This is a genomic window from Enterobacter sp. 4974935 (genome assembly GCF_058661735.1).
The window spans coordinates 1,881,911-1,939,581 of record NZ_JBZWGT010000003.1; the positions used below are offsets into that span (position 1 = coordinate 1,881,911).

The window sequence follows — 57,671 nt, forward strand, 5'->3', positions numbered from 1 at the left end:
ACCTTTACGCTGAGAAGTCGTTTCCGTCAGCTTTAAGAGAGAACTTACATGAAACAAAACTGGCAACAGGCCGGTCAGAAGGTAAAACCCGGCCTGAAAATCGCAGGTAAACTGGTTCTGATGACGGCGTTACGTTATGGTCCGGCTGGTGTGGCGGGCTGGGCGATCAAGTCTGTTGCCCGTAAGCCGGTCAGAATGTTGCTGGCGGTCGCCCTGGAGCCGTTGTTACAAAAACTGGCAAAACGCGTTTCACGTCGCTACTTTTCACGCTAATCCCGCTCATATAAGCCCTTTCTCGCGCTGAGAGAGGGCATGAATTCCCCCTCTGCTTTTTCTCTTTCTTTGCGGCAGCTCACATTACTGCGTTGCGCTGCTTTGAGAATGCCTTTTTCAGCCCCCAGGTCCGTTGACAGATATTTTTCATGGGAGTAGATTGCCACTCCGTGGGACCGCTACCATGGAAAATAATGTGAACGCAAAAATTAAATACCTTATCAATCATATTTACGGTGAATCATTTTCAGATGCACACCTTGACGTGTTATTAACTAAGCTTCAACAGGCGGCGGTTAATATTACGGAGAAGCGTAAGTCAGGCTGGGATGAAAAAGATGTTGTTCTGATTACCTATGCCGATCAGATCTCCGCGAAAGGGGAGAAAGCATTGCCGGTATTTACCCGGTTCTATAATGAGTGGCTTTCTCGTACTTTTTCTCATGTCCATCTTTTACCTTTCTATCCTTGGTCATCAGATGATGGTTTTTCCGTTATTGATTATCATACCGTTGCACCTGAAACGGGAAACTGGCGCGATGTCGCGGAATTAAAACAGTCAGCCAGCTTAATGTTTGATTTCGTTTGCAATCATATGTCAGCGAAAAGCGAATGGTTTGCTAATTATCTGGCGCAGAAGCCTGGTTATGAAGATTTCTTTATTTCTGTCGACCCGGAAACCGATTTATCCGCGGTGACGCGCCCACGCGCTCTACCGCTGTTGACGCCGTTTACGCTTAATGATGGCAGCGTTCGTCATTTATGGACTACATTCAGCGATGACCAGATCGATCTCAATTTCGCCTCGCCGCAGGTGCTGATTGCAATGGTTGACGTTCTGCTCCATTACCTCATGGAAGGGGCGCGTTATATCCGTCTGGATGCGGTCGGGTTTATGTGGAAAATCCCGGGAACAACCTGCATCCATCTGGAACAAACCCATTGCCTTATTCAGCTGTTCCGCGCCATTACGGACGCCGTGGCACCTGGAACGGTGATCATTACTGAGACAAATGTTCCGCACAAAGACAACATCTCTTACTTCGGTGATGGTGAAAACGAAGCCCAGATGGTCTATCAGTTTTCCTTACCTCCGCTGGTGCTGCATGCCGTTCATCGTCAGGATGTGAAAGCACTTTGCCAATGGGCGGGGTCGCTGGCACTGCCTTCTTCACACACTACATGGTTTAATTTCCTGGCCTCGCATGATGGTATCGGTTTGAATCCGCTGCGCGGCATTCTTCCGGAATCAGAGATCCTCTCGTTGGTCGAAAATCTTCAGCAGGAAGGCGCGCTGGTCAACTGGAAAAATAATCCTGACGGAACGCGAAGCCCTTATGAAATTAATGTCACCTATCTTGATGCGTTAAGTTTACAAGACAGTTCAGATGAGGAACGTATTGCACGGTTCCTCCTCGCGCATGCTGTGTTGTTAAGTTTCCCAGGCGTCCCGGCTGTTTATATTCAGAGCATTCTTGGTTCGCGGAACGATTATGAAGGCGTCGAACGCCTCGGATATAACCGCGCGATTAACCGGAAAAAATATACGGCGGGGCAGCTTGATAGCGAACTGAATAATAAGAAGAGTATTCGTTATCAAATTTATTCTCGTTTGAGTAAGTTTATCGCTATTCGTCGCGGCGAGAGGGCGTTCCATCCGGATAGTCAGGCTGTTTTCGACGCAGTGGGTAAACAAATTCTTAAAATTATTCGTGTTGCTGAAAATGGCGAGCGAATTACAGCATTATTTAATTTTAGCAATAAAATGCAGATCGTTTATGAACAAACGCTTTCTGGTAAGGAATTATTATCAGGACAGGATATTAGCGGTACGGAGCTGATCCTCAATCCATGGCAGGTAATGTGGATTAAAGAAAACTAAAAAGGACCCTAAAATGAAAATGCCAAAAATTGTGCTGTTATCAGCACTGGTTTCGTGCGCCCTGTTATCAGGCTGTAAGGACGATAAAGCATCTCAGGTCACCATTGAGTTTATGCACTCGTCGGTAGAACAGGAGCGTCAGGCCGTTATCACGAAATTGATTGAAAAATTCGAGAAAGAGAACCCGTCGATTACGGTGAAGCAGGTACCCGTTGAAGAAGATGCCTACAACACCAAGGTAATTACCCTGGCTCGTACCGGTGCGCTGCCGGAGGTGATTGAGATCAGCCATGACTACGCCAAAGTCATGGATAAAGAGCAGCTACTGGATCGTGACGCCATCGGCCGCGCCATCAAGGCGGTGGGCGAGGAGACATTTTACGACGGTATTTTACGCGTTGTTCGCACGGAAGATAGCAGGGCATGGACGGGGGTGCCGGTTAGCGCCTGGCTGTCCGGCGTCTGGTATCACAAAGATGCGCTCGCGGCAGCGGGGATCGAGGAACCGCACAACTGGGAACAACTGCTGAAAGCCAGTCAGGCGCTCAACGATCCGGCTAAAAAACATTACGGTATCGCGCTTCCAACCGCAGAAAGCGTCATGACGGAGCAGGCTTTCTCGCAGTTTGCTTTGTCAGGAGGGGCCAACGTCTTTGATGCAAACGGCAGCGTGAAAATCGATACCCCTGAGATGTCGAAAGCGCTGGAGTTTTATAGGGCACTGGCCGCGAACACCATGCCGGGCTCGAATGATGTCATGGAGATCAAAGACGCCTTCATGAACGGTTCTGCGCCTATGGCCGTTTACTCTACCTATATCCTGCCCGCGGTCTTCAAAGATGGCAATCCGGCCAACCTGGGGTTCGTTGTCCCGACGGAAAAATCATCAGCCGTGTACGGCATGATCACTTCGTTGACGATCACTACCGGCCAGACCGAAGAGGAAACGCAGGCCGCCGAGAAATTTGTCACCTGGATGGAGCAGGCTCAGAACGCCTCTGATTGGGTCATGATGTCTCCGGGCGCCGCGCTACCGGTCAATAAACTCGTGGTGGGCACAGATTCCTGGAAAAACAACGACGTTATCAAGGCCTTTGGTCAACTGCCTTACGAGCTGATTGCGCAGTTCCCGAACGTCCAGGTGTTTGGTGCCGTGGGCGACAAGAACTTTACCCGCATGGGAGATGTTACCGGGTCCGGCATTATCAGTTCCATGGTGCATAACGTGACGGTGGGACAAAAAGATCTCAGTGCGACGTTAAGCAACAGCCAGAAGAAACTGACTGACCTGATATCACAACGATAGGAGCGCTTTGCGAAGGGAATTATGAAGACGTTGTTTTCTGGTCGTTCAGATATGCCTTTCGCCATGCTGCTGTTGGCCCCCAGCCTGATTTTGCTGGGGGGCCTGGTGGCCTGGCCAATGATTTCTAACATTGAAATCAGTTTTTTACGTTTACCGCTGAATCCGCGTATTGATGCGGTGTTCGTCGGTCTGGATAACTACATTCGCATCCTGGGCGATGCTGCGTTCTGGCACTCCCTGTGGATGACGTTCTGGTATACGGCGCTGGTGGTGATCGGCAGCACCGGACTGGGGCTGGCCGTAGCGCTCTTCTTTAACCGTGAATTCCGCATGCGGAAAACGGCACGTTCACTGGTGATACTGTCCTATGTGACGCCGTCTATTTCACTGGTATTTGCCTGGAAATACATGTTCAACAACGGCTACGGAATTGTGAACTATCTTGGCGTTGATCTGCTGCATCTCTACGATCAGGCGCCGCTGTGGTTCGATAACCCTGGCAGCAGTTTTGTCCTGGTCGTGCTGTTCGCCATCTGGCGTTACTTCCCGTATGCCTTTATCTCGTTCCTCGCGATTCTACAGACCATTGATAAATCCTTGTACGAAGCGGCAGAGATGGACGGGGCGAATGCCTGGCAGCGTTTTCGTATCGTGACGTTGCCCGCCATCATGCCGGTGCTGGCCACGGTGGTCACGCTGCGCACCATCTGGATGTTCTACATGTTTGCGGATGTTTATCTGCTCACCACCAAGGTCGACATTCTGGGCGTATATCTCTACAAAACCGCCTTTGCGTTCAATGACCTGGGTAAAGCAGCCGCCATTTCCGTTGTGCTGTTTGTGATCATCTTCGCGGTCATTCTGCTGACCAGAAAAAGGGTAAACCTCAATGGCAACAAATAAACGCGTTCTGGGCCGTATCGGTTTTTATCTGGGACTGGCGCTATTTCTGATTATCACGCTGTTTCCGTTTTTTGTGATGTTGATGACGTCGTTCAAAAGCGCGAAAGAGGCGATCTCGCTGCACCCGACCATTCTGCCGCAGGAGTGGACGCTACAGCACTACATCGACATCTTTAACCCGCTGATTTTCCCGTTTGTGGATTACTTCCGTAACAGCATGGTGGTGTCGCTGACCTCCTCGGTCATTGCGGTGTTTCTCGGCACGCTGGGCGCGTATGCGTTATCCAAACTGCGCTTTAAAGGGCGCACGACGATCAATGCGAGCTTCTACACCGTCTATATGTTCTCCGGGATCCTGCTGGTGGTGCCGCTGTTCAAAATCATCACCGCGCTCGGCATTTATGACACCGAACTGGCGCTGATCATCACCATGGTAACGCAGACGTTGCCTACCGCGGTCTTTATGCTGCGCAGCTATTTCGACACCATCCCGGACGAAATCGAAGAAGCCGCGATGATGGACGGCCTGAACCGCCTGCAAATCATCTTCCGCATCACCGTGCCGCTGGCGATCTCGGGTCTGGTGTCAGTCTTCGTTTACTGCTTCATGGTGGCGTGGAATGACTACCTGTTCGCCTCCATTTTCCTGTCCAGCGCCAGCAACTTCACGTTGCCGGTGGGGCTGAACACGCTCTTCAGTACGCCAGATTACATCTGGGGTCGCATGATGGCGGCATCGCTGGTGACCGCACTGCCCGTTGTCATTATGTATGCCCTGTCTGAACGTTTTATTAAAAGTGGTTTGACCGCCGGCGGCGTAAAGGGCTGAGGCGGCCGATTTTAACAAGGAGTGAGTCATGAAAAAATTAGTTGCGACAGCGCCTCGTGTAGCGGCGCTGGTGGAATACGAAGATCGTCCTGTTGCAGCACATGAAGTGAAGATTCGTGCCCGTTATGGCGCCCCGAAACACGGCACCGAAGTTGTGGATTTCCGCGCGGCAAGCCCGTTCATTGATGAAGAGTTTAACGCCGAGTGGCAGATGTTTACCCCACGTGAAGAGGGGGCAGCACGCGGCATCGAATTTGGTAAATTCCAGCTGGGAAACATGATCGTCGGCGACATCATCGAATGTGGTGCGGACGTAACGGAATACCAGATCGGCGACAGCGTTTGCTGCTACGGTCCATTGCAGGAAACGGTCATCGTCAACGCGGTGAACAACTATAAGCTGCGCAAAATGCCGCAGGGCGCATCCTGGAAAAACGCCGTTTGTTACGATCCGGCTCAGTTCGCCATGAGCGGCGTGCGTGATGCTAACGTCCGCGTAGGGGATTTCGTTGTAGTTGTCGGGCTGGGCGCTATTGGCCAGATTGCGATTCAGCTGGCGAAAAAAGCTGGCGCGTCAGTGGTTATTGGTGTCGATCCTATTGAACATCGCTGTGAGATCGCCCGCCGTCACGGTGCAGACCACTGCCTGAACCCAATCGGTACCGATGTCGGTCTTGAAATTAAGAAACTGACCGGCAAGCAGGGCGCGGATGTGATCATCGAAACCAGCGGCTTTGCAGATGCGCTGCAATCTGCGCTGCGCGGACTCGCCTACGGCGGCACGATCTCTTACGTGGCTTTCGCCAAACCTTTTGCGGCAGGCTTCAACCTGGGCCGCGAAGCACACTTCAACAACGCGAAGATTGTCTTCTCCCGCGCATGCAGTGAACCCAACCCGGATTATCCACGCTGGAGTCGCAAGCGTATTGAAGAGACCTGCTGGGAATTGCTGATGAACGGTTATCTCAATTGTGAAGATCTGATCGACCCGGTCGTCACCTTCACCACCAGCCCGGAAAGCTACATGAAGTATGTCGATCAGCACCCGGAACTCAGTATCAAAATGGGCGTTACTTTTTAAGCTAAGGACAGCAAATCATGAAAATCGCAACACAAAACCAGGCCTTTTTCCCGACCACTATCATGGAAAAATTCAAATACATCAAAGCGATGGGATTTGATGGCTACGAAATAGATGGCCGGCTGCTGGTTGAACATCTCGACGAAGTGAAAGCCGCTATCAAAGCCACCGGTCTGCCGGTTACGACGGCGTGTGGCGGATACGATGGCTGGATCGGGGATTTCATCGAAGAACGCCGCCTGAACGGTCTCCAGCAGATTGAACGCATTCTGGAAGCGCTGGCAGAAGTGGGCGGCAAAGGGATTATCGTCCCGGCTGCCTGGGGGATGTTTACCTTCCGTCTGCCGCCAATGACTTCGCCACGTAGCCTGGATGGCGATCGCAAAGCGGTCAGCGCTTCCCTGCGCTGGCTGGATGAGGTAGCAGCGCGCACCGGTACTACCGTCTACCTGGAGCCGCTGAACCGCTATCAGGATCATATGATCAACACCCTGGCCGACGCGCGTCGTTATATCGAAGAGAACGGCCTGAAGCACGTGCAGATCATCGGTGATTTCTACCACATGAACATTGAAGAAGACTCACTGACGGAAGCGCTGCATCACAACCGCGACCTGCTGGGTCATGTGCACATTGCTGATAACCACCGCTATCAGCCGGGCAGCGGCAGCCTCGATTTCGCCAGCCTGTTCGGTCAGCTGCGTGCTGATAACTATCAGGGTTATGTGGTGTACGAGTGCCGGGTTCGTGCCGACGATCCGGCTCAAGCCTATCAGGACTCACTCAATTACCTGCGTGAATGCTAAGGATGACGAGCGTGATGAGTGCTTCTACACCTTTGCCTCTGCGCGTCGCCATCATTGGCGCCGGGCAGGTTGCAGACAAAGTGCATGCCTCGTATTACGCCACGCGCAGTGATGTTCAAATGGTGGCTGTCATGGACAGCCGCCTTGAGCAGGCACAGGCGTTCGCGGAACGTTATGCCATTCCATCGGCATGGCAGGACGCTCACGAGATGTTGCAGAAAGTAAAACCGGATGTGGTGAGCGTCTGTTCGCCTAACCGGTTCCATTTTGAACATGTGATGGCGGCTCTCGAAGCGGGTTGCCATGTGATGTGTGAAAAGCCGCCGGCAATGACGCCGGAACAGGCCGACCAGATGCGCATCGCGGCGCGCAAGGCAGGAAAAGTCCTTGCGTATGATTTTCATCATCGCTTTGCCCTGGACACCCAGCTCCTGCGCGATGCGGTAATGAACGGCACACTCGGTGAAATTTACTTCACTTCCGCGCAGGCGCTGCGTCGCTGCGGTGTGCCGGGGTGGGGCGTTTTCACCAATAAATCGCTCCAGGGTGGCGGGCCGCTTATCGATATCGGCATTCATATGCTGGATGCTGCGATGTACGTGTTGGGCTTCCCGGCTGTGAAGCGGGTAACCGCACACAGCTTCCAGAGACTGGGGAACCGGAAACACACCGGTCAGTTTGGCGAATGGGATCCTACGCAGTTTACCGTGGAAGATGCCCTGTTTGGCACGATTGAATTCTGCAACGGCGGCGTTCTGCGTCTGGACACCTCCTTTGCGCTTAACATCCGCGAGCAGTCCATCATGAACGTCTCTTTCTGCGGTGATAAGGCAGGCGCAACGCTGTTCCCGGCGCATATCTATAACGACGAAGCCGGTGTTTTAGAAACCCTTATCCATCGTGAAGAGGCGGACGATCAGCGCCATCTGCGCAGTATGGATGCCTTCGTGCGTCATGTGCTGGGAGAGCACGTTATGATCGCTGACGCAGAACAGGGTCTGGTTATACAACAGCTTGTTGCCGCGCTTTATGAATCAGCAGAAACAGGGGAAAGCGTGACATTATGCTGAACGTGTCTGTATTAAACGATCCGGGCTTTTGTCCTCACAGCCTGAACAAATATGCCTCTGTCATGACATGCGGGAATGGCTACATGGGCATTCGCGCTACGCATGAAGAAGATTACACCCAGCAGACCAGAGGCATGTATCTCGCGGGGCTTTATCATTGCGCGGGTCGCAACGAGACTACTGAGCTGGTCAATCTGCCGGATATCACCGGTATTGATGTTGAGCTTGATGGCGTCAATTTCACGCTCCTGTCAGGCGAAATTCTTGAATGGCAGCGCGAGCTGGCCTTTGCTAACGGCGAACTGCATCGCAACGTTGTCTGGCGTGCACCCGACGGGAAACGTTATCGGCTGGAGAGCCGTCGTTTTGTTTCGCTGGACCAGTTGCCCTTAGTGGCAATGCAGTTCTCGATCACACCGCTTGATGGCGACGCTCAGGCCGTGCTGAAAACCGGCATAGATGCGACACAAACGAACAGCGGCAGACAGCATCTGGATGAAATCTCGGTCAGGATCTTTGACCAGCACTACATGCAGGGCGTGTATGAAACGCAGGACCGTGCATCTGAGGTTGTGGTTTCGGCGTATTGCCAGCTCTCGACGAAAAGCGACAGCTGTTTCACCGCCAAAAACCGCCGTCTCAGCGTGCATCATTCGCTGACGATTGCTCGAGGTGACACTGTCACGCTTGAGAAGATCGTCTGGGTGGCTCATCGTAGCGAGAAAGCGCTGTCGCAGGAGTCATTCGCGCGCAACGCGCTGGCCGATCTTAAAGTCTGTGCGGCAAGAGGTTATGAGGCGTTGGTTGAAAGCTCAGCGTATGCCTGGAAAGATGTCTGGCGCGACGCACGTGTGGAAGTGACTTCCACAGAGCAACAGGATCAGCTGGCGCTGGATTACGCCGTCTGGCATCTGACGACAATGACGCCTGCTCATGATGAGCGAAGCAGTATTGCGGCGAAAGGGCTGACGGGTGAGGGGTACAAGGGGCACGTCTTCTGGGATACCGAAATTTTCCTGCTGCCGTTCCATCTGTTTACCCGCCCGCAGATTGCCCGCAGCCTGCTACGCTATCGTTGGCTTAATCTGGCAGGCGCACGGGAAAAAGCGCGCCGTAACGGTTGGCCGGGTGCATTGTTCCCGTGGGAAAGTGCGGCCAGCGGACAGGAAGAGACGCCAGAATTCGCGGCAATCAACATCCGCACCGGGGTTCGCCAGAAGGTGGCTTCCGCACTCGCTGAACATCACATCGTGGCTGATATCGCCTGGGCCGTGGTCGCTTACTGGCAGGCAACACACGACGATGCCTTTATGCGGAATGAGGGGCTGACGCTACTGATGGAAACCGCTTCGTTCTGGATGGGACGCGCGACGGAAATCAATGGTCGTCTTGAGATCCATGACGTGATCGGACCGGATGAATACACCGAGCATGTCAACAACAACGCCTACACCAACTATCTGGCCTGGCACAACGTTGCCTGCGCGCGTCAGTTTATGGCGATGTTTGGCCGTGAAGATGCGCGTTTTACGGAGAATGCCGGGAAGTTCCTGGCGCGCCTGTGGCTGCCAGAGGCCGACGCAGACGGTGTAATCCCGCAGGATGATACCTTCATGGCAAAACCTGCCATCGATCTGAGCCGCTATAAAGCCAAAGCGGGTAAGCAAACCATTCTGCTTGATTACTCTCGCGCGGAAGTGAACGAGATGCAGATCCTGAAGCAGGCCGATGTGGTGATGCTTAACTACCTGCTGCCGGAACGGTTTACGCCGCAGCAATGTGCCGCCAATCTGGCGTTCTACGAGCCACGCACGATTCATGATTCATCCCTGAGTAAAGCCATTCACGGCATTGTGCTCGCACGCTGCGGTGACACCGAGGGGGCGTATGCCTTCTGGCGTGACGGTATCGCCATCGATCTGGGGGACGACCCACACAGCAGTGATGAGGGTATTCATGCCGCCGCCACCGGTGCGATCTGGTTGGGCGCTATTCAGGGGTTTGCTGGCCTGCACATTAGCGAAGGGGAGCTGCATCTTGCACCGAAACTGCCTGTTCACTGGCAGAAACTCGCCTTCCCGCTGCGGTGGCGGGACGCAACAATGCACATTACCTGTGAAAATGACCAGTTAACCATTGAGACTACCACACCTGTCACGTTGACGCTGTGGGGTAAAACGCTGCACGTATCAGGGCGAAAAGTCTGCGCGCATAAGGACTTTCTTGCACCTGTTAATGGGACCGCTACCACGGAGGGGCGCCATGACGCTTAACGCTGTTGTATTCGATCTGGACGGGGTGATCACCGATACCGCGCATCTTCACTTTCTGGCCTGGCGCGCCGTGGCGGAGGAGATTGGTATTACCTTCGATGAAGTATTTAACGAACAGCTGAAGGGAATAAGCCGTATGGACTCCCTCCAGCGCATTCTGAAACATGGCGGGAAAGAGGGGATGTTTAGTGACGAGCAGCGCCTGGCGCTGGCAACGAAAAAAAACGCGCTTTACGTCCAGTCGCTGGCATCACTGACGCAGGATTCGCTGCTCCCGGGTATTCGCGACGTGCTGGCGGATATTCGCGCCGCGAAGGTCAAAATTGGGCTGGCATCCGTATCGCTTAATGCCCCTGGGATTTTGCACGCGTTGGGTATTTATCAGGCTTTCGATTTTTGCGCCGATGCTTCGCGCATTTGCCGCTCAAAGCCGGACCCGGAGATCTTCCTTGCAGCCTGTAAAGGACTGAACGTGCGTCCTGAAGAGGCCATTGGTATCGAAGATGCCGCCGCAGGGGTAGATGCGATCAACGCTGCAGGAATGCTGTCGGTCGGGATTGGGCCTGGCCTGAACCATGCGGGATTACAACTTCATTCAACGCAGGAACTGACCTGGGAACGCCTGACGGCGTTCTGGGCATCCCGGGCGTATTGATAAGGAATTAATAATGGCTCAACTGTCTCTGAAACACATTCAGAAAATCTATGATAACCAGGTCCACGTGGTTAAGGATTTCAATCTCGAGATTGAAGATAAAGAATTTATCGTCTTCGTCGGTCCATCGGGCTGTGGGAAATCCACGACGTTGCGAATGATCGCCGGCCTTGAGGAGATCAGCGCAGGTGAACTGATTATTGACGGGGTTTGCATGAATGATGTTCCCGCCAAGTCCCGTGATATCGCAATGGTCTTCCAGAACTATGCGCTCTATCCGCATATGACGGTCTACGACAACATGGCGTTTGGCCTGAAGATGCAAAAAATAGCACCTTCCATCATCGAAGAACGTGTTAGCTGGGCGGCCCAGATCCTGGGTTTACGCGACTATCTCCAGCGTAAACCTGGCGCATTGTCAGGTGGTCAGCGTCAGCGCGTGGCGTTAGGCAGGGCGATAGTGCGTGAAGCAGGGGTCTTCCTGATGGATGAACCGCTGTCAAACCTCGATGCCAAGCTTCGTGTACAGATGCGCGCTGAAATCAGCAAGCTGCACCAGAAGCTCAACACCACCATGATTTACGTGACGCACGATCAGACGGAAGCCATGACGATGGCGACCCGTATTGTGATTTTAAAAGACGGCATCATTCAGCAGGTGGGCGCGCCGAAGCAGGTTTACAACGAGCCGGCGAATATGTTCGTTGCAGGCTTTATTGGTTCACCTGCGATGAACTTCATTCGTGGCGCGATCGATGACCGATACTTCGTGACGGAAACGCTGCGTCTGGAGATCCCGGAGGAGAAGCTGGCCGTACTGAATGCGCAAGGTTACCAGCGCAAAGCGGTCGTCTTTGGGATCCGTCCGGAAGACATTCTCACGCTACAGCGCAGCGGTGAAAATATCGCGGCGAAGATCAGCGTCGCTGAGCTGACTGGGGCAGAATTTATGCTTTATGCCAACGTGGGCGGGCATGAACTGGTTGTCCGTGCGGGAGCGGCGGATGATTACGTTGCAGGAGATAATATCGGCATCCAGTTCGATATGAGTAAGTGCCATTTCTTCGATGCTGATACTGAAGCAGCTATTAGATAAGAAAGGTATTCGCCGGAAATGAAAGTTTCCGGTTTTTTTGTATGTTAATTATAAAGGAATATTTTAATGAGTACTCTACTAAGAAGTGCTGCGCTCGTTCTGTGCGCAGGGGTAAGCTGCGCGCAAGCAACAGAGTCAACCAAACAGTGGGAATTTAATATTGGTGCCATGTATGAAATTGAAAACGTCGAAGGTCAGGGCGACGATAAAGATGGATTATATGAACCTTCCGTGTGGTTTAACGCCACGTATGATGCGTGGACAATTTCACTGGCGATGTATCAGGAAGGCCCGGTTGATTACAGCAGCATGACGCGCGGCACCTATTTCGATCGTCCTGAATTTGAATTACGGTATCGCTTCATTGGCACAGAGGATTTTACGCTGGGTCTTACGGGCGGTTTCCGTAATTATGGATATCATTTTAAAGATGAGCACGGTGCGAAAGACGGTAGTGCTAATATGCAGCGCTATAAAATTCAGCCTGACTGGGATGTGAAATTAACAGATGACTGGCGTTTTGGCGGTTGGTTTGCCATGTACCAGTTTGCGAATGACCTTGGAAAAACCGGTTATTCTGACAGCCGCGTCGAAACGGAAACCGGATTTACCTGGACAATAAACGAAACCGTCTCTGCAAAAGTTAACTACTATTTAGAGCGTGGCTTCAATATGGACAGTTCACGTAATAACGGTGAATTCTCCACCCAGGAGATTCGTGCCTACCTGCCTGTTTCATTAGGCCAGACAACGCTTACACCTTACACCCGTCTGGGGCTCGATCGCTGGTCAAACTGGGACTGGCAGGACGATCCAACTCGTGAAGGGCATGACTTCAACCGACTGGGTCTGCTCTATGCTTATGACTTTGCGAATGGCCTTTCCATGACGCTCGAGTATGCCTACGAATGGGAAAATCATGACGAAGGCGAGAGCGACCGCTTCCACTATGCGGGTGTCGGCGTCAATTACGCGTTCTGATGACGTTATACCAGGGGCGTTTGCCCCTGGTTTTTAGCGTAACGAAGCTGCATCTGAAAAATGTGTTTCAACCAATACCTTATGCGGCGCAGGTTTATCCGCAATGCACCTGAACAGCAAATCGCAGCTCTCTTCGCCCAGCTTTTTCGTGGGGATATCAAAGCCGCCTGGTGCAGGGGTTAAAATGAGAGATAGCATCGGGTCGCTGTATCCTGCCATTGCGACCTGTTCCGGGATCGCCAGATTTAGCGCATCCGCGGCACGATAAAGACTCAGCAATTTCATGCTGTCAGTCGCAAAAACCGCATCGGGCGGGTTGTCTGAGGAGAGGAGCTGGCAGGCCGCCTGAAGCGCGCTTTCATGGGTATAGCCGCCATCGATAACCCAGGTCGGGTTAATTTCGATACCGTGTTTCTCAAGGCTGAATTTATAACCCGCCAGGCGATCGATAGAGACGTGATAATCGAGCGGGGCATGTAGACAGGCAATTTTGGTGCGGCCATGCGTGATAAACGAGTCTGTTAATATGGCGCTGTCGCGGAAATTATCCGTGTCGACAGAATAGATATTCTGGTAATTTCCTTCCACTTTACCAATGACGACCACGGGCACACCGTATTCATCCAGCGTCGAGAAAAACGACTCGTTCGCCGGCGAGCTTAGCATGATGATGCCTTTGATCATCTTCTGCTTTATTTTACCCACGCATTTTTGCAGATCATCTTCACTGCTTTTGGACGTTTGTAAAATAACATCAAAACCTTCTTCTTCTGCTTTTGCCGTTATGGCATGCAGTACATCTGAGAAAAAGGGATTTCCTGCAGTGGTCTTGGTTGAGCGGGTCGAAATAACCATAATGGCGTCGAAGCCAGAAGAGGTGAGTGCGCGGGCAAGTTTATTAGGTTGGTAATTTAACTCATCTATCGCCTTCAACACCTTTTCACGCGCTTCAGGAGAAATATTCGTTTGTTTATTCAGAACGCGTGACACGGTTGATTTCGAAACGCCAGCAACGCGGGCAATATCATAGATGGTGGGTGACATACACCTTACTCACTCCAGACGGACAGCAATTGCGTCCATCTTACTGGAGAGAAAACGGCAATAGCAATAATTAAGAATTGATAATCAACGATCTGCCCCAATTTACTGTATTCTGAAGTGACTTTGTTCAGGGTTCCAGACAATGAAGGACGGCAATGAAGCGACTTAAAAACGAATTCAATTCTCTGGTGAACCGTGGCGTTGATCGCCATCTGCGTCTTGCCGTTACCGGGCTGAGCCGCAGCGGTAAGACGGCATTCATTACGGCGATGGTCAATCAGCTGTTGAACCTGCATGCTGGGGCGCGCCTGCCACTGCTTAGCGCGGTGCGCGAGGAGCGATTGTTAGGCGTAAAACGCGTACCGCAACGTGATTTTGGCATCCCCCGTTTCACCTATGATGAAGGTCTGGCACAGTTATACGGGGGGCCTCCCGCCTGGCCCACCCCGACGCGTGGCGTGAGCGAAATTCGCCTTGCGCTTCGTTTTCGCTCGAATGAATCCCTGATGCGTCACTTCAAAGAAACGTCCACGCTGTATCTCGAAATTGTGGATTATCCGGGAGAATGGCTGCTCGATTTACCGATGCTGGCGCAGGATTACCTGAGCTGGTCCCGACAGATGACCGGTCTGTTGCAGGGGCAGCGGGCAGAGTGGTCGACCAAATGGCGCCAGCTTTGCGAAGGGCTGGATCCGCTGGCGCCGGCGGATGAAAACCGTCTGGCCGTCATAGCCCAAGCCTGGACGGATTACCTGCATCAGTGCAAGCAGGAAGGGCTGCATTTTATTCAGCCGGGCCGTTTTGTTCTGCCGGGAGATCTAGCCGGTGCTCCCGCGCTACAGTTTTTCCCGTGGCCGGACGTTGACCGCATCGGCGAATCGAAGCTGGCACAGGCAGACAAGACCACTAACGCCGGTATGCTCCGCGAGCGATACAATTATTACTGTGAGAAGGTGGTTAAGGGTTTTTATAAAAATCATTTTTTACGCTTTGACCGCCAGATCGTGCTGGTGGACTGCCTGCAACCCCTCAACAGCGGGCCGCAGGCGTTCAATGATATGCGGCTGGCGCTGACGCAGCTGATGCAAAGTTTTCATTATGGCCAGCGTACGCTGTTTCGCCGTTTATTCTCGCCGGTCATCGACAAGCTGCTGTTTGCCGCCACAAAAGCTGATCATGTGACGGTCGATCAGCACGCCAACATGGTATCCCTGCTGCAACAGCTGGTGCAGGATGCCTGGCAGAACGCGGCGTTCGAAGGGATTAGTATGGATTGTCTGGGTCTGGCGTCCGTACAGGCTACGCAGAGTGGGTTGATTGACGTGAATGGCGAGAAAATTCCGGCCCTGCGGGGCAACCGACTCAGCGACGGTGAGCCGCTCACGGTCTATCCGGGCGAAGTTCCCCCGCGTTTGCCGGGCCAGGCTTTCTGGCAAAGCCAGGGTTTTCAGTTCGAAGACTTCCGTCCGCAGAGCATGAACGTTGACCAGCCATTGCCGCATATCCGTCTGGATGCCGCGCTGGAGTTTTTAATTGGAGATAAATTGCGATGACGGAACCGTTAAAACCCCGCATTGATTTTACCGGCCAGCTTGAGCAGTCCCCGCATGAGGCGTTTAAAACAGCGCAAACCTTCAGCGGTCCGCAGGCCGACAACTTTGCTCCCGTGCTGGCAGAGGAGCCGTTGGTTGAAGAGGGGCAGGCGGAAGCGGTCGTTGATGCGGCACTGCGCCCGAAACGCAGCCTGTGGCGTAAGATGGTGACCGCCGGGTTAGCCCTTTTTGGTGTGAGCGTAATTGGTCAGGGTGTGCAGTGGGGCGTCAATGCCTGGCAAACCCAGGACTGGGTAGCGCTGGGGGGATGCGCCGCTGGGGCGTTGATCGTTGGTGCGGGCGTCGGCTCGGTCGTGACCGAGTGGCGTCGCCTCTGGCGTCTGCGTCAGCGTGCGCACGAACGCGATGAAGCGCGGGATCTGCTGCACAGTCACGGCACCGGAAAAGGGCGTGCTTTTTGTGAAAAGCTTGCGGCTCAGGCCGGGATAGATCACTCTCACCCGGCGCTTCAGCGCTGGTATGCGGCGATCCACGAAACCCAGAATGACCAGGAAGTGGTCACGCTCTATGCGCACATTGTTCAGCCGGTACTGGATGCGCAGGCTCGTCGTGAGATCAGCCGCTCGGCGGCGGAATCCACCCTGATGATTGCCGTCAGTCCGCTGGCGATGGTGGACATGGCCTTTATCGCCTGGCGCAACCTGCGCCTCATCAACCGCATCGCCAGACTGTATGGCATTGAGCTTGGCTATTACAGCCGACTGCGCCTGTTCAAACTGGTGTTGCTGAATATCGCCTTCGCCGGGGCAAGCGAACTGGTGCGGGAGGTCGGGATGGACTGGATGTCGCAGGATCTTGCGGCGCGTCTCTCTGCCCGGGCGGCGCAGGGGATTGGTGCCGGTCTGCTGACGGCACGCTTAGGAATCAAAGCGATGGAGGTTTGTCGTCCACTCCCCTGGATCGATGGCGATAAGCCGCGGCTGGGGGATTTCCGTCGCGAATTGATTGGTCAGCTTAAAGAGACGCTCAATAAAAAACCTGCTCAGTGAGGTTTCGTTTACTAATCGTGCGGGCTGTCAATATTTGTTGACAGCCACCTTCCCGAATACCGTGATCTGACATATCATTTTACTGTTATTGGCTTAAACGGTGAATTTCCCATGCGTCTGGAAGTCTTTTGTGAGGACCGTCTCGGTCTGACCCGCGAGTTACTCGATCTTCTTGTTTTACGTAGCATTGATTTACGTGGCATAGAGATCGACCCTGTCGGGCGAATTTACCTCAATTTTGCCGAAATTGAATTTAATACCTTCAGTAGCCTGATGGCCGAAATCCGCCGTATCGCTGGCGTTACGGATGTACGCACCATCCCCTGGATGCCATCCGAGCGGGAACACCTTGCGCTGAGCGCACTGCTGGAAGCAATGCCGGAGCCGTTTCTCTCTCTCGATCTGAAAAACAAAGTCGAGCGCGTTAACCAGGCCAGTTGCCAGCTGTTTGCGCAGACTCAGGAAAAGCTTATCGGTCATCACGCCACGCAATTGATCCCAGGTTTTAATTTCCAGCGCTGGCTGGACAGCAACCCGCAAAATACCCATAGCGAGCACGTCGTCATCAATGGACAGAATTTCCTGATGGAGATCACGCCGGTCTACCTGAAAGGGGAAAATGCCGCGCGGGTGCTCACCGGCGCGGTAATCATGCTGCGCTCCACGGTGCGCATGGGACGCCAGTTACAGAACCTTTCCAGCCAGGACGTCGGCGCATTCAGCCAGATTATTGCGGTGAGCCCGAAGATGCGTCACGTGCTCGACCAGGCGCGTAAGCTGGCAAATCTTACGGCACCGCTGCTGATTACCGGGGATACCGGTACGGGGAAAGATCTGCTGGCGCATGCTGTGCATATGGCCAGCCCGCGTGCGGCAAAACCGTATCTGGCGCTGAACTGCGCGTCTATTCCTGAAGATGCGGTGGAAAGTGAACTGTTCGGGCATGCGCCGGAAGGCAAAAAAGGCTTCTTTGAACAGGCGAATGGCGGCTCGGTGTTGCTGGACGAGATTGGTGAAATGTCGCCACGCATGCAGGCGAAACTGCTGCGTTTTCTCAATGACGGCACGTTCCGCCGCGTGGGGGAAGATCATGAAGTGCACGTGGATGTACGCGTCATCTGCGCCACCCAGAAAAACCTGGTGGAGCTGGTGCAGAAAGGGGTATTCCGCGAAGATCTCTACTATCGTCTCAACGTTCTGACGCTTAATATTCCGCCGCTGCGCGATTGCCCGCAGGACATCATGCCGTTGACGGAACTCTTCGTCGCCCGTTTTGCCGACGAGCAGGGCGTGCCGCGTCCGAAGCTCTCTGCCGACCTGGGTACCGTGCTGACGCGTTACGGCTGGCCGGGCAATATTCGTCAGCTAAAAAATGCGGTCTATCGCGCATTAACTCAGCTTGAAGGGTATGAACTGCGTCCTCAGGATATTCTGTTGCCGGATTACGATGCCGGGACGGTCTCGGTAGGCGAAGAGGCAATGGAAGGCTCGCTGGATGACATCACCAGCCGTTTCGAGCGTTCGGTGTTAACGCAGCTTTATCGCAGCTATCCGAGCACGCGCAAGCTGGCTAAACGTCTTGGGGTGTCACATACCGCGATTGCGAATAAGCTGCGCGAGTATGGGTTAAATCAGAAGAAGGGTGACGAATAAATAAAAAAGCCTCTTTGCAGAGGCTTTTTTACGTTTAGGCTTTAAGTGCCTCAAGTGCAGCGGTGTAATCCGGTTCGGTAGTGATTTCGTTAACCAGCTCACTGAAAACAACGTTGTCGTTTTCATCGATCACCAGCACTGCACGAGCAGCCAGACCTTTCAGCGCGCCTTCGGAAATGGCAACACCGTATTTTTCCAGGAAATCCGGGCTGCGCAGAGTGGAAAGGGTGATGACGTTGCTCAGGCCTTCAGCGCCGCAGAAACGGGACTGGGCAAACGGCAGGTCAGCAGAAATGCACAGCACTACGGTGTTGTCCATTTCGGTCGCCAGCTGGTTGAATTTACGCACTGATGCAGCACAAACGCCAGTATCGATGCTTGGGAAAATGTTCAGGACTTTACGTTTGCCAGCAAACTGGCTCAGCGTGACGTCAGACAGATCTTTAGCCACCAGAGTAAAAGGCTGTGCTTTGCTGCCAGACTGTGGGATGGAACCTGCAACAGCAACCGGGTTGCCCTGGAAATGAACGAGTTGTGACATAGATATCTTCCTGTTTACAAATAGTTAACGTCGTGGCTAGTGTATGTCATCCGCAGTTAGCACGGCAAACCAATTTTCTGCCTTTCCGGCCTGCAAGGAGTCAGTGATGAGAAGCGTTAAGGTCTATGAAGAAGCCTGGCCATTGCACACCCCGTTTGTGATCTCGCGCGGCAGCCGTAATGAGGCCTGCGTGGTCGTGGTTGAATGTGAAGAGGACGGCGTAAAAGGCGTCGGGGAATGTACCCCTTATCCTCGCTACGGAGAAAGCCTGGCGTCAGTCATGGCGCAAATTATGACGGTGGTGCCCGAGTTGCAGGCGGGCCTGACGCGCGAGGCTCTTCAGCAGAGGTTGCCGGCCGGCGCGGCACGTAACGCGATTGACTGCGCACTCTGGAGTCTGGAAGCGGCGAAACAACAAAAACCGCTACCTGCGCTGCTGGACGTTACGCTGCCGCAATCGATCGTCACCGCGCAAACGGTGGTCATTGGTGAACCAGAGCAAATGGCCGCCAGCGCTCGGGCGTTGTATGCCACCGGTGCAACCTTATTAAAGGTGAAGCTCGACGATCGTCTGATTAGCGAACGCATGGTCGCCATTCGTGCGGCGGTACCTGATGCCACCCTTATCGTCGATGCGAACGAATCATGGCACAGCGAAGGGCTGGCAGCCCGTTGTCAGCTGCTTGCCGATCTGGGCGTTGCCATGCTGGAGCAGCCTCTCCCGGCAGAAGACGATGCCGCGCTGGCGAATTTTATTCATCCGCTTCCCGTCTGTGCAGACGAAAGCTGTCATACCCGTGAGAACCTGTCAGCCCTCAAGGGCCGCTACGAGATGGTGAACATCAAGCTGGATAAAACGGGTGGGTTAACCGAGGCCCTGGCACTGGCACAAGATGCCCAGGCGCAAGGCTTTTCCCTGATGCTGGGCTGTATGTTGTGCACGTCCAGAGCGATCGGTGCTGCACTCCCGCTGGTGAACAGCGTGCGTTTTGCCGATCTGGATGGCCCAACCTGGCTGGCGGTTGACGTTTCACCCGCCCTGAGTTTTACCTCCGGCGTACTTCATCTTTGAGGCTGCCAGCGCAGAAGATCTGTCATCGCTCTGAGGTATTTTTCACTCGCTTCATCCGAGGAAATAGGCGGAAACTCTGCGGTGATACAGTGAAGACTGAGGTCCGCGCACCAGCTGCCAAACGACCCGGGCGTTTCATACCCGACGCTGGTTACCAGAGGTAGAGCAAACGCATCCGCCAGCCACTGCCCGAGCGCTGTATGACGAGGATCTTCAATACAGGCGAGGGGATCGTGGAAAGAGACAACCCAGGCCGGGTGGATCTTATGAATAAGCTGACACAGCGCCTGGGTTTCGGGCTCGGAACCCGGTTTTTCTCCCGTAAGCAGGACCACATCTCGTTCCTGCGCCGAACTGTTCCAGCGATACACCGTTTCACCGGCACGCCAGTTTGCTGCCGGAAAGTTCCTGTTAAGGTCAACGCCTCGTGCATTCGCCCGTAATCCAAGCTGGCATCCGTCCGGGTTGACGGTCAAAATCACATGATGTCGTCGTAAATCGGGGGCCAGCGTACGTAGCGCGCACGAAAGCGTCACGATGGACGAGTTTTCATCGCCATGTGTGCCCGCAATGATTAAGCCGCTAGTGCGATCGGGCTCGGGAGCCGGAAACCAGATCAGTGGAGCGCCTAAAAATGAGCGGCCATAATGTTCAGTCCCGGGCGGGAAGGCGCCGCGTTCCGTTCTTGGTCGGGTGGTTGCCATAATAAACCCTGATGATGAAGTCGCTTCTGGCAGTGTTGTGCAAAACCCGCGCTTAATCAAATAGTTTCCGTCTGTGTGTAAAATTGCCTGACATCAACTTTCCTGAGGAAGCATTTGCATTTCTCCGTTTCGAAACAAATAATTACGCATCTGCCTGTTACCTGACATCATTAAGGGGATCGTATGAAGCATCCTGTTTCGCTTCTTTGTACTGCGCTGTGGCTGTGCGGGTTTTCTTCACTTTCATATGCCGCGGAGGTTCCCAGGGGAACGGTGCTGGCGCAAAAGCAGGAGCTGGTTCGACACATTAAAGATGAACCCGCCTCGCTCGATCCGGCAAAAGCGGTGGGTTTACCCGAGATACAGGTGATCCGCGACCTTTATGAAGGGCTGGTGAATCAGAACGAAAAAGGGGAGCTGGTTCCCGGCGTGGCGACGCGCTGGCAGAGCAACGATAACCGTGTCTGGACGTTTACGTTGCGGGATAACGCGAAGTGGTCTGACGGTACCCCTGTGACGGCACAAGATTTTGTCTACAGCTGGCGTCGTCTGGTTGATCCTAAAACTACGTCACCTTTCGCCTGGTTTGCAGCGCTGGCGGGTATTAATAATGCGCAGGCCATTATCGATGGTAAAGCTGCACCGGAAAAGCTCGGCGTGACGGCAGTCGATGCTAAAACGCTGCGCGTGCAGCTGGATAAACCGCTGCCATGGTTCAGCAACCTCACGGCTAGCTTTGCGTTCTATCCTGTTCAAAAGGCAAACGTGGAAAGCGGTAAAGAATGGACGCGCCCTGGCGCGCTCATCGGCAACGGTGCGTATGTGCTGAAAGATCGCGTGGTGAATGAAAAACTGGTGGTTGAGCCGAATACTCACTACTGGGATAACGCCAACACGGTGCTTAAAAAAGTCACCTTTGTGCCAATCGACCAGGAGTCCTCAGCGACCAAACGCTACCTGGCGGGCGATATCGATATTACAGAATCGTTTCCGAAAAACATGTACCAGAAGCTGCTTAAAGATATTCCGGGACAGGTTTATACACCGCCACAGCTTGGGACCTATTACTACGCGTTTAACACACAAAAAGGCCCAACTGCGGATGCCCGCGTACGTCTGGCGCTCAGCATGACTATCGACAGACGTATTATGGCTGAAAAAGTCCTGGGAACCGGTGAGAAACCGGCCTGGCATTTCACTCCCGATGTCACTGCCGGTTTTACACCGGAAATCTCGCCATTTGAGCAGATGTCGCAGCAGGAGCTAAATGCTCAGGCGAAAACGTTATTACAGGCGGCAGGCTATGGTCCCCAGCGCCCGCTGAAATTAACGCTGCTGTACAACACGTCTGAAAACCACCAGAAAATCGCCATTGCCGTCGCATCTATGTGGAAGAAAAATCTGGGTGTTGACGTTAAGTTGCAGAATCAGGAATGGAAGACCTACATCGACAGCCGCAATACCGGGAATTTCGACGTGATCCGTGCGTCGTGGGTAGGGGATTATAATGAGCCGTCGACATTCCTGTCGCTGCTGACGTCCTCTCACACCGGCAACATCTCACGGTTCAACGACCCTGCTTACGATAAGATTATTCATCAGGCGACGCTCGAAACCACTGAAAAAGCGCGTAATGCAGACTACAACATGGCCGAGAAGATCCTCGCCGAGAAAGCGCCGATAGCCCCTATTTATCAATACACCAATGGCCGCCTCATTAAGCCCTGGGTTAAAGGGTATCCGATAAATAACCCAGAGGATGTTGCGTACAGTCGTACAATGTATATTGAAAAGCATTAAAAAAACAGGAAAGGCGCTTAAGTGGTTTTGGCAAATAGCCGTACATCGCTTAAGCGCCTGAACTCACGGTTCATGGTACCTACAGGCTAGTTATTATCAAAATTCCTTTCATAAAAAATCATTTATTCTTTTGATGAATGCTTCGAACGACATCTCTTTTCCAGTTTATTGAAAAGCGTGCAAGCATTTATACATCCTCCATGTAATAGCTTAATTCCTGCTATTTAAAACCTGACTTTTGTCCGATTTAGGATTTTTCCATATTCAGGAGGTTTATTGAATAAGATGATATGTCTCTGCGATTTTGCAGCTGATGCTTAAATCAGCATTGATATAAATCAATTATTCAACGACAGGTGGCAATGAATTCAATATTCTCTATCAAGGCAGACGTTCCTGCTAATCTATTGTGAATAAATGGTTAATACTTTCTGCGTGCCACTTATATCTGGAATTTATAAATACTACTGATTAGTGGAAAATTCTTAAGAAAAATCCATATACAGATCTTTGATCTGAAAAGTTGATCATGAATGGGCTTTTGCTCTAATATGGTTTTGTAAAGACCCGTCACTCACTTAACTCGTATTTCTTGCAAAGAAAGGGACTGCTATGGCCGATTCATTTCAGAATGAGGTGCCCAAGGCACGCATAAATTTAAAACTGGCGCTGCATACAGGCGGCGCGCAGAAGAAAGTCGAACTGCCGCTTAAACTTCTCACTGTCGGTGATTTCAGTAATGGAAAAGAGAATCGTCCATTGTCCGAAAGGAAGAAAATCAACGTCAACAAAAATAACTTTAATAGCGTACTTTCGGAATTTAACCCGGAGGTTAATCTGACGGTGCCTAACACCATGGCTGTCGATGGTTCGGAGGAAAGTATAAAACTGAATTTCTCCGATATTAAGGATTTCGAACCTGAACAGGTTGCCCGCCAGATCCCCCAGCTCCGCGCCATGCTGGCCATGCGTAATTTATTACGCGACCTCAAATCCAATCTTCTTGATAACGCCACTTTCAGAAAAGAACTCGAGAAAATTCTTAAAGACCCAGCGCTGTCTCAGGAATTACGCGACGAAATGAGTGCACTGGCCCCGAAATAAGCGGCATGTGTAATTTAATGGATTAACCGGGAATATGCTGATGTCTGTGAATAGTGAAACCGCCTCCGCGCAGGGGCAGACCATCGTACTGGAAAAAGAGGGCGTTTACGCCTCCCTGTTTGAAAAAATCAACCTGACTCCGGCCTCGAGCCTGGGTGATATCAATGCGTTTCTGGATGATGCCGCGCTTTCTGACGCGCCGGCGGGTGAACGCCTGACGGCGGCGATGCAGGTGTTTATGGACTGCATCCGCAAATCCGGTCAGCCCGTGGAGAAGCTCGACAAAACGCTGATTGACCACCATATCGCCGAACTGGATTTCCAGATTAGCCGTCAGCTGGATGCCGTAATGCATCACCAGGCGTTCCAGAAAGTGGAATCCCTCTGGCGCGGCCTGAAGCAGCTGGTGGACAACACCGACTACCGCCAGAATGTGAAAACCGAGATTCTGGACGTCTCCAAGGACGACCTGCGCCAGGATTTTGAGGATGCACCGGAACTGATCCAGAGCGGCCTCTACTGGCACACCTATACCGCCGAATACGACACCCCGGGCGGCGAGCCGATTGGCTCAGTGATTTCATCCTATGAATTTGACGCCAGTCCGCAGGATGTGGCGCTGCTGCGCAACATCTCGAAAGTGTCTGCCGCCGCACATATGCCGTTTATTGGCTCTGTCGGGCCGAAATTCTTCCTGAAAGACTCTATGGAAGAGGTTGCTGCGATTAAGGATATCGGCAACTACTTCGACCGCGCTGAATACATCAAGTGGAAATCCTTCCGCGATACTGACGACGCCCGCTACATCGGCCTCGTGATGCCGCGCGTGCTGGGGCGTCTGCCGTATGGCCCGGACACCGTACCGGTGCGCAGCTTTAACTACGTTGAGCAGGTGAAAGGCCCGGATCACGAGAAATACCTGTGGACCAGCGCGTCGTTCTCCTTCGCGTCAAACATGGTGAAGAGCTTCATCAATAACGGCTGGTGCGTGCAGATCCGTGGCCCGCAGGCGGGCGGGGCGGTGAAAGATCTGCCTATTCATCTGTACGATTTGGGTACCGGCAACCAGGTGAAAATCCCGTCTGAGGTGATGATCCCGGAGACCCGCGAGTTTGAGTTTGCCAACCTCGGCTTTATTCCGCTCTCGTATTACAAAAACCGCGACTATGCCTGCTTCTTCTCGGCGAACTCCGCGCAGAAACCGGCGCTGTACGACACCGCAGATGCCACGGCCAACAGCCGCATCAATGCCCGTCTGCCGTACATCTTCCTGCTGTCGCGTATTGCGCACTATCTGAAGCTCATCCAGCGCGAGAACATCGGCACCACCAAGGACCGCCGTCTGCTGGAGCTGGAGCTGAATACCTGGGTGCGTAGTCTGGTGACGGAAATGACCGATCCGGGCGATGAGTTGCAGGCTTCTCATCCGCTGCGTGACGCGAAGGTGGTGGTGGAAGATATCGAAGACAACCCGGGCTTCTTCCGCGTGAAGCTGTTTGCGGTGCCGCACTTCCAGGTGGAAGGCATGGATGTGAACCTTTCTCTGGTGAGCCAGATGCCGAAAGCGAAAGCGTAACGTAAGGCAGGAAGCATGAAAACGGAACAACCGTTATGGGGCAGGGGCCAGATGGTCTCTCCCCAGCACTTCCAGCAACAGGCCGCGTATGCGGCCTGGTCTGCGGAATGCATCGCCCGGTTAGGCCTCTCCCATCCCTGGGGAGTGATTGAAGCCACTTTCGAACCGGATGCACTGAAACTGGGCCGCCTGCAGGCCCGCCATCTGCACATCCGTTTCCCCGACGGGACGCTTATCGACACGGATAATGCTGACGATCTGCCACCGGTTCTGGCGCTGGAGAGTGAATCAAATGAGGTGGTAGTGATGCTCGCGCTACCGCTGCTGCGCGCGAATGGTGGCAACTGTCTTAAGCCCGATGAGGTAGCCGGGCGTCCTGTTCGCTATCGCCAGCGTTGGCAGGATATCCGCAATACCTTCGGGGACGATACCCGCCAGATTGCGGTAATGCGTCCTGAGCTGACGCTGCGGTTTGCACATCAGAACAACAGCGATTACCTGACCTGTCCGGTTGCCCGCCTGCAGCAGGATCTGCAGGGGGCGTGGCAGCCTGATGAGACGTTTCTCCCCCCGCTCCTGGCCATCGAGGGCAGCCGCTGGCTGTTAACCCAGCTCGAACAGCTGATGATCCAGCTACGTGTACGCCTGAGCCGACTGATGGCCATGCGACGGGAAAGTAATGAGCGCATGGCAGACTTTGCCGTGGCCGACGTGTCGCTGTTCTGGTTGCTGAATGCCCTCAACAGCGCTGAGCCCGTGCTGGGGCAGTTTCAGCGCCATCCGCAAAGTCCGCCTGAACGCCTGTATCCGGAGCTGGCCCGCCTGGCGGGCAGCCTGCTGACCTTCTCGCTGGAGCACCAGGTGAGTGCGATCCCGGTCTGGCAGCACGAGCAACTGAATAACGTATTTCCGCCGCTGTTTGATTTACTGGGGGACCTTCTGGAAGCCAGTCTGCCATCGCGGGTGGTGGCGATTGAGCTTGAGCACGATGCCCGGCTGCACTTCTGGCAGGCCCGTCTGCATGATCCGCGTCTGCGTGAAGGGGCGGATTACTACCTCTCCGTGCGTTCAATGGTGCCGGTAGCTCAGCTGCAGGAGCAGTTCCCGCGCCAGTGCAAGGTTGGCAGCCCCGATCATGTCAGAAGTATCGTCAATTCATCGCGGGTGGGCGTGCCGCTGACCCCGCTGCGCCATGTGCCGGCAGCCATTCCGTTACGTCTGGAAAATCAGTATTTCAGTCTTGATGTCTCTCATCCTCAGGCCACTGAAATGCTCCAGGGCGGCACCTGCATGTTTTACGTTCCGGGCATGCTCGGCGAGCCTGAACTCGAACTCTTTGCGGTGCTGAGAACATGAGTGAGCGTAAACGCGGCGCTGCCGCGGCCATTGATATTGATGCCCTGCTGCAGGATACCTGGCTGCAGGTGATCAGCCTGCGTCACGGTCCGAAATTTCAGGATGGAGAAGGGCGCACGCTGTGGGAGCGTTGCATTGCTGATGTCGAACGTGTGCAGCGTGAGTTGAAAGCGGGCGAACTTGATGAAGCCAGCTGCCGGCATATTCTCACCGCACAATGTGCGCTGCTGGATGAGGCGGTTAAGAGTCGCGGTGTGGAGGATGATGCCTGCGTGCAGTGGTATGACATTCCCCTGCAGGGGCACTTCCTTGGCACCATGGACGCCGGTGACACGCTGTGCGATCGGATGCGCGATGTGCTGCGTGAACCGGCTCCTGACCACGCTGTCGTGACCTGCTTCCAGCGGGTCATGATGCTCGGATTCCTCGGCAACTTCCGCTCCCTAAACGATCCTGAGCGGCAGAAACTCATGAATGCACTTAATGAACATGTTGCGCCGTTCAGCTATTCACAACCCCATCCCGTTCTGGCGGAAAGCCATGCCGGACGGGGGATAGGGGGTTGGCTTGCATCATGGCCCATGCGCATTGGCCTGAGTGTGGTGGTGGTCACCGCATTATGGTGGGGACTGGATTGCTGGCTGGATCAGACACTGCTTACCCTGCTGCCGGGAGCCGTGAAATGAGCACTGCACAACAGCGCGGGCTTGCGCTCTGGGCTGCCCTGCTGAGTGCAGTGGTCTGCCTGTGGTTTCTGCCAGCATCCCGGCTGGTTTCCGTTCTCGTCCTGCTGGCGGTACTGGGGCTAATCATGGCGTTCTGGGCTGTCGCCTGCCGTCGCGTGCAGCACGATTTCACCCTGTGTCTGGAGGACCTGCCTGAAGCCAATTATTGCCAGCCCGTGGTACTTGTCTGTGGCGATCTGCCGCTTGCCTGGCCGCATCAGTCACCTGTACTTACTGTCACGCAGGGCTGCTGGATCCGTGTAGAGGATCATCTGGAACTGGAGCAGGCCGCCCGTCAGGTACTGTGGTTGCGCCCCGACTGGGGACGTCAGCTGTCAGTGATGGTCAGTGTTTGTCCGCAGCAGCACCCTGATAGTGAGCGCCTTACCAGTCGTTTGCTTGCCCTGCGCTGGCAGATTAGTCGGTTGCGTAAAGCAACCGGCCATTCTGTGCCACTGGTTCTGAATGGACAGGTCGGCAGTGCGATGATGAATGACATGCTCTGGCAGACGGCGATCCTGGGGGAAGGGGTAAAGGTCTGGAGTGGGACTTCAGCGCCTGGCTCAGTTGCTGAATGGGTTAATACTGGCGGAACGCCTGCGATGCATCAACAGGTGCTTATGAACAGCCTGATGAGCTGGTTCCAACAGCACGTCCACGCTGTCCTTATGGATGAAAACCCCGATATTCCTGTCATTGAACCTGTTGCGGTTCTGTGGGGATTGGGCCCGATCCTGGCCGGAAGCATGGCCACCTCTGTCTGGACAGCGTGGTTGTCCCGCCATACTGCGATGCAGCAGGTGTCTGGCTGGCAGCCGGCGGGAACGGACAGTACGGTTATTTCCCTGTTCCCGAATTTTGTCCTTCCTTTACTGCCAGAAGGACGAGGCCTGACACCGCATGGACGAACCTGGCGCGGTGCGCTCGGAATCTTCACGTTGGCGACCATTGCTGCACTGCTCAGCAGTGGCTGGAACAACCGCCAGCTGCTGCAACGCGTTAGCTTCGATATTGTCCGTTACAACAGCATCGCCATGGATGATTACGGTCCTAAAGCCAGCGCCGTACAGGTGCTGCGCGAGGATGCGGCGCTGCTGGATGAGCATGCACGCAATGGTGTACCGGCCCGGCTGGGTCTGGGGCTTTATCGGGGGGAACGTCTGCGAATACCGGTGCTGGAAGCGATCCGCTCATATGTGCCACCACCTCCTCCACCAAAGCCTGTGGAAAAGGTCGCGCCGAAAATCATCCGCCTCGACAGCATGTCGCTGTTCGATACCGGCAAATGGGCGCTGAAACCCGCCTCAACAAAGCTGCTGGTGAACTCACTTGTGGGGATCAAGGCGAAACCCGGCTGGCTGATTGTGGTCGCAGGCCATACCGACAGCACCGGGGATGACCAGTCCAACCAGGTCCTGTCCCTGAAGCGTGCGGAGTCCGTGCGCGACTGGATGCGTGATACCGGCGACGTGCCGGAGAGCTGTTTTGCGGTGCAGGGTTACGGTGAAAGCCGACCTGTCGCCACCAACGACACGGCGGAAGGCCGGGCGCTGAACCGCCGTGTCGAAATCAGTCTGGTGCCGCAGGCGAACGCCTGCCAGCTGCCGGGCAACACCCCCGCGTCATCGCAGGATGATGGCGCTGATAACAACTTAACGGAGTAATTAACATGGCAATACCAGTCTATCTGTGGCTGAAGGACGACGGCGGCGCGGACATCAAAGGGTCTGTGGACGTTCAGGATCGTGAAGGCAGCATCGAGGTGGTGGCCCAGGAGCACAACCTGTACATCCCGACCGACAATAACACCGGCAAGCTGACCGGTACCCGTATCCACACCCCGTTCCTGTTCACCAAGGAAATCGACTCCTCCAGCCCGTACCTGTACAAGGCGGTGACCACCGGCCAGACCCTGAAATCTGCGGAATTTAAGTGGTACAGAATCAACGACGCGGGCCAGGAAGTGGAGTACTTCAACACGAAGCTTGAGAACGTGAAGCTGGTGAAAGTGAATCCGAAGATGCACGACATCAAAGATCCGGCGTTCGAGAAGCACAACCACCTCGAGCAGATTGAACTGCGCTACGAAAAAATCACCTGGACCTACAAGGACGGCAACATCATTCATTCCGATTCCTGGAACGAACGCGCCACCGCGTAAGTCGCATGCGGACAGGGCCCTGTCCGCAGTTTTTTGCACAGCGTCTGTATGCACGGACGCTGTGCAAAGAAAAACACAATCTGCCTGCCCGACCTGATGCGCTTTGGGTTCCTGAATAACAGGGAACAGCGACGGGCGGTAGCGTGTCCGGAACTGATAAAGAGAGAGTCTCATGGAAAATCCCGCCATCCTGTTACGCCGTCTTAACCCTTACTGTGCCCGCGCGATGGAAGGGGCCGCGTCCCTGTGCCATACCCGCGCCCATGAGGAAATCCTGCCCGAGCACTGGTTGCTGAAGCTGCTGGAGCAGGGTGAGGGCGACCTGACGGTGCTGGCGCGGCGCTACGAATGGGATATGGATACGATATGGCAGGATATGCTGGGTTTTCTGGACAGCCTGCCACGTTCGGTGCGCAGCCGTCCGCAGCTGTCGGACAGTGTCCGGGCTCTGATGCAGGAGGCCTGGCTGCACGCCTCGCTGGCGGGGGAAGAGCACATCCGCAGCATTCACCTCCTGATGGCCCTGGTGGACAAACCGGACCTGGTGCGCTGCGACGGCCTGTGGCCGCTGCTGACGCTGGCGCAGAGCCAGCTTGAGCGCCTGCGGGGGCTTCTGGATGCGCAGTCGGATGAACGCCCGGAGGTGCAGCAGGAAGCGGAGCTTACGCAGGGCGATGAGGTGGAGTTTGTCGGCCGTCCGGTGAATGCGGATATAAAAGGAGAGCTGAACCCGGCGTTACAGAATGCGCTGGACAGGTTCACCCTCGACGTCACCGCCCGCGCCCGTGAGGGCAGAATCGACCCGGTCTATGGCCGCGACAATGAAATCCGCCAGATGGTGGACATTCTTTCCCGGCGCCGCAAGAACAACCCGATTCTGGTCGGCGAACCGGGAGTCGGCAAGACCGCGCTCGTGGAAGGACTGGCGCTGCGCATCGCCGAAGGCAATGTGCCGGACGCGCTGAAGCCGGTCTCGGTGCGCACCCTTGACCTCGGCCTGTTACAGGCGGGTGCAGGCGTGAAGGGTGAGTTTGAACAGCGCCTGAAAAACATCATCGACGCGGTGCAACAGTCACCCCTGCCGGTTCTGCTCTTCATTGACGAGGCGCACACCATTATCGGCGCCGGCAACCAGGCGGGGGGCGCCGATGCGGCCAACCTGCTGAAACCGGCACTGGCCCGCGGTGAGCTCAGAACCATCGCCGCCACCACCTGGAGCGAATACAAGCAGTACTTTGAGCGCGACGCCGCGCTGGAGCGTCGTTTCCAGATGGTGAAGGTGGACGAACCGGACGACGACACCGCGTGCCTGATGCTGCGGGGACTCAAGCCACGTTACGCGCAGCACCATGGCGTGCATATTACCGATGAGGCGGTTAAAGCCGCCGTCACGCTCTCCAGACGCTATCTGACCGGACGCCAGCTGCCGGACAAGGCGGTTGACCTGCTGGACACCGCTTCGGCCCGTGTCCGCATGAGCCTGGATACGGTGCCGGAGCCGCTGACCAGGATGAAGGCGCAGCTCACGGCACTTGCCATGGAGAAACAGGCGCTGCTGGAGGATATCGCGGTGGGCAATACCGCCCACGGCGAACGTCTGGCCGCCATCGGAGAGGAAGAAGTCGGCATCATTTTGCAGCTCGATGAACGGGAAACCCGGTACGGCCAGGAGCTGAAACTCACGGAAGAACTGCTTGCCTGCCGCACGGATATCTCCCGTCAGGGGGAAATTGCGGACCTTCAGATGCAGCTTACTGCCGTGCAGCAGAATACCCCGCTGCTGGGGCTGGATGTGGACGCGCGTACCGTCGCCACCGTTATCGCCGACTGGACCGGCGTACCGCTCTCTTCCCTGATGAAGGACGAGCAGACGGAACTGCTGAGTCTTGAGCACAGTCTGGCGAAACGCGTTGTCGGTCAGGACAGTGCGCTGAATGCCATTGCGCAGCGCCTGCGCGCCAGCAAAACCGGTCTGGCACCGGAGAACGGCCCGCAGGGCGTGTTCCTGCTTGTGGGCCCGAGCGGCACCGGCAAGACCGAAACCGCCCTGGCGCTGGCCGATGAACTGTTCGGCGGCGAGAAGTCCCTTATTACTATCAACCTCTCGGAATACCAGGAGCCACACACCGTCTCGCAGCTCAAGGGCTCACCGCCGGGCTACGTGGGTTACGGTCAGGGCGGCATTCTGACCGAAGCCGTCCGTAAGCGCCCGTACAGCGTGGTGTTGCTGGATGAAGTGGAAAAGGCACACCGGGACGTGATGAACCTGTTCTACCAGGTGTTTGACCGGGGCTTCATGCGCGACGGCGAGGGGCGGGAAATTGACTTCCGCAACACGGTGATACTGATGACCTCGAACCTCGGCAGCGACCTTATCATGCAGATGCTGGATGAAAATCCGGACGCCACCGAAGGCGACCTGCACGAACTGCTGCGTCCTGTCCTGCGGGACCACTTCCAGCCCGCGCTGCTGGCGCGCTTCCAGACGGTGATTTACCGTCCGCTGGCACAGGCAGCGATGCGTACGATTGTCGGCATGAAGCTCGGCCAGGTGAGTCAGCGCCTGGCCCGGCATTACGGCATGAAAACCGCTATAGCAGACAGCCTGTCTGATGCGCTGACCGATGCCTGCCTGCTGCCGGACACCGGGGCGCGCAATATCGACAGCCTGCTGAACCAGCAGATTCTGCCGGTCCTGAGCCAGCAGCTGCTGAGCCAGATGGCGGCGGGAAGGAAGCCGCATACCCTGACGCTTGGCTGGGATGAGGAAGAGGGCATAGTGCTCGAGTTTGACCGGACAGAAGGTGAGCATGCATGAGCAGTAATCTTCCCTTACGATTCAGCCACAGCCATCACCTGCTTTCGGTGAAGGGCTGCGATGCAGGGCTTGATGTGCTGGCATTTGAGGGCGATGAAGCCCTGAGCACACCGTTCAGCTACCGTACTGAATTCACCAGCGCGGATCATGCCATCAGCAAAGAGATGATGCTGATGAAAGCGGCTTCCCTGACGCTTCAGGCCCCGGTAGACCAGGGTTACGGTATCAAAATACAGCAGCCGGTACGGGTGATTCAGGGCGTGGTGACCGGTTTTGAACGCCTCAGCACGTCAAAAGATGAAACCCGCTACGCCCTGACGCTTGAGCCGCGTCTGGCGCTGCTCGACCGCTCGCACCAGAACGCGATTTACCAGGACATGTCGGTTCCGCAAATCGTGGAAAAAATCCTGCGCGAACGTCACGGCATGCGCGGCCAGGATTTCCTGTTCTCACTGTCAAAAGAGTACCCGCGTCGTGAACAGGTGATGCAGTACGCTGAGGACGACCTGCACTTCATCACCCGCCTGCTGGGCGAGGTTGGTATATGGTTCCGCTTCACCACCGACACGCGCCTCAACATTGACGTGGTGGAGTTTTACGACAGCCAGCAGGGGTATGAGAAAGGCCTGACGCTGCCGTCGGTACCGCCGTCAGGGCAGCACTCTCAGGGTGTGGACGCGGTGTGGGATATGGAGAGCCGTCATAAGGTGGTCCAGAAGGAGGTCAGCACCCGCGATTACAACTACCGTCAGGCCACGGAGGACATGAACAACCGGGTTGACGCGACCGGCGGGGATACCACCACCTGTGGTGAGGCCTATCATTACGGCGATAATTATCTGACGCCGGGCAGCGCGTATGACCGCAACCCGGCAGCGGAGTCCGGGGCGTTTTACGCCCGCATCCGCCACGAACGCTACCTGAATGGCCAGACGCAGACCGTTGCTTTCACCAGCTGCCCGACCCTTTCACCGGGTATGCGGCTGAAAGTCACCGGCGGGTACGAAGTGGCGGAGGTGTTTACCCAGGGCGTGGTGGTCACGGCGATGCACAGCCATGCCCGGCGTGATGCAGACTTTTGCGTCAGGTTTGACGGTATCCCGGACAGCGCGGACTTTTGCTTCCGCCCGGCGCCAGGCCGCCGCCCGGTGATGGCCGGTACCTTACCGGCCCGCGTCACCAGCACCACCGAAAATGACACCTACGGGCATATCGACAAGGACGGTCGCTACCGCGTCAATATGCTGTTTGACCGTGAGAACTGGGAAACCGGGTTCGAGAGCCTGTGGGTCCGTCAGTCCCGCCCGTATGCGGGGGACACCTACGGCCTGCACCTGCCGCTGCTGGCAGGCACCGAGGTGGCGATTGGTTTTGAGGACGGCAACCCGGACCGGCCATACATTGCCGGTGTGCTGCACGACTCGGCGCACGGCGACCACGTTACCATCCGGAACTACAAACGCAACGTCCTGCGCACGCCAGCGAACAACAAAATCCGCCTCGACGACGAGCGCGGGAAAGAGCACATCAAGGTCAGCACGGAGTACGGCGGCAAGAGCCAGCTGAACCTCGGCCACCTGGTCGACAGCGAGAAACAGCAGCGCGGTGAGGGATTTGAGCTCAGGACGGACAGCCGGGGTGCCATCCGGGCGCAGAAGGGGATTTTTATCAGTGCTGACGGCCAGGCGAAGGCGCAGGGCCAGGTGCTGGAGATGGCGCCGGCGGTCAGCAATCTCGGCGATGCCCGGGAGCAGATGACATCCATCTCCGGTGATGCGCAGCAGGCGACCGCGAACCCGGCAGACCTTCAGGCGCAAATCGCCCTGCTGGAGCAGCATCTGACGGACCTTAAAAAATCGGTGCTGCTGATGAGCGCACCGGACGGTATGGCGCTGACCAGCGGACAACACCTGCAGGTCTCGGCCGGGCAGAACCTGATTGCCACAGCCGGTAAAAATGCGGACGTCAGCGTGGTGAAAAATCTGTTCATCGGGGTGGGCAGTACCCTGAGCGTGTTTGTGCGCAAGCTGGGAATAAAGCTTATCGCGAACCATGGGCCGGTGCAGGTACAGGCACAGAATGACCTGATGGAATTACTGGCCCGCAAGGAAATCAGCATCGTCAGCACGGAAGATGAAATCAAAATCCTTGCGAAGAAGAAGATCACGCTGAATGGTGGCGGGAGCTATATCACACTGGATGCGAATGCGATTGAGGCGGCGACGCTCGGGGATTACCGGACACGGGCGGGATTTTATGACCGGCAGCAGAAGGCAAATAAACCAGAAGATTTCCCGAGTATTGCCCCGATAGCAGCAGAACCTGCCAGCTCCGGTAACAACCAGCAAGAAAAACCAGACAAAGACGAAGATGTCCCGGGTACTGGTCCTGCTGCTCCGGAAGCAGCAGAGCCAGCCAGTTATTTCCTTTTTTCCTGACACGGAGTCATAACATGATTATCAGCCCACCGTTTCTGAGAAACAGAACTGCATCCCAGTCTGATGCCGACTGGACTGGCGCAATGATGCCGGTTAATCCAGACCAGGGATTCCCGTTGAACGGAGCAGAATCCTGGCATGGAGGTGTTCACATCACACATACAGACGAAGGAATGCCTAATGAAAAAATACGGGCAATTGCTGATGGCGTGGTTGTTTCATTCCGCCAGCCATCGCCGTCTAAAGATGCAGAACCACTCAATTATCTCGGACCGACAGATGACGGCTATGTGTTGCTGAAGCATGAAACGGAGACAGGAAGCGGAGATGACGGGAAGGTCGTATTCTATTCACTGTGCATGCATATGAAATTTCTGGAGGCAGAAATAAAGCAGGATGCAAAAATATACCGTAAAGCCCCCCTGGGCTCTTCAGGCACGTGCAGTGGACGGAATGAATTCCATTTCCAGATTTTCTGTGATGACAACAATATCAGCAAGCTGACGGGCAGAACGACCCGTGAACTGGACGTGTCGAAAGATGGCCGGACTGATGCCGTTTACGGAGATATTCACTTTTATCTTCCGGCCGGAACGAAGTTTTATGATAAGGCACCCGCAAATAACAGTACTTCCATAACCGGGCTTTCTGAGCTGTATACCAGCAGTGCGCCTCTGTATGCCAGTATGACGCTGGCACAGGGCAGCTGCACGATGGTGACCCGGCAGAAAAATACGCAGACTGACGGGAAGTATGACCTGCTGGGCGACCCTCTGGTGAATGCTGACGGAGAGGACTACGAATATAATCTCTATAACACCGCGATGCGGAATTATAAGGAAAGCCCCAGCGCCGGGTTTGAGCTGCTTCGTTTTGGCCGGGTGATCAATACGGAGCATGAAACGCTGGTACCTGCAGATGCGCCATTATGGATGACGGTCAGTTATCCGGGTGGCAAAGGGGTGGTCAATCTCGCTGATCCGAATATTAAAAAATTCAGTGACGCTGATTTTCCTCACTGGACGGGCTGGCAGCTGGTTGATGACGATACTGACAGTAATAGTCAGTGTAGCTCAGCCATAATCAGGAAACTGCAGGAGGACGGTGAGTACAATAATCAGTGTGGAAAGTTAATCTGTCATTTCCCGTTCGAATGGGAAAAAAGTACGTTCGATACCCGTTTTTCATGGCTGAAAACGGGGAATGACAAGCGTGCTCCGATGACGGAAGCAGATTATGCAAAATTTAAGGCTCATGCAGAAGCGTTGTGCTTTGATTCCGGAGCATTCAATAGTGGAAGACTGTGGCATTTTGAGCCAAACGCATTCATTGAACATTTTAGAAAATGTAGTTGGATGAATCTTGATGAGTTAGCTGCCACATTTCCGAAATATTTATTTTACTCTTCAAATGGAAACCCAAGAACTGCTCAAAAGCAGCCTGCAAGCGTGTATACAATAGATCATGAACAAGCCAAAACTAGGATTGAGTCGCATTACGAATCGTTGAATTTGTGTATTAGAAAATACATTGGAAACGACAAAAAAAGAATATCATTTTTTCTACCCCAAACATTACTAGAAACTGCTCAGTGGAGGGATTTAGGTGGTAGTAAGAGGTTATTACATGAGTGGGGGTTTGGACGTTATAATTCAGTGAATCCTGCCACGGAGTATTATACTGTTTTTTATGGTAGAGGGATCATGCAACTTACATGGGCAGGACTGTATAAAACCTACGGTGAATACCGAAATTTTCCAAATCATTCAGGTTCATATACGGATCGATTACGCCCTGATGCTCCGCGGCTTACTTCAATCTCATCCCATTATGCAGCCCATCCCGATGATGGGGGGACTTTGTTTCGGTGGTCTCCAAGATTCGATCCTGATATCGTGGCTGAAGATAAATACAACGCTTGTGATTCTGGTGGATTTTATTGGGCTTCAAAGGTATATAGACGAAAAACCTCAATGAATAGAGTCGCGGATGAAGATTTCACAGCAGATAATGTCGGGTTAATCAATCGTTTGGTTAATGGGGGCTCGAATGGGTACTATGAAAGACAAGCCTACTCGAAATTTATTGGTTTTTATTTAATGGATGAGATAAATACTGATGCAACTGTTACTGTAAGCCCTACTGGAAAATCTCGCATTGTTGTGGACTTTACAAAATCCTAAGGTGTTATGATGAGATATATTATTTTTGTTTTTTACATTTTTACAAATATTGCATTGGGTTGTGATAATACACTTTTAAATGTTAACATTGCAGAGGGTATTTCTGCGAAGATTTTGCTGAAAAGTAATGATTCGTTGTCAATGTCGATTTTAATTCATGGTAAGATTATTAGTACAGAAGAAATAGATGTTTCATCTGAGAAAAAAAATCATGTTACATTCGAAGATTATAATCGTGATGGTTATAAAGACTTCAGTGTATGGCATTTAGATGAAGGAATGGGTACGTATAAGATTTATAGATTATTTATCTATGCACCATCTGAGGGAAAATTCAAAGAGATAAAGTCTGGATGCGGCGATGGTTTTGTTAATATTCGGATTGAAGGTGACAATTTAATTAACACGTTTTATGATGGTAACGCTCCGAAATCATGCGCTATGCCAATTGACGCTCTTAAGTGAAATAAGTATCAATAATTGAGTAGTGGAAGACTGTGGCATTTTGAGCCAAAAACATTCATTAAACATTTTAGAAACTATGGATGGTTAAGTTTCTATGAAATGAAACAAATAGTACCTAGCCATGCACTGCGGCAATCTGGCAGAGATCGGTTTGCTTGGGAGGCAATTAATACGAATTTAAGAAAGCCGGGCTCTATTTTAAGTAACCAGATTTCAAATTTAAATTCCTCGATGAGAAAATATTGTATTAATACTCCCTTTAGGATTTCTTGTTTTTTAGGTAATGCAATACAAGAAACAGGCTGGTTAAGTACCCTTCATGAAGGAAATGGCAGTAACCTCTGGTACGCCCCGTGGTACGGACGCGGTTTTTTGCAATTAACTAATCCAGAAAACTATCTAAATTATTTTAAATATATTGGCAAGGTAGTTCAGGATCAATTAAAACGAAGTTTGGTTGACGCATATGCATTAATTGCAGCACAACCACCTGCGAATAGATCTAATGCGACATTGCAAGATCGCCACTTCCCTACGCTTCCAACAGAGTTTATAGGACTAAGGAGCGAGGTTAGTGATTCACAAGGTACATTAGCTGCAGATAGCGCTGGGTTTTATTGGGTAAAAAATAAGATGGCTAAATATGCCGATGAGGAGCATGTTTTAGAGAGGGTTTCTGTTAATTCAAATTTAGGAATTAAGTATTACTACCGAAGTCCTAGTTTTTGGAAAGCAAGTGCCGCAGTTAATTTACCTGGAAGGATCGGTTCACTTTACCATCGCTCACTAAATGGATTCGATTCAAGATGCTGTGCCTACGGAGTTGCCATTGCTATTTTAACTGAAAATAAATTCCCGAATGCTTCTGGAAGTTTTGTTTTGGAGTTTCCAGAAGGATATAATCATAGGACGTAAATTATATGAAATTGTTATATATAGTGGTTTTTCTCAGTATTAGTTCCTTCGCTATGGCCTCTGCTCCTGAAGCTAAAGTTGAAAATACTTCAGTAACCAGAGCATTGACTTCAGATTCTAACGCAGAAATCTCTTCGTCATCCAGTTTTGATGCATGTAATGTGCATTTCAGGGATTACAAATTCCCTACATTGTCAGAGGATGAGTACTTTAAAAAAATCGCCAATATCAGAGTGGAGTTGTTTATATTCTGGTGAGGCATTTGAAGCGGGATATGATACACAGCAAGTAAACACTAAAGGAATTAGTGTTAGTAGTACTGATAAGAAAATTGTTTATGATTATAAGAATAAGATATGGAAACTAATACCAGATACAGCTTATGTAAAAAATGGAAAGATAAATCATCTATCCCTAGTGCAGGCAAAAAGTAAAAATGCATCTGGTTTTATGGCTGTTAACAGTATGGCGAAACTCATAGATGGAACTCTAGGTGAGAGCATTTATTTCTGTTTGATACATAAAAATAATGCTCTATGTGGCTCTGGCATTAATTCCCCTGATGATAAAAATGAAGAGCTCTCTAAAATGCGTTGAAACTGCTTGAGAGTATTTCATTTGATGATAACTAACCTTAGTTAATAATTATAAATTATAAATTATAAATTATAAATTATAAATTATGAAGTATGAATGTCGTACTCACTGAAACATCCTCCTGAATGTTATCCACGACCAGTTTCACCAAAAACATCCCGCTGGTTTGTCGTTCTGGCGGCAATGTTGGTTATTAGCGTGACCCTTATGCGTATATTCTGACGCTACATCGATACCAGACACTTCTGGTTGCTTGCTATTGGCACACCTGTCGTTGTGTGGATTGTAAGTTTCGGTTTTCGCATATGGCTCTGGCCATTACAGGACAGTAAAGCGAATAGTTTTACCCGGCGTTAAGCAACTGTTACTGTAAGCCTTACTGGAAAATCTCGCATTGTTGTGGACTTAACAAAATCCTAAGGTGTTATAATGAGGTATATTATTTTTCTTTTTTACATTTTTACAAATAATGCATTAGGTTGTGATAATAAATTTTTAGATGTTAACTTTGCAGAAGGTATTTCTGCGAAGGTTTTGCTGAAAAATAATGATTCGTTGTTAATGTCGATTTTAAATCATGGTAAGATTATTAGCACAGAAGAAATAGATGTTTCATCTGAGAAAAAAATCATGTTACACTCGAAGATTATAATCGTGATGGTTATAAAGACTTCAGTGTATGGCATTTAGATGAAGGAATGGGTACGTATAAAATTTATAGATTATTTATCTTTTCTCCACCTGAGGGAAAATTCAAAGAGATAAAGCCTGGATGCGGCGATGACTTTGTTAATATTCGGATTGATGGTGACAATTTAATTAACACGTTTTATGATGGTAACGCTCCGAAATCATGCGCTATGCCAATTGACGCTCTTAAGTGAAATAAGTATCAATATAAGGAAGTGAAAATTGGTAATAGTTGTGAAAAATCACCTTTGATTGTAAAAACTAGTGAAGATGATGGCTTAGAAAATCAGCATTCTGGAGGGCTAGTGCAACAATGAATTTGTCTGGAAATATCAGCAAACAAAATCGTCAAGGGATAAATGGATTAAATGGAAGAATGACATTTGAGGATGTCAGATGGCCTCCGTTTAAGTATTCCTGGTATGTGCCTAACGATTCTACAGAACAAGAATCCGATTATTATGCTATTACGTAATGAAAATGAAATTTCTTAAGTTGTTAATTATATTATTTGTGTTAATGATCTTCTCAGCTTTTGCAATGAGATCAAATGCAAAACTTACTCCTCAACAAACAGTCATTGATTTTATTAGTGACTATGAGGCGTGGAATCAATTTGCTACGCAAAATTTAAGCGAAGATACGGGTTTTCAGGCAAAAGAGGAATACATTAAATTACTGAATAAATATTGCACTCAATCTTCTGGCAGAATTGGTTGTAATAAGTATGGGCAATATTCCTTGCATGTTTCCGGTGGGGAGAGAGTAATTAGTACCAAAAAAGCAAGAGCCAGCTGAATCTCGGCTTCTTGGTCGACAGCGAAAAACGATAGAGTACATAGTCATGTCAGGAGACTCCCTCTCGAAAATTGCCGAACGTTATAAGACAAGTACTGATGAAATTGCTAAAAATAATAATATAAAAGATGTAAGTAAGATCTTCCCCGGTCAGCACTTGACGATTTATGGTGTCAATACTAGTGACCCTTCAGTGTATATCGTTTCACCGGGTGATACTCTTGCGGAGATCGCGGATAAATACGATGTTAGTTTAGACGAAATCGCACGACAGAACAACATATCCGATCCTAATAAAATTTACCCAGGGAAATCATTTTCCATAAGCAAAAGTGGTAGTAATGCTGTTGGCGAAACAGAAAAACCAGCAGTTAGCCCTCCAGCATCAAAATCAGTGAATAAAAAAACGCTGGAATCGATTGGGGGAAAAAATTCTGGAAATCCAATAGCTATACTCCTTCACGACCAGAGAGAAGCTCCGTGGATGAATATTGCACTGAGTGAGGCAAAGAAATGGCATGGAACTAAAGAAGACTCTATTACCAGCAATTATCATGCATTAATAGGTCATAAATGGATAAAAAATCTAGTTGGGACATCAAATGCTTGGTGTTCGTCTTTTGTAAATTATTCTTTTCAAGAAAGTGGATATCATAAAACAGTGCCAGATCCATATCGTGCTATTTCGTTTTTTAAAGATAGCAATAACTTTTTTGAAATCAAAAAACCTATCTATGGATGTGCCGCATCATCAGGAAAGCATGCAACCTTTGTATATGGTCAATCGAAGTCTGGAGAATTAATTTATTTGGGCGGTAATCAGGGTGACACAATAAAATTTTCACTTTTTAAAGATTTTAGATTTTTTTTACCAGTGGCATATAAAGGATACTATGAGTCAAATGCACAAAAAGAATTAGACATCTTTGATGTAAATGAACTGAATGAAATGATTGGTATTCATTCTAAAACAACTGGACACGAGAGCACAAGATGATTCTAACAAACAAGATAAAACTAGCATTATTTCTGGTGACTTTGCCTGTTATGAGTAGTTTTGCATCTTCTTTTACTAAGGAGTTTGTTAGGATTGATGGTGTCCATAAGGTGAGGATTGATATTCAAGAAGAAAATCTTGGGGATGTTAAAAATTCAACAATAACCGCTTCGGAGTATGTGAAAAACAAAAAAATATGGAGTCTTGTCGATTTTGTAAATAAATGTCCGCTTGATATAAATATGGCCTTGATTAAGGGCTCATTCGAGGTTAAGAAAATTAATGACTCATTAGATACAGTATTGTTTGCTTATACCATAGGTTGTGTGGGCGGCCTTGATCCAGTTGCTGTAAAATATTTTGCTTATGAAAATGGTATTAAGCATTCTCTTCGAGGAGAAGAACGGAGGATTACGCCTGATGGGGTAATTGATAATAATATTAGACCATTACCAGATACTAATTTAAAAAATAATATTCTTTTGCATAAATACATGCTCAACAATTGGTGTAAAGCATCAACAGTTGTTCTGGAGTAAACATATTTTGATTGGACATTAAATAAATTCAGTGTACCAGAATTATTTTTGAATGGGAAAGGTAAAAAATTAATGACAAAATCCCACTCATGTTCTTGCATTTCTTATCGTGGGGATGATAATAAAATCCAATATATCAATAATGTTTCATTCAACTACAAAGGTAGTAGCTAGAGACATAAAAAATCGGTAATGTATATGCTTCCGATTATGCTTACGGAAAAAGACCAGGTAAATTGAATGCAGATAAAGATAATAAAGCGTATCTTGCTTACAACTACATACCCAACAGAGAGAACAGGTTTTCCTTTTTTCATAATGAAATGACTATATTTTATATCTTCGAAAAACATGGGCCACTTTATGTGAATTCCGAAGTATGTACTCAAAAAAACAATGCATTGCCGTGGCTATTATACATCAGGCCCTGAAATTGGCCGCCTCAGAATAGAAACAAATTACATTGACATACAAGGTAATTATATTGAGGAGGGTAAGCGCATTTCATATGATTCAAACGGGGAGGTAACGCTAATTGAAATTAAAAACAGAGGCCATAAAAAAAATGAAATGATCTTTGACAGATATCCCGAGAGAGCCAAACATTTTCCCTTTTAGCTAATGCTTAGAAATTTTGAATCATGAGTGTGTGAATGTGGTATTCCCTTAAACATCTTCCTGAATGTTATCCACGACCAGTTCCGCCAAAAACATCCCGCTGGTTTGCTGTCCTGGCGGCAATGCTGGTCATCAGTGTGATCCTCATGCGGATATTCGGGCGATACATCGATAACAACCACTTCTGGTTGGTCGCTATTGGTACGCCCGTTGTTGTTTGGATTATAAGTTTCGGTTTTCGTATGTGGCACTGGTCATTACAGGACAGTAAAGCGAATAGTTTTGACCGGCATCGGGAACGCTGGATCTTAAGTGAGACCCGTAAAGCACGCCGCGCGCTTCAGATACTGAATATGACATTTATAACTGCCCATAAGGAAGACAAACAGGGTTCTGTCGCTGTTGAGATGCTCAAGAATCAAAGCATTATTATTTCTCAGTCGGACTGGAAAGGCGAAAAAGGCAAGAGGCTGAGCCGTATTACGACAGAGCCGGGAGAGACTCCTGAGCTGGTTGTCACGCGTCTGTTTTCTGAACTCATTGCGGGTCTGCCAGTTGGTCAGTTCCCGGAAAATGCCTCACTGGCTGTCATCCTTGATAACTCGTCATCTTTGTCATTCCCTGCGGTTCAGGAGATTTGGCAGGAAGCCTGGAAGGAAAGTGGAATAACCTGCGCGGTTGAGTATGTGGACAGCAATGGGCCGGGAGTAGTTAGCCACTGGCTGGATTACCGCATTAAAGATGAAACGATGTTATTGATCGTTGGCCTCCAGATTGACCCGGTTGACTCAAACAATACCGCAGAAGCCGCTGTTGCACTGCTTCTCGGCAATCGCCTGACACAGGAGGCACTCGAACCTCTCGCGCTGCTGCACCGGCCAGATGCTTCCTCTCCTGGTGAATTGAGCGAGGGGATGAACATGGCCGCCTGGAACGTCCCGCTCAAAGGACATATCGTTAAAAATTTATGGCTTGCCGGACTGACGGGTGAGCAGCACGCAGAAGTGATCACGTGTCAGAATGTACATCCTGCGCAGTCTGTAGCGGACGACTCCGTCATTTCACTCGACAGGTCTATGGGACGTGCCGGTGCCGCAGCCCCCTGGCTTGCCATCGCTGCCGCCACTGAAATCGCCCAACAAACACAGTCACCACAGATGATTATCTGTGGCGATACCACAAAGAATGTGCTGTGGAGCACGCTCATTACCCCGATTGCTTCCCGACAGGAGATGGATCCGTGAAGCTACCTTTTGCTATTGCACCAAAGACTACGGAAGGCCGCTATCTTGCTGTCGCATTGCTTTTCTTTTTGTTGTTAGCCGTTATGACGTTCATGATCTGGAAGCATCCGGATATTGCCGGGATTCAAGACGGTAGTCAGCAGCAAATTTACTGGCTTATCGCTGGCGGATGTATTTCAGGCTGCACCCTTATCCTATCCATGTTGCTCCTGGCGGCAGTTCGTAATGCCGGTAAGCAGGAGTTTAATGCGCTTGTCGACGATACCAGTGGTGATGATGAAAAAAGGAAGCGGGAAAATGATAACGCCCCTGTTCACCCTGCGGTGGTCATGTGTGACAGGATTCGGGCGCATCTCCGCTCCCGTATTAGTTTTTACTGGCGTAGCAAAACACGTCTGCTGTTAATCACCGGCGATGAAGCCGCGATCGAGCAACTGGTACCCGGCCTGCAACAGCAGCAGTGGCTCGAAGGCAACCGCACCGTGCTGATTTATGGCGGCAGCCTGGCATCGGAGCCTGACCGCGAAAAATACACAGCGCTGCGTAAACTACGCCGCGGGCGCCCGCTGGACGGGATTATCCGTGTACTGCCTGAGTCGCTTAATCTTACCCCACATATCAGCGACAGCGATTTACGCGGCCTGGAAAAAATCAGCGAACTGCTGCGTTATTCCGCTCCGGTCTGGCTGTGGCAACTGTGCAGCAGTCACTGGTCGCAGGGTACGCGTCCTGAGCAGGCGGTAGGTGCAAGCTTTCCACCACGCGCAAAAGAAGACGATGTAATCCGCCAGCTGGAACTGATGCTGCCAGCCCTGCGGGCGCAGGGGATGAGTCAGGTCGCGGAAAACAGCAGCCACGACTTCCTGCTGCGCCTGAGCCAGCACCTGAACGACGGTGCTATTGCCCGCTGGGCTCAGCAGTTGCAGCCATGGCTCTTTGTTTCTCAGCAGCGCGTCCCGCTGCGTGGTCTGATGTTCAGCCTGTCGGAGAAGAAACCTGCCGAAATGTCAGCGGGAACAGCCGACGCTGAGAATTATGGATCACAGCGTCATGCCCTGACTCTGCCAGCAACCTGGCAGGGTATTGTCGACGACTGCACCCGCGTACGTGGCCGTCGTGTCGGTATGCCGTGGGAACGAGCGCTGGCCTGGGCACTGATGGCCATCATCAGTGTCTGGGGGGCAGGGACGCTGCTGTCGTTTGCGGTCAACCGGTCACAAATAGTTTCTGTTGCACAGCAGGCTCATGCTCTGGTGGAGCACCCTTCTGTATCGGATTACCAACTGACGGCCCTGCATGCTCTGCGTAATGATGCCGGTCGCCTGCTGCACCATATTCAGGACGGCGCGCCATGGTATCAGCGCTTTGGTCTGGACCATGATCAGCAGTTGCTTGACGCAATGCTGCCCTGGTACGGAGTGGCGAACAACCGTCTGATACGTGACCCGGCAAATGAAGCGCTTAAGCAGAAGCTCATTGCGCTGGTCAATTCGGCACCCAACAGCGACCAGCGGACACAGATGGCGAAACCGGGTTATGACCAGCTGAAAGCCTGGCTGATGATGTCCCGTCCGGATAAAGCTGATGGTGCATTCTACGCGCAAACCATGAAAACCGTGCAGCCGACGCGTTTAGGCATCTCAGCTGGCCTGTGGCAAAGCCTGTCACCGGATTTGTGGGCTTTCTACATCACCGAACTGCCAGCGCAGCCACAGTGGAAAACCACACCGGATGCGCAACTGGTCAGCCAGAGCCGCCAGGTGCTGTTGCAGCAAATTGGACGGCGCAACGCGGAAAGTACGCTTTACGAGAACATGCTCAAATCCGTGCGTCGTAACTTCGCCGATGTGTCTCTGGAGGACATGACCGGCGGTACCGATGCCCGTCGCCTGTTTACCACCGATGAGGTGGTGCCGGGCATGTTCACCCGTCAGGCCTGGGAGGGTGGTATTCAGCAGGCCATTGAGAAAGCGGCAAACTCCCGCCGCGATGAAATTGACTGGGTGCTGAGCGACAGCCGGAAAGCCGTCTCCTCAGACCTGTCGCCGGAAGCACTGAAAGCACGTCTGACGGAACGCTACTTCACCGACTTTGCCGGTAGCTGGCTGAGCTTCCTCAACAGCCTGCAACTTAATCCGGCAAACAATATTGCAGACGTCACCGACCAGCTGACGCTGATGAGTGATGTTCGCCAGTCACCGCTGATTGCCCTGATGAACACCCTCGCCTGGCAGGGGCAGACCGGCCAGAAGAGTGAAGGCCTGTCGGACTCCATCATCAAATCGGCTAAAGACCTGGTAGGCGGGAAAGACAAACCGGTAATTGACCAGTCAGCCTCAGGCCCGCAGGGCCCACTGGATGAAACCTTTGGACCGTTGCTGACACTTATGGGTAAAAACAAAGGCAGCAACGTTATGTCGGCTGACAATTCACTGAGTCTGCAAACGTATCTTACCCGTATCACCCGTGTGCGTCTGCGTCTGCAACAGGTCGCCAGCGCCTCTGACCCTCAGGAAATGATGCAGAGCCTGGCGCAGACCGTATTCCAGGGTAAAAGCGTGGACCTGACCGACACCCAGCAGTACGGCAGCCTGATTGCTGCAAGCCTGGGCGAAGAGTGGAGTGGTTTTGGCAGCACCACGTTGGTTCAACCACTGACCCAGGCCTGGGAAACTGTGCTTCAGCCATCGGCAGCGAGCCTGAATGACAAATGGAGTCGCTCCGTGGTGGCGAACTGGCATACGGCATTTGACGGACGTTTCCCATTCGCTATCAGCAAGAGTGATTCCTCTCTGCCAATGCTGGCTGAGTTTGTGCGTAAGGACAGCGGACGCATTGAGCGCTTCCTGACCACGGAACTCGGCGGTGTGCTGCATAAGGAGGGCAGCCAGTGGGTGCCGGATAAGGTTAATAGCCAGGGGCTGAGCTTTAACCCAGCCTTCCTGCGGGCGATTAATCAGCTCAGCCAGCTATCGGATATCTTATTTACCGACGGCAGTCAGGGCATCAGCTTTGAGCTACAGGCGCGTCCGGTACCGCAGGTGGTAGAAACGCAACTGACTATTGATGGACAAAAGCTGCACTACTTCAACCAGATGGCAGACTGGCAGAGCTTCCGCTGGCCTGGTGACACCTACAAGCCCGGAACCATGCTGACATGGACTACCGTCAATGCGGGTGCACGTCTGTTTGGTGATTACAGCGGAACCTGGGGCTTTATTCGCTGGCTGGATGAAAGTAAGAGAGAGCAGCTTGACCGCAGTCAGTGGATGATGAGTTTTACCGCCCCGGATGGTCGTACCCTACAGTGGGTACTGCGTTCACAACTGGGCAGTGGGCCGCTGGCGTTACTGGCACTCCGGGGTTTTACGCTGCCAGATCAAATATTCAGCGTCGACAGCGCGGCTATGGCGCAGGCGCTGATGACCAACACAGAAAACAGTGACATGGACGGAGTCGAATAATGGACGCTTTGCAGAATCTGGTTGTTGCCTGCCAGGCGGATGAAACCTTGCTGCGACAGCAGGCGCAGTCACGTATGGAAAGCTGGCAGCGCTGGCTTACCCCGATCAGTGAGATCAATCCTACAGGAGAAGACCCGGGTTATGACGATGATTTCCAGCGTATCCGGGAGGAGGTCAATAAACTTTCCGGCATTGATACCGGGCTGATTTGCCAGCTGGCTGAAAAGGTGCTGATCACTTTGGCCAAAGATGTCCGGGTTGCTACTTACTATTGTTGGGCGCGCTTGCACCAGGACGGTGAAACCGGGTTTGCTGAAGGGCTTGAGTTACTGGCGGGATTACTAACCCAGTATGGAACACAGCTCCATCCTCAGCGCGAGCGAAGCCGTAAACCAGCGCTGGAGTGGCTCGCAGGCTCTCGTCTACTTGACAGCCTGTTACTCTGGCCAGAAGTGGTACGCGACGATGCCCAGCGTACGACCGGTGCGTTGCTACTCATCCGAGACAGTCTTGAAACTGAGCCTGAAGCGTCACGTCCAGATCTGAGTGCCCTGTACAGCGCGCTGGGTTCCCGCCTGATGAAAGCCGGTGGCGTGGATGCGGTAATACCCCAGAACGCCAGCAGTAAAACACGCGCGCAGTGGGCATCTCACGCGGCAGAACAGGACGCGCCAGTGCTGAGCCACATCACGTCAGGTCAGGATTTGCTGGCTCAGGCCCGAACCCTGACGGGATATCTACGTGAGCAACCCGATGGCTGGCTTGCCGCACACCGACTGATGAAAAGTCTGCGTCACGACACGCTGAGAGCGATCCCGGCACCGGATGCCGAAGGGAAAACGCGCATCGAACCGCCGCGGGCTGACCAGCGGGCAATGCTCAAACGGCTGTATTTGCAACAGAGCTGGCTGGAGATCCTGGAACAAGCGGACAGCACTTTCTCGCGTGGCGCCAATCATCTCTGGCTGGATTTGCAGTGGTACATCCATCAGGCCCTGATTAAATCAGGCCAGGATGTGCTGGCCGATATCATTATCGCTGACCTGAAAGGGCTGCTGCGGCGCCTTCCCGGACTTGAAACGCTGGCCTTCAATGACGGCACACCCTTTGCTGATGAGGTCACGCTGAACTGGATAAACCAGAGCGTGCAGGACGAGATGTCCAACTGGCGGGATGAGCCTGTCAATGCCTTGAGTGAAACTGGCAACGATATTCTGGCCCTTGAACCGGAAGCTTTGGAGAAAGCTGACACGGATGGTCTGGATGCCACACTCCACTGGCTGCAAACGCGCCCGGGCACCGACACCACAAAAGACAAATGGTTGGTGCGTCTGCTGATGGCACGTGTGGCGGAGCAGAAGGGTAAGAATGAGCTGGCTCTGCATCTGCTGGGTGAGCTTGACGGTGCAGCACAGGCCATCACCCTCACGCAATGGACGCCAGCATTGTTGTTTGAAGTGAAATCGCGCCGCCTCAGGCTGCTGCGCATGAAAGCCGCCCGCAGCGAAACCGATAAGTCACGGCTTCAGCCAGAGATGGACCAGCTTCTGGCGGGCCTGATTGCGCTTGACCCGGCAGGCTGTGCGGTGCTTTGCGGATAACCAGGACTGAATTCAGCGAAAAGGAAAAATGTATGCCAGCAAAAGGCTTTTATCTGGTGCAGGGCGACAAAACGACCTGCGGCGGAAGAATTATCACGGGCGCAGAAGATCACACTCTGTTTGGTAAACCGGTTGCCCGGGAACAGGACGGCGTGACCTGCGGTAAATTTCCGGGGATTTACAAGGTAGCCGGAGGCATCGACAACGATATCATTCATGGCTGGCGAATGGCCGGCACTCTCGACAGCTACAGTTCATGTCCCTGTAAGGCAAAGTTTATTCCCTCGATATGGGATGATACATACGAAAAGAGTTCAGCCGGAGCAATTTCAGCAGCAGAAGAATCTGGAAAGACATCTCTGGCGAATGCGGTTTCTCAGGCGTTTCTGGCTGGCTCACAGACTGATACAATGTTAGCGCCGGGATATCCTGTGTTAATCAACACTCATACCGTACCGGATGACAACGTTCGAGGGATGCTCAGTGCTAACAGACATGATTTCCTCTTACTGACGGTGGAGGAATGTCAACGGATTATTGACGGCTGGGATTTTGTAAAAAAAACATGGAAAGATGCCGTGACAAATCCCGTTGGTAATACTGTCAAAACATATGCAACGAATATCGATGATGCAGCCAGTGCTTCAGCGATGATTTACAAACTGGGAAGCATCGGTATAACCGCAACGGTGTTTATTAACCACAAAGGAACACGCCTGATAAAAATTAGTGGTTATGCCGCAATCAGGAAAACGCTCAATGCCCCTGTCTTTGCAGAGATGAACCCCAAAATCATCGAGGCTGGAATAGGGAAATTTGGATTAAAGAAATCCATCATTCAAGGTGCGATTCTCGGTTTTATATATGTGTCGGTTATAGATACAATTGATTTTATATTGAATGATGAAACAACACTCGCAAAATTCCTGGGCACGCTTACTACCGATATCGTCAAAGTAGGAATTACTTCAGCAGCGCTTTATGCTGTTGGATTATATACAATGTCTGCGTATATAGTCCTGAATATCGCTGTTGTTCTTGTTTTTGGAGCTGGTTTAGCTTGGGTGTTAAACACTCTGGACAGGAAATATCATATTACGGATAATCTGGTTGAGTTCATGGCACCTTACATCGAATCTGCACAGCAAGAGTTTGTTGAAAGATCCAGGGGAATCTCAAATGATTTACTTGATTTGGGAGCCATGTATATAGATGGAAAGCTAAGAAAAGGGCGGCAAGTAATAGAATCCGAAATAAAGCAATATATTAAAAAATTTATTGGCGATCTGGCGCCGCAGGTAATTGACTTATGAGTGCGAAACGCAGGTTTTTTGGAAATGTTATTATTTGGTGTGTTTCATCATTAGGTTCCCTGTGGTTTGCAAATGATGCATTTAGTGAGCTATTTGAATTTGGAAATGATATAGTGTTTTCACCGATTGTTTCCGCTCTGCTAATGATTCCGATAATTCTTCTCTTCCCATGCATATACTGGTATTTGGCAATGAGGCACGGAGAAGAGCAGGCAATTATCAAATGCAAAAAAACAAACAGGGTATTTATAGGTCTGGTTGGTGTTTTTATCATAAGTTCCGTCATCTTTTCCTTTGCGTATACTTCGATTCTTGAGAGTAAAGGCTATGTGAAGTGCGTCGGCCGCCCTGATGGATGGATGCCGGGAATGGCCACCGAATACCTACTCCCACCATCAGTATGTGGAGGAAGTAGGCTCGCCGGAAAAGGAGCGAGCAGTTATGCTTCCACTACATTCAGCCAGTCACAGGACGTTGAGAATGATTAAGTATCTGTTGCTTTTTTTGGCGCCTGTAGCTTCATTTTTACTGGTCAGGCATCACAGATAATATTAATAAACTATTGTTCATAGTGGACGCAAGCATTGTTGTTTGAAGTGAAATCGCGCTGCCTCAGGATGCTGCGCATGAAAGCCGCTCGTAGTGAAACCGATAAACTGCGGTGACAGCCAGAGATGAACCAGCTTCTGGCGGGTCTGATTGCGCTTGACCCGGCGGGCAGTGCGGTGCTTTGCGGATAACCAGGACTGAATTCAGCGAAAAGGAAAAATGTATGCCAGCAAAAGGCTTTTATCTGGTGCAGGGCGACAAAACGACCTGCGGCGGAAGAATTATCACGGGCGCAGAAGATCACACTCTGTTTGGTAAACCGGTTGCCCGGGAACAGGACGGCGTGACCTGCGGTAAATTTCCGGGGATTTACAAGGTAGCCGGAGGCATCGACAACGATATCATTCATGGCAGGCGAATGGCCGGGACTCTCGACAGCTTCAGCTCATGTCCCTGCAGGGCAAAGTTTATTCCGTCGATGCTGGAGGATACGTACGAGAAGAGTGGAGGGAGTGCTAATTCTGCAGGGGGGGCAACGGCAGCCACACCTACAGCCACACCTACAGCCACATCTACAGCTACTTCACCGGCAACTACTCCACCAGTAACGACTGCCGGGCAGTCGTCGGATCTTAAGAATCAACCGCATTGTCAGCATACTGATGGCGCGATAAAGGTTGCAGACTACATACTCAAAGAAATTAAGACAAATGTCAGAAGCCAGACTGCAGAAACAATCAGATATTTAATCGACGAGGATACTTTAAAACAAAGGCGTGCCGAGTGGAATAAACTCCCTTTTTATGCAAAGTTGCGCACATTTCCAAAACCGGATTTGCCTGCTGCAATGGCTGTCTGGTATCAGACCGTGAAAACGGGTTCTACTTGGGATCACAAACCGAAGATTCGCGATAGATTTTCGTCGGTTGCAGTTGCGCGACCATTACCCAGAAAAGGGAAACCGTCAAGGTCTTATTACCACAAGTTCAAACAGCATGATTACTTTTATGATGTTTGGTCAAACATACATTATGGCTACGTTGGCCTTAGTGTCGGTTTTTCAGAATCATTGCTCTTAAAGGGTTCTACCTGGGAACAAAACATGACACCTGGAGCGATTGGTGACGATACGGTGGACGACGTTACGAGCATGAAGATCGGTTTTGCTCTATTCCATCAACACGGGAAATATGCAGACAGTTTGGCTGTGATTAATATACTTGACGCGCTTGAGCAAACACCTAATGTGCTACTACCGCACTCAAAAGAAAAACACTGGTGCTGGAATACAGATAATCCAGATAAGATTGAGGAATGATTATGAAAATGAAAATAATTCTGGGTTACATTGTATTCTTTTCGGGACTGTTGGTGCTAATTGTTCACATATTCCCGGTGCGACCTTTCGTTACTATTACAAATAATACTAACAAACCTCTTTTCATATATGCTGGTGAGAGCATCTACGGCGTCGACCCCGAGCCTGAAGAAGTTGAGCGAATTGTAAGGTCAAAACCTGACGTCATAGCTCCAGGAGAGAAAAGCGAATTTACTGCTTCATTTATATCTCTGATTAGAAGAGATGCAGCAATCGATATTGGTTGGAGGATCGGTGGCCAATACGAATATGATTCAGTTGGTGGTGGAGGTCAGAATTTCATTCTTTCCTCAACAGCAGGTGCGTGTTCTGTGTCGATTAAAATAAACGATGGATTTAATAATGAGATTCTAGAGGATGATCCTGGAAATTTGTGTTTTAAAAAAATAAAAGCATTCAAGTACAAATATTGACCCACAATCTATTTTTCATTGGAAATGAATATGGAAAGTCAAAATGCCCAGGGTTTAATAAATAATAAAAAATCTGTATAAATATATAGTTAATCTAACTCTGCGTTATTACGATACTGAAATGCGCTACCTGCTGGAAGCTGGCGAAGATTTTTGCCCTCGCTCAACGTGAGCAGGCTGAGATTTCAATGAGACCTGTTGTGATAAGTAACGATGAGCATGAGCAAATCATCCTTTCATGGCATGATCTTGATTTAAATAATGCAAATGTCAGAAAGTTATTATTATAAATATAAAGAGTATGATTTTTACCTTGATGTCTGGTCAAATATCCATTATGGATATATTGGGCTAAGTGTTGGGTTTTCTGAGGAGCTATAATTGAAAGGCTCTATATGGAAGTAAAATATGACCCCGGGTGCAATGGGTGATGATACCCTGGATGATATTACAAGTATGAAGATTGGTTTTGAGTTATACCATCGTTTTGGTAAGTATGCCGAAAAGCTTACTTCTCAGCATATTCTTGATGCGCTCGTAAATACATCAACGAAAGGTTTTTCCGAATCCAGAACCGACCATTGGTGCTGGAATGAAAAGAATCTCAAGCACATAAATATGCCTGCGGAGTTTCAATGATAAAAAATACTGTTATTATTCTTTTTGTGTTGAGTTTATTTTGGATGTTCACTTATCATCTAAAACCTTCCGTAAGTATATATAATAAATCAGGCGGCGTTATTTATTTATATAAAAGCACAGGAGTGAAAAATATTGAACCTGATATTGAACAGGCTGAGAGTTCCATGAGGCCTATTGTGATAAATAACGATGAACATGAGAAAATCATCCTTTCATGGCAGGATGTTAATTTAAACAATGGTCAGTTATATCTTGGGTGGAAGACCAGTAGCCAGACGGATTCATTAACTAATGTGAGCGGCGGGGCGATTTTTGATATTACCAAAAATGTTGGTTATTGTTCATACAATGTGTACATTGGACTAGCGAGGGAAACGATTAAGCCACTGAAGAGCATTCTATGTTTTAATAAAATAAATATATCGCCAAAAAATAAATCATTAATTGGCAAAGAGGCAAGGGAATAACAGGTTGTATGAGATTACGTTTGAAATCACGAAATATAGTACTGAATCACTGATAATCCTGAAAGCCAACCCCGTGGAGTTGAGAATGATTAAGCGTCTGTTGCTTGTTTGTGCACCTGTAGCTTTATTTTTACTGGTCAGTACAACAATTCTCTCCCTTTCATTTATGGATATCAAATATACGTATGAACCCGCGTTAATCGGAACGCAGCTGGATTATCTGGTTGACGAAACCTACTCCATTGCCTGGTTATTCTATGGTGCATTGAATATTACTTTTGTTGTTATTTATACTGTCTTTCTTCTGGTTTTTAAGCGATGAAGCAGGAAAAATTAGTTGGTGCCCTCTCAATAAGTTGCAGATTGTCATGGCTTCGCTTTATCCCTGAATACAATCAAACACTCAATCATATTGGTTATCTATGGATGATTTAACCCTGCGTTATTACGACGCTGAAATGCGCTACCTGCTGGAAGCCGGCGAAGAATTTGCCCGCGCTCACCCTGAGCAGGCAGCAATGCTCAATCTCGATAAGGCGGGCGCGCGCGACCCGTACGTGGAGCGCCTGTTCGAAGGTTTTGCCTTCCTGATGGGCCGTCTGCGCGAGAAGCTTGACGACGACCTGCCGGAACTGACCGAAGGGCTGGTCAGCCTGTTGTGGCCGCATTACCTGCGCACCATTCCGTCGATGTCGGTGGTGGAGTTCACTCCTGTCTGGCGTGAGATGAAAGAACCGATGCGTATCGCCAGAGGTTTCGAGGTCAATTCGCGGCCGATCGGTGAAAAAGGCACGCGTTGTCGCTACACCACAACTAAAGAGATAACCCTTCAGCCACTGGCGTTGGAGCATGCCCGCCTGTCGACTGATCCTGACGGGCGCTCTGTCATCAGCCTGCGCTTCAGTTGTAGCCATCTTGCTGACTGGAGCCGTGTCGATCTCAGCCAGATCCCGTTCTATTTCAATGCTGACGCACCGCTGGCCTGCGCTATGCATGAAGCTTTTACCATCAATACGGCGCGTCTGTGGCTGCGCATGCCAGGTGACGTAGACAGAAGGCCGATGGACGGGTATTTCACCGCACTGGGGTTTGGTGATGATGACAGGCTGTGGCCGAAGGGGGACAGCAGTTTCAGCGGTTACCAGTTGCTGCTGGAGTACTTCACCTTCCGCGAGAAATTTATGTTCATGGGGCTGCGCGGGCTGGAGGCCGTGATCTTTCCTTCTGAGCTTCCTTGGTTTGAAATCGACGTGGTGCTGGCGGAACGCTGGGAGCATGACTTCAGCTTTACCGAAAAGCACCTGCGCCTGAATTGCGTGCCGGTCATTAACCTGTTTCCGCTGGAATCCGATCCGCTGACGCTCAATTCTCTGCAAACCGAATACATGCTGCGCCCGATGCGCGTGCAGGATGGCCATACCGAGATATATACCGTGGATTCGGTGATGTCGTCGAGTCAGCATACCTACGTGCCGTTTTCGAGCTTCCGTCATAAGGGAGGAATGATGCGTCATGAAGCCCCGGAATATTACTACCACACCCGCGTGCGCCGCGGTCCGTCCGGCCTGCATAACACCTGGCTCATTCTTGGCGGCGAAGCATTTGATAATCATACCGTCCCGGAAGACGAAAGCCTGTCGCTGACGCTCACCGGCACAAACGGTCAACTGCCACGACGTGCGCTGCAAAGCACCGTGCTTGATACGGTGATGAAAACCACTTCGGTCAGCATTGCCGTGCGCAACCTGTGCGCGCCGACGCTACCTTGTTACCCACCGGCGCAGGACCGTTTCCACTGGCGCGTGCTGAGTCACCTTGGCAGCGGATTTCTGTCGATGATGGATAATGCCGACGTGCTGCGCGGTACCCTGGCGCTGTATGAATGGACCGACAGCGAGATGAACCGTCGCCGCCTGGAAGCCATCATTGACGTGAAGCACAGTGAAACCGAACGCTTTGAGCAGGGCTATCTGGTGCGCGGCGTGCAGATTGAGGTGACCCTGGACAGCCATGGCTTTGCCGGGCGCGGTGACATCTGCCTGTTTGGCGAGATGCTGAGTCGTTTCTTTGCGCTCTACACCGACATTTATCTGTTTAACCGACTGATTATCATCCTGCAACCTACCGGAGAGCGCCTGGAATGGGAAGAGAAGCACAATCGCCGTATTCCCGGCTGAGCCCACGGCTGGAAGCCGACCTGCATCGCATTAACTTTTACCGTTTATGCCAGTTACTGGAGAAGCGTAACCCGGGCAGGCCGCTGATGGGCTCGACCAGTCACCCGGGGGATGATCCGGTACGCTTTGCCCCACATCCGGGGATGGGATTTCCGGCCAGTGAGATGAAAGCCGTGGAATATGATGAGGAGGATGACAGCCGGCCACCACTCATCCGCACGACCTTTATGGGAATGTACGGTGTCGACTCACCCTTGCCGACGGCGTATCTCGATGACATCGCTCAGCGTCGGGAAGGGCATTATGCACTACAGGGTTTTCTGGATATCTTCAGCCATCGCATTCTGACGCAGTTTTACCGTATCTGGCGTAAATACTCTTATCCTGCCACCTTTGAACCCGGTGGTACAGACAGCATCTCGCAGTCACTGCTGGGCCTGGTGGGGCTGGGTATTCCCGGCACAGCAGACCACATTGCCACACCGGTATCCCGTTTTCTGGCTTTGCTGGGTGTCCTACAGCAACCGGGCAAAACTCAGGAGGGGATGCAGGCGCTGGTGACTTTGCTGGCCCCGGAAACCACCGTTAAGGTTAGCCCGTACTGCCTGCGGCCGGTGGAAATTGGTCAGCCACTGGGCTTTTACGGTGATGACGATTTTCTGTTGGACGGCAACACACCACTGGGTGACGAAGCGATGGATGCGGGTAGCCAACTGCTGGTTGCGCTTAGGACGGATAATGAACAGGAGGTACAGGGCTGGAAGCCGGACGGTCTGCTGTATCAGGACTTTATGGTGATGATTCGTGTCTGGCTCGGTTGGCGTTTTAAGGCAAAACTCACCCTGACCACCCGGACCCGACTTCTTGCCGTTCCGCCGCTTGGTGAAGGCCCTTTCTGGCTCGGGATGAACGGCGTGCTGGGGGCTGATGAGGGGGAGTTTACAGACGATATCCCACCGACCTTTACGACGGAACTGGGCTATTACACCGGCCTGAAGCCGGCAATATCACAACAAGGAAACCGACGTGTTACGTACAAGTTCAATTAAACATGCGAGCTTGCTGCCTGCTCTGCTGGCATTCAGCCTGACGGGGTGCGGGGTGACGCAGGGCATCACTGATGGCACCAAATCGGCATTTAACTCCGTGTTCTACAAAAAAATTAAGATGCTGCACCTGGATTTCACGGCGCGTGAAGCGTTAAACACCGATTCCCGCGAAAATAACTCACTCTCCGAGCCGGTGGTAGTCCGCGTCTATCAACTGAAAGACCGTAAAATCTTCGATAAAACGGTTTACCAGCAACTCCTGAAAGATGGCGAAACCATCCTGAAAGCCGACCTGCTGGCGACCCGAGATGTGGTCGTAAAACCGGGTGGTGATACAAATCTTGATATGCCAATGGAAGAAGAAACGCAGTTTGTCGCGGTAGTCGGCCTGTTTCGTCACCCGGACCTGGACAACAATACCTGGAAGCAGGTTCTAAAACGTGAAGATCTCGATCCGGATAAGCCGCGCATTCTGGAGGCCGGGAATAACCACCTGACGTTACAGCCATTGAAGGATGACTGATGCCAAAGGGACATAATACGCCATCGCTGTATGAAATGCTGAGCGGCAATTTCTCAGGTGGCCTGAACCTCAACCAGGTCAGCGAACAGAATCAGGTGATTTTATCAGTACTCGATAACATGCAGCGCATCCTCAACTGCCGCGCTGGTACGCTGGCTCACCTGCCAGACTACGGCCTGCCGGATATGACAAAAATCCTCCAGGGGATGCCCGGAACCGCCCATCAGCTGATCACCACACTGTCGGCCGTGTTGCTGAAATATGAGCCGCGCCTGAATCGAATTAACGTGGTGATGCAGG

51 protein-coding genes and 2 pseudogenes (2 of these 53 running past the window's edge) are annotated in these 57,671 nt (G+C 51.6%); 50 read left to right on the top strand and 3 right to left on the bottom strand.

Annotated features, from left to right (window positions below; genetic code table 11):
- The 13 genes from pspC to AC4OVS_RS10250 all read left to right on the top strand — a co-directional run.
- A protein-coding gene (pspC, locus tag AC4OVS_RS10190) for an envelope stress response membrane protein PspC (protein WP_006810819.1) crosses the window boundary here: on the top strand, window positions 1-36 show its 3' portion. 324 nt of this gene lie to the left of the window's left edge; the window shows 36 of its 360 coding nt (coding positions 325-360); its start codon lies off the left edge, out of view; the stop codon is at window positions 34-36.
- Window positions 37-48: 12 nt separating this feature from the next.
- Window positions 49-273 (top strand): phage shock protein PspD, encoded by a 225-nt coding sequence (gene pspD, locus AC4OVS_RS10195; protein ID WP_006810818.1) that lies wholly within the window; start codon window positions 49-51, stop codon window positions 271-273.
- A gap of 184 nt (window positions 274-457) precedes the next feature.
- Window positions 458-2,155 carry a sugar phosphorylase gene (locus tag AC4OVS_RS10200; RefSeq protein ID WP_192970020.1) on the top strand — a complete coding sequence of 566 codons (1,698 nt, stop codon included), beginning with the start codon at window positions 458-460 and terminating at the stop codon, window positions 2,153-2,155.
- Window positions 2,156-2,168: 13 nt separating this feature from the next.
- Window positions 2,169-3,461 (top strand): ABC transporter substrate-binding protein, encoded by a 1,293-nt coding sequence (locus tag AC4OVS_RS10205; protein ID WP_192970019.1) that lies wholly within the window; start codon window positions 2,169-2,171, stop codon window positions 3,459-3,461.
- Between the two features lie 21 nt (window positions 3,462-3,482).
- Window positions 3,483-4,364: a carbohydrate ABC transporter permease gene (locus AC4OVS_RS10210; RefSeq protein WP_154051333.1), complete on the top strand. Its 882-nt coding sequence runs from the start codon at window positions 3,483-3,485 to the stop codon at window positions 4,362-4,364.
- Entirely contained in the window at window positions 4,351-5,193 is an 843-nt protein-coding gene (locus tag AC4OVS_RS10215) for a carbohydrate ABC transporter permease (RefSeq protein WP_015570402.1), read from the top strand. Before AC4OVS_RS10210 ends, AC4OVS_RS10215 begins: the two co-directional genes overlap by 14 nt.
- Window positions 5,194-5,221: 28 nt before the next feature.
- On the top strand, window positions 5,222-6,274 hold the full coding sequence (gene ycjQ, locus AC4OVS_RS10220; protein ID WP_015570403.1) for a D-guloside 3-dehydrogenase: 1,053 nt from the start codon (window positions 5,222-5,224) through the stop codon (window positions 6,272-6,274).
- A gap of 17 nt (window positions 6,275-6,291) precedes the next feature.
- The gene (gene ycjR, locus AC4OVS_RS10225; protein WP_023300245.1) at window positions 6,292-7,080 is read left to right on the top strand and encodes a 3-dehydro-D-guloside 4-epimerase; all 789 of its coding nucleotides are present in this window, start codon (window positions 6,292-6,294) and stop codon (window positions 7,078-7,080) included.
- Window positions 7,081-7,091: 11 nt separating this feature from the next.
- Window positions 7,092-8,150, top strand: a complete 1,059-nt coding sequence (ycjS, locus tag AC4OVS_RS10230; RefSeq protein ID WP_088581801.1) for a D-glucoside 3-dehydrogenase — start codon at window positions 7,092-7,094, stop codon at window positions 8,148-8,150.
- On the top strand, window positions 8,144-10,423 hold the full coding sequence (locus AC4OVS_RS10235; RefSeq protein WP_491922358.1) for a glycoside hydrolase family 65 protein: 2,280 nt from the start codon (window positions 8,144-8,146) through the stop codon (window positions 10,421-10,423). Before ycjS ends, AC4OVS_RS10235 begins: the two co-directional genes overlap by 7 nt.
- Window positions 10,413-11,078, top strand: coding sequence for a beta-phosphoglucomutase (gene pgmB / locus AC4OVS_RS10240; RefSeq protein WP_154849619.1), 666 nt, complete (start codon window positions 10,413-10,415; stop codon window positions 11,076-11,078). Before AC4OVS_RS10235 ends, pgmB begins: the two co-directional genes overlap by 11 nt.
- Window positions 11,079-11,091: 13 nt before the next feature.
- The gene (locus tag AC4OVS_RS10245; protein ID WP_022648294.1) at window positions 11,092-12,174 is read left to right on the top strand and encodes an ABC transporter ATP-binding protein; all 1,083 of its coding nucleotides are present in this window, start codon (window positions 11,092-11,094) and stop codon (window positions 12,172-12,174) included.
- A 66-nt stretch (window positions 12,175-12,240) separates the two neighbouring features.
- Window positions 12,241-13,155 (top strand): OmpG family monomeric porin, encoded by a 915-nt coding sequence (locus AC4OVS_RS10250; RefSeq protein ID WP_023300241.1) that lies wholly within the window; start codon window positions 12,241-12,243, stop codon window positions 13,153-13,155.
- 33 nt (window positions 13,156-13,188) lie between these two features.
- Here AC4OVS_RS10250 and AC4OVS_RS10255 read toward each other — a convergent pair whose 3' ends face one another.
- Complete coding sequence (locus AC4OVS_RS10255) at window positions 13,189-14,199, bottom strand: LacI family DNA-binding transcriptional regulator (protein WP_022648292.1); 1,011 nt, start codon at window positions 14,197-14,199, stop codon at window positions 13,189-13,191.
- 155 nt (window positions 14,200-14,354) lie between these two features.
- Between AC4OVS_RS10255 and AC4OVS_RS10260 the strand changes: the two genes are divergently transcribed.
- The 3 genes from AC4OVS_RS10260 to tyrR all read left to right on the top strand — a co-directional run bounded on the left by AC4OVS_RS10260 (window position 14,355) and on the right by tyrR (window position 18,454).
- The gene (locus tag AC4OVS_RS10260) at window positions 14,355-15,752 is read left to right on the top strand and encodes a YcjX family GTP-binding protein (protein ID WP_491922359.1); all 1,398 of its coding nucleotides are present in this window, start codon (window positions 14,355-14,357) and stop codon (window positions 15,750-15,752) included.
- Window positions 15,749-16,801, top strand: a complete 1,053-nt coding sequence (locus AC4OVS_RS10265; protein ID WP_023306373.1) for a YcjF family protein — start codon at window positions 15,749-15,751, stop codon at window positions 16,799-16,801. The genes AC4OVS_RS10260 and AC4OVS_RS10265 overlap by 4 nt, the downstream gene beginning before the upstream one ends.
- 111 nt (window positions 16,802-16,912) lie before the next feature.
- Entirely contained in the window at window positions 16,913-18,454 is a 1,542-nt protein-coding gene (tyrR, locus tag AC4OVS_RS10270; protein ID WP_023300239.1) for a transcriptional regulator TyrR, read from the top strand.
- Between the two features lie 34 nt (window positions 18,455-18,488).
- Here the strand turns inward: tyrR and tpx are convergent, their stop codons facing one another.
- Window positions 18,489-18,995: a thiol peroxidase gene (gene tpx, locus AC4OVS_RS10275; RefSeq protein WP_003856889.1), complete on the bottom strand. Its 507-nt coding sequence runs from the start codon at window positions 18,993-18,995 to the stop codon at window positions 18,489-18,491.
- A 106-nt stretch (window positions 18,996-19,101) separates the two neighbouring features.
- Here tpx and ycjG point away from each other — a divergent pair, with 106 nt between their 5' ends.
- Complete coding sequence (gene ycjG / locus AC4OVS_RS10280) at window positions 19,102-20,067, top strand: L-Ala-D/L-Glu epimerase (RefSeq protein ID WP_491922360.1); 966 nt, start codon at window positions 19,102-19,104, stop codon at window positions 20,065-20,067.
- Here the strand turns inward: ycjG and mpaA are convergent.
- Window positions 20,058-20,771, bottom strand: coding sequence for a murein tripeptide amidase MpaA (gene mpaA, locus AC4OVS_RS10285; protein WP_022648287.1), 714 nt, complete (start codon window positions 20,769-20,771; stop codon window positions 20,058-20,060). The two genes, ycjG and mpaA, sit on opposite strands and share 10 nt — an antisense overlap.
- 183 nt (window positions 20,772-20,954) lie before the next feature.
- On the opposite strand from mpaA, the gene AC4OVS_RS10290 reads away from it, so the two are divergent.
- From AC4OVS_RS10290 to tssE, 33 genes and pseudogenes are all read left to right on the top strand, one after another.
- Window positions 20,955-22,571 carry a peptide ABC transporter substrate-binding protein gene (locus AC4OVS_RS10290; RefSeq protein ID WP_491922361.1) on the top strand — a complete coding sequence of 539 codons (1,617 nt, stop codon included), beginning with the start codon at window positions 20,955-20,957 and terminating at the stop codon, window positions 22,569-22,571.
- Window positions 22,572-23,183: 612 nt separating this feature from the next.
- Window positions 23,184-23,675, top strand: coding sequence for a type VI secretion system contractile sheath small subunit (gene tssB / locus AC4OVS_RS10295; protein WP_023300236.1), 492 nt, complete (start codon window positions 23,184-23,186; stop codon window positions 23,673-23,675).
- Between the two features lie 34 nt (window positions 23,676-23,709).
- The gene (tssC, locus tag AC4OVS_RS10300) at window positions 23,710-25,251 is read left to right on the top strand and encodes a type VI secretion system contractile sheath large subunit (protein ID WP_072202206.1); all 1,542 of its coding nucleotides are present in this window, start codon (window positions 23,710-23,712) and stop codon (window positions 25,249-25,251) included.
- Window positions 25,252-25,266: 15 nt separating this feature from the next.
- Complete coding sequence (gene tssK, locus AC4OVS_RS10305; protein WP_022648283.1) at window positions 25,267-26,607, top strand: type VI secretion system baseplate subunit TssK; 1,341 nt, start codon at window positions 25,267-25,269, stop codon at window positions 26,605-26,607.
- Window positions 26,604-27,293 (top strand): type VI secretion system protein TssL, short form, encoded by a 690-nt coding sequence (gene tssL / locus AC4OVS_RS10310; protein ID WP_023300235.1) that lies wholly within the window; start codon window positions 26,604-26,606, stop codon window positions 27,291-27,293. The genes tssK and tssL overlap by 4 nt, the downstream gene beginning before the upstream one ends.
- On the top strand, window positions 27,290-28,996 hold the full coding sequence (locus tag AC4OVS_RS10315) for an OmpA family protein (RefSeq protein ID WP_491922362.1): 1,707 nt from the start codon (window positions 27,290-27,292) through the stop codon (window positions 28,994-28,996). The genes tssL and AC4OVS_RS10315 overlap by 4 nt, the downstream gene beginning before the upstream one ends.
- Window positions 28,997-29,001: 5 nt before the next feature.
- Window positions 29,002-29,493, top strand: a complete 492-nt coding sequence (gene hcp, locus AC4OVS_RS10320; protein WP_009653685.1) for a type VI secretion system effector Hcp — start codon at window positions 29,002-29,004, stop codon at window positions 29,491-29,493.
- Window positions 29,494-29,665: 172 nt separating this feature from the next.
- Window positions 29,666-32,311 (top strand): type VI secretion system ATPase TssH, encoded by a 2,646-nt coding sequence (gene tssH, locus AC4OVS_RS10325; protein WP_491922363.1) that lies wholly within the window; start codon window positions 29,666-29,668, stop codon window positions 32,309-32,311.
- Window positions 32,308-34,749 (top strand): type VI secretion system Vgr family protein, encoded by a 2,442-nt coding sequence (locus AC4OVS_RS10330; RefSeq protein WP_491922364.1) that lies wholly within the window; start codon window positions 32,308-32,310, stop codon window positions 34,747-34,749. Before tssH ends, AC4OVS_RS10330 begins: the two co-directional genes overlap by 4 nt.
- A 14-nt stretch (window positions 34,750-34,763) precedes the next feature.
- Entirely contained in the window at window positions 34,764-36,932 is a 2,169-nt protein-coding gene (locus AC4OVS_RS10335; RefSeq protein ID WP_491922365.1) for a M23 family metallopeptidase, read from the top strand.
- Between the two features lie 6 nt (window positions 36,933-36,938).
- Complete coding sequence (locus tag AC4OVS_RS10340; RefSeq protein WP_491922366.1) at window positions 36,939-37,397, top strand: XAC2610-related protein; 459 nt, start codon at window positions 36,939-36,941, stop codon at window positions 37,395-37,397.
- A gap of 99 nt (window positions 37,398-37,496) precedes the next feature.
- The gene (locus tag AC4OVS_RS10345; RefSeq protein WP_284097849.1) at window positions 37,497-38,312 is read left to right on the top strand and encodes a hypothetical protein; all 816 of its coding nucleotides are present in this window, start codon (window positions 37,497-37,499) and stop codon (window positions 38,310-38,312) included.
- A 201-nt stretch (window positions 38,313-38,513) separates the two neighbouring features.
- Window positions 38,514-38,909, top strand: a complete 396-nt coding sequence (locus tag AC4OVS_RS10350; RefSeq protein WP_491922367.1) for a hypothetical protein — start codon at window positions 38,514-38,516, stop codon at window positions 38,907-38,909.
- 647 nt (window positions 38,910-39,556) lie between these two features.
- Window positions 39,557-39,793 (top strand): annotated as a pseudogene (locus AC4OVS_RS10355) (XAC2610-related protein); the annotation flags it as partial.
- 286 nt (window positions 39,794-40,079) lie between these two features.
- A complete protein-coding gene (locus AC4OVS_RS10360; RefSeq protein WP_127353267.1) occupies window positions 40,080-40,397 on the top strand; it encodes a hypothetical protein in 318 nt (105 codons plus the stop codon).
- Window positions 40,398-40,443: 46 nt separating this feature from the next.
- Window positions 40,444-41,394 carry a TIGR02594 family protein gene (locus AC4OVS_RS10365; RefSeq protein WP_491922368.1) on the top strand — a complete coding sequence of 317 codons (951 nt, stop codon included), beginning with the start codon at window positions 40,444-40,446 and terminating at the stop codon, window positions 41,392-41,394.
- Entirely contained in the window at window positions 41,391-41,933 is a 543-nt protein-coding gene (locus tag AC4OVS_RS10370) for a M949_RS01915 family surface polysaccharide biosynthesis protein (protein WP_491922369.1), read from the top strand. The genes AC4OVS_RS10365 and AC4OVS_RS10370 overlap by 4 nt, the downstream gene beginning before the upstream one ends.
- A gap of 653 nt (window positions 41,934-42,586) precedes the next feature.
- Window positions 42,587-43,795 (top strand): hypothetical protein, encoded by a 1,209-nt coding sequence (locus AC4OVS_RS10375; RefSeq protein WP_491922370.1) that lies wholly within the window; start codon window positions 42,587-42,589, stop codon window positions 43,793-43,795.
- Window positions 43,792-47,259 carry an ImcF-related family protein gene (locus tag AC4OVS_RS10380; RefSeq protein WP_491922371.1) on the top strand — a complete coding sequence of 1,156 codons (3,468 nt, stop codon included), beginning with the start codon at window positions 43,792-43,794 and terminating at the stop codon, window positions 47,257-47,259. Before AC4OVS_RS10375 ends, AC4OVS_RS10380 begins: the two co-directional genes overlap by 4 nt.
- Window positions 47,259-48,860 carry a type VI secretion system protein TssA gene (tssA, locus tag AC4OVS_RS10385; protein WP_491922372.1) on the top strand — a complete coding sequence of 534 codons (1,602 nt, stop codon included), beginning with the start codon at window positions 47,259-47,261 and terminating at the stop codon, window positions 48,858-48,860. Before AC4OVS_RS10380 ends, tssA begins: the two co-directional genes overlap by 1 nt.
- Window positions 48,861-48,892: 32 nt before the next feature.
- Window positions 48,893-50,173 (top strand): PAAR domain-containing protein, encoded by a 1,281-nt coding sequence (locus AC4OVS_RS10390; RefSeq protein ID WP_491922373.1) that lies wholly within the window; start codon window positions 48,893-48,895, stop codon window positions 50,171-50,173.
- Window positions 50,170-50,661, top strand: a complete 492-nt coding sequence (locus AC4OVS_RS10395; RefSeq protein WP_491922374.1) for a DUF1240 domain-containing protein — start codon at window positions 50,170-50,172, stop codon at window positions 50,659-50,661. Before AC4OVS_RS10390 ends, AC4OVS_RS10395 begins: the two co-directional genes overlap by 4 nt.
- An 84-nt stretch (window positions 50,662-50,745) precedes the next feature.
- A pseudogene (locus AC4OVS_RS10400) lies at window positions 50,746-50,913 on the top strand (type VI secretion system protein TssA); the annotation flags it as partial.
- A 32-nt stretch (window positions 50,914-50,945) separates the two neighbouring features.
- The gene (locus AC4OVS_RS10405) at window positions 50,946-52,040 is read left to right on the top strand and encodes a polymorphic toxin type 44 domain-containing protein (protein ID WP_275062223.1); all 1,095 of its coding nucleotides are present in this window, start codon (window positions 50,946-50,948) and stop codon (window positions 52,038-52,040) included.
- 2 nt (window positions 52,041-52,042) lie between these two features.
- A complete protein-coding gene (gene tsiR / locus AC4OVS_RS10410) occupies window positions 52,043-52,513 on the top strand; it encodes an immunity protein TsiR (protein ID WP_491922375.1) in 471 nt (156 codons plus the stop codon).
- Between the two features lie 267 nt (window positions 52,514-52,780).
- A complete protein-coding gene (locus tag AC4OVS_RS10415) occupies window positions 52,781-52,894 on the top strand; it encodes a polymorphic toxin type 44 domain-containing protein (protein ID WP_243452531.1) in 114 nt (37 codons plus the stop codon).
- Between the two features lie 27 nt (window positions 52,895-52,921).
- Window positions 52,922-53,152, top strand: coding sequence for a hypothetical protein (locus tag AC4OVS_RS10420; protein ID WP_243452301.1), 231 nt, complete (start codon window positions 52,922-52,924; stop codon window positions 53,150-53,152).
- Entirely contained in the window at window positions 53,149-53,622 is a 474-nt protein-coding gene (locus tag AC4OVS_RS10425) for a hypothetical protein (protein WP_275062221.1), read from the top strand. Before AC4OVS_RS10420 ends, AC4OVS_RS10425 begins: the two co-directional genes overlap by 4 nt.
- An 85-nt stretch (window positions 53,623-53,707) precedes the next feature.
- On the top strand, window positions 53,708-53,944 hold the full coding sequence (locus AC4OVS_RS10430; RefSeq protein ID WP_491922376.1) for a hypothetical protein: 237 nt from the start codon (window positions 53,708-53,710) through the stop codon (window positions 53,942-53,944).
- A gap of 100 nt (window positions 53,945-54,044) precedes the next feature.
- Window positions 54,045-55,799, top strand: a complete 1,755-nt coding sequence (gene tssF / locus AC4OVS_RS10435) for a type VI secretion system baseplate subunit TssF (protein WP_491922377.1) — start codon at window positions 54,045-54,047, stop codon at window positions 55,797-55,799.
- Window positions 55,763-56,848 (top strand): type VI secretion system baseplate subunit TssG, encoded by a 1,086-nt coding sequence (tssG, locus tag AC4OVS_RS10440; protein ID WP_491922378.1) that lies wholly within the window; start codon window positions 55,763-55,765, stop codon window positions 56,846-56,848. Before tssF ends, tssG begins: the two co-directional genes overlap by 37 nt.
- Window positions 56,826-57,371, top strand: coding sequence for a type VI secretion system lipoprotein TssJ (tssJ, locus tag AC4OVS_RS10445; RefSeq protein ID WP_032624166.1), 546 nt, complete (start codon window positions 56,826-56,828; stop codon window positions 57,369-57,371). The genes tssG and tssJ overlap by 23 nt, the downstream gene beginning before the upstream one ends.
- Window positions 57,371-57,671, top strand: partial view of a type VI secretion system baseplate subunit TssE gene (gene tssE / locus AC4OVS_RS10450; RefSeq protein WP_058677800.1) — the 5' portion only. 155 nt of this gene lie beyond the right edge of the window; only the first 301 of its 456 coding nucleotides appear in the window; the start codon lies at window positions 57,371-57,373; the stop codon falls past the right edge of the window. Before tssJ ends, tssE begins: the two co-directional genes overlap by 1 nt.

Coding starts and splice junctions, on each gene's coding strand:
- tssA (WP_491922372.1), top strand. CDS start 47,259: ATGGACGCTTTGCAGAATCTGGTTGTTGCCTGCCAGGCGGATGAAACC.
- AC4OVS_RS10420 (WP_243452301.1), top strand. CDS start 52,922: ATGACCCCGGGTGCAATGGGTGATGATACCCTGGATGATATTACAAGT.
- tssB (WP_023300236.1), top strand. CDS start 23,184: ATGGCCGATTCATTTCAGAATGAGGTGCCCAAGGCACGCATAAATTTA.
- AC4OVS_RS10360 (WP_127353267.1), top strand. CDS start 40,080: ATGAAATTTCTTAAGTTGTTAATTATATTATTTGTGTTAATGATCTTC.
- AC4OVS_RS10415 (WP_243452531.1), top strand. CDS start 52,781: ATGTCAGAAAGTTATTATTATAAATATAAAGAGTATGATTTTTACCTT.
- AC4OVS_RS10345 (WP_284097849.1), top strand. CDS start 37,497: ATGAAACAAATAGTACCTAGCCATGCACTGCGGCAATCTGGCAGAGAT.
- AC4OVS_RS10330 (WP_491922364.1), top strand. CDS start 32,308: ATGAGCAGTAATCTTCCCTTACGATTCAGCCACAGCCATCACCTGCTT.
- AC4OVS_RS10210 (WP_154051333.1), top strand. CDS start 3,483: ATGAAGACGTTGTTTTCTGGTCGTTCAGATATGCCTTTCGCCATGCTG.
- AC4OVS_RS10375 (WP_491922370.1), top strand. CDS start 42,587: ATGTGGTATTCCCTTAAACATCTTCCTGAATGTTATCCACGACCAGTT.
- AC4OVS_RS10350 (WP_491922367.1), top strand. CDS start 38,514: ATGAGTACTTTAAAAAAATCGCCAATATCAGAGTGGAGTTGTTTATAT.
- AC4OVS_RS10260 (WP_491922359.1), top strand. CDS start 14,355: ATGAAGCGACTTAAAAACGAATTCAATTCTCTGGTGAACCGTGGCGTT.
- pspD (WP_006810818.1), top strand. CDS start 49: ATGAAACAAAACTGGCAACAGGCCGGTCAGAAGGTAAAACCCGGCCTG.
- hcp (WP_009653685.1), top strand. CDS start 29,002: ATGGCAATACCAGTCTATCTGTGGCTGAAGGACGACGGCGGCGCGGAC.
- AC4OVS_RS10215 (WP_015570402.1), top strand. CDS start 4,351: ATGGCAACAAATAAACGCGTTCTGGGCCGTATCGGTTTTTATCTGGGA.
- tssH (WP_491922363.1), top strand. CDS start 29,666: ATGGAAAATCCCGCCATCCTGTTACGCCGTCTTAACCCTTACTGTGCC.
- AC4OVS_RS10315 (WP_491922362.1), top strand. CDS start 27,290: ATGAGCACTGCACAACAGCGCGGGCTTGCGCTCTGGGCTGCCCTGCTG.
- AC4OVS_RS10395 (WP_491922374.1), top strand. CDS start 50,170: ATGAGTGCGAAACGCAGGTTTTTTGGAAATGTTATTATTTGGTGTGTT.
- AC4OVS_RS10365 (WP_491922368.1), top strand. CDS start 40,444: ATGTCAGGAGACTCCCTCTCGAAAATTGCCGAACGTTATAAGACAAGT.
- tssK (WP_022648283.1), top strand. CDS start 25,267: ATGAAAACGGAACAACCGTTATGGGGCAGGGGCCAGATGGTCTCTCCC.
- mpaA (WP_022648287.1), bottom strand. CDS start 20,771: ATGGCAACCACCCGACCAAGAACGGAACGCGGCGCCTTCCCGCCCGGG.
- tssF (WP_491922377.1), top strand. CDS start 54,045: ATGGATGATTTAACCCTGCGTTATTACGACGCTGAAATGCGCTACCTG.
- ycjQ (WP_015570403.1), top strand. CDS start 5,222: ATGAAAAAATTAGTTGCGACAGCGCCTCGTGTAGCGGCGCTGGTGGAA.
- ycjG (WP_491922360.1), top strand. CDS start 19,102: ATGAGAAGCGTTAAGGTCTATGAAGAAGCCTGGCCATTGCACACCCCG.
- AC4OVS_RS10265 (WP_023306373.1), top strand. CDS start 15,749: ATGACGGAACCGTTAAAACCCCGCATTGATTTTACCGGCCAGCTTGAG.
- AC4OVS_RS10340 (WP_491922366.1), top strand. CDS start 36,939: ATGATGAGATATATTATTTTTGTTTTTTACATTTTTACAAATATTGCA.
- tssL (WP_023300235.1), top strand. CDS start 26,604: ATGAGTGAGCGTAAACGCGGCGCTGCCGCGGCCATTGATATTGATGCC.
- AC4OVS_RS10430 (WP_491922376.1), top strand. CDS start 53,708: ATGATTAAGCGTCTGTTGCTTGTTTGTGCACCTGTAGCTTTATTTTTA.
- tsiR (WP_491922375.1), top strand. CDS start 52,043: ATGAAAATGAAAATAATTCTGGGTTACATTGTATTCTTTTCGGGACTG.
- AC4OVS_RS10425 (WP_275062221.1), top strand. CDS start 53,149: ATGATAAAAAATACTGTTATTATTCTTTTTGTGTTGAGTTTATTTTGG.
- AC4OVS_RS10235 (WP_491922358.1), top strand. CDS start 8,144: ATGCTGAACGTGTCTGTATTAAACGATCCGGGCTTTTGTCCTCACAGC.
- ycjR (WP_023300245.1), top strand. CDS start 6,292: ATGAAAATCGCAACACAAAACCAGGCCTTTTTCCCGACCACTATCATG.
- AC4OVS_RS10290 (WP_491922361.1), top strand. CDS start 20,955: ATGAAGCATCCTGTTTCGCTTCTTTGTACTGCGCTGTGGCTGTGCGGG.
- AC4OVS_RS10390 (WP_491922373.1), top strand. CDS start 48,893: ATGCCAGCAAAAGGCTTTTATCTGGTGCAGGGCGACAAAACGACCTGC.
- AC4OVS_RS10335 (WP_491922365.1), top strand. CDS start 34,764: ATGATTATCAGCCCACCGTTTCTGAGAAACAGAACTGCATCCCAGTCT.
- AC4OVS_RS10250 (WP_023300241.1), top strand. CDS start 12,241: ATGAGTACTCTACTAAGAAGTGCTGCGCTCGTTCTGTGCGCAGGGGTA.
- AC4OVS_RS10370 (WP_491922369.1), top strand. CDS start 41,391: ATGATTCTAACAAACAAGATAAAACTAGCATTATTTCTGGTGACTTTG.
- pgmB (WP_154849619.1), top strand. CDS start 10,413: ATGACGCTTAACGCTGTTGTATTCGATCTGGACGGGGTGATCACCGAT.
- AC4OVS_RS10205 (WP_192970019.1), top strand. CDS start 2,169: ATGAAAATGCCAAAAATTGTGCTGTTATCAGCACTGGTTTCGTGCGCC.
- AC4OVS_RS10255 (WP_022648292.1), bottom strand. CDS start 14,199: ATGTCACCCACCATCTATGATATTGCCCGCGTTGCTGGCGTTTCGAAA.
- tyrR (WP_023300239.1), top strand. CDS start 16,913: ATGCGTCTGGAAGTCTTTTGTGAGGACCGTCTCGGTCTGACCCGCGAG.
- tpx (WP_003856889.1), bottom strand. CDS start 18,995: ATGTCACAACTCGTTCATTTCCAGGGCAACCCGGTTGCTGTTGCAGGT.
- tssC (WP_072202206.1), top strand. CDS start 23,710: ATGCTGATGTCTGTGAATAGTGAAACCGCCTCCGCGCAGGGGCAGACC.
- tssG (WP_491922378.1), top strand. CDS start 55,763: ATGGGAAGAGAAGCACAATCGCCGTATTCCCGGCTGAGCCCACGGCTG.
- AC4OVS_RS10200 (WP_192970020.1), top strand. CDS start 458: ATGGAAAATAATGTGAACGCAAAAATTAAATACCTTATCAATCATATT.
- AC4OVS_RS10245 (WP_022648294.1), top strand. CDS start 11,092: ATGGCTCAACTGTCTCTGAAACACATTCAGAAAATCTATGATAACCAG.
- AC4OVS_RS10405 (WP_275062223.1), top strand. CDS start 50,946: ATGCCAGCAAAAGGCTTTTATCTGGTGCAGGGCGACAAAACGACCTGC.